Origin of the sequence: Vibrio sp. 99-8-1 (assembly GCF_013114595.1) — a bacterium.
In the GTDB taxonomy this organism is placed as follows: Bacteria; Pseudomonadota; Gammaproteobacteria; order Enterobacterales; family Vibrionaceae; genus Vibrio.
Window position 1 is genome coordinate 57,672 of sequence record NZ_VTXE01000015.1, and the last position, 57,671, is coordinate 115,342.

A 57,671-nucleotide genomic window follows, 5' to 3' on the forward strand; every position below is an offset into this window, starting at 1 on the left:
ACCAAGTTCGGTTCTATTCCAGGATGGAGAGCTCCCGCATTACGCAAAATAGCAAAGACTAAATTGGTAATATGGATCGGGTCATGTTGGTTCTCTTGATGCATCTGAGCTACATGCATATTTACGTAGACAATATCTCTAAGAACGGAAAAGAGGTGCTCTTGAATGCCTTTTATGATGGTTCCATCCACAAAGGCTTCTTCTGGCGGGTTGGTTAGCTCGAGCTTAATGCCTCGTTCTCGGCTAACGACGTCCACATCAAAGTCTTTATGTTTATCCAACAGTTCTTGTGAGTTGTCTGTGTGGCTACCGGAATTGAGCACCGCAAGCGTGCAGTTTCGGTATAGCTGATAAAGGTCGCTAGTGGCTTCTTTTTTTAATCGTTGTACTTCGAGCTGAGAGAGTAAATCCATACTACCAGCAGGACTAATATGTGTAATCATCATCTCCTCCTTGTTATATATTAATTTAACCACAGAAAATTAAGGGTTAAATAATATTTTGTTATATAACTACCTTATATGTAATTCAGTGATAACTACAAGAAAAAAAAGGAAAAATAGTAAAAATTAGTATTGTGGCGGAAGTAAGGAGGGCTATTTGATAGCGATTTGGTTGTTGCCTCTACGCTTGGCTTCGTTAAGTGCAAGGTTTAGACGGTCGAGGACTTCTTCAGGAGTGTCAGAGTCCTTTAATTGTGATAATGCGATTGATGCTGTTACCGTAATGTTTTGATCTTTAAACTTAAACGGCAGCTTGCTGATCTGTAGCTGTAGATTTTGCAGCAAGTTTTGACACTCTTTATCGGCAAGGTTTGGCAGCAGCAGGATAAACTCTTCGCCAGAGAAGCGCGCCAGTATATCTTCTTCTCTGATCTGTTTAGAAATAGTACGTGCGATAATTTTTAATGCTTTATCTCCCGCAGCATAACCAAAACTATCATTGAGAGCTTTAAAGTTATCAATATCCAGCAGCAAAATACGAAGGTTGTGCTGATTGCGAATCCAGCGGTGGTATTCGAGCTCTAGTCTTTCTAAGAAAGCGGCTCTGTTAAAGACTTTTGTCAGTGGGTCAATCAACATTCTATGTGATTGTTCTTCAAGCCTTCTGCGGTGATCTTGTGTGACTTGATGTAATCCGACTAGCTGATTATTGTTGTGAGAAACACGCTCTAATATGGCCATCTCTCGTTGTTCATTGTGTTTTAACCTTTCGGTGAGCATGTTGATCTGCTCTAGCAAAGGTTTAATGGCGGATTTTGCGGTATCGAGATCTTCTGCGTTTTCCAGCGCCGTTTCTGTCTCTTGCGTAATATCAACAAGCTCACTGGTCATTTGCTGACGATGTTTTGCGTAAGACTCACTCTGTTCTAGATTTTTTACCGAGCTTTTAATGCTCTTATCTAATGAGCTGTTAACTTGACTGAGAAACTGCTCTGATGTTTTTCTTTCATAGTGAGTGCCTTGAATAACTAACTTTAATATTTGCAGAGTCAGTTCAAGTAAAGCGTCACTGTCGACACCAACCAAGAGTTTAATGCGGATATCACTTAATAGATCTCCAGACTCTCCATCAAAATCCAGTTCACTGATTAAATGTTGCAGCTCTTCAGATAACTTAGCCAGCAACTCTTTATTCAGCGCAGGGTCATTTTGCAATGTGTGAGAAGTGTTGGAAGTAATGATCTTAATGGCGCGCTCATAGATAGCTAAAAGGCGCGTTGCTTGATCGAGTTGGTTGTGATTCTTTATTGATGGAAAGCTTAATAAGTTTCTCAAGTCACGTTTTAGTTGAGCAGGGAGCCCCGGAATTCGCTGCAGTGTTTCACCGCTATGTTTTACCCTTTCATCTAAATGAACTTTTTTCTTTTCCATCGCATAAGAGTTTTGTTTTAACATCCGTTCAAGAATGGCTAAGCGAGGAATCAGCTTAGAGACATCTTGTCGTTTTTCAAATTCACTTTTTAATGATAGAACAGCTTTATCAAGATCGTCATTATATCCTAGGCAGGCTTCGCTAAGATTAGCAACTACCCGCTTTAGAACCTTTGATTCTCTTGTATGCTTGAACGAAGCGTCTCTATGTTTTAGTTTTGCTCGTTCAAGTTGTAATTTTAACTGGTCTATTTGTGCAAAGATTTCTTCGCGACCAGTGAGTTTTTTCTCACTCATATATAAAAAAAGGCAAAACTATCCTAATTAAATCGAACTAAAAGATAATAACAAAATATCAGTTAAGGTCATTCTATTTATTCAACAACTCTTAACAAACTAATCAATAATACTAGATTTTATGATGTTGTCCTCAATTTTGTTAGATGAATCGATTTTAATCAATCCTTTTTCTATCGCATCTTGACAAGCTTGTCGAATATTCTCATTTGCGAAACTCGCAGCAGGGGCATGTTCTATTGCTCGTAGGCAAACCCATTGATTTCCACCTAGCTCTATATGTAAACTTCTCGCCATATTAGATGCCATAAGTAGTATATCAATTAATTCCTTATCATTTATGGCGGTATATGCTCGTGGTAAAAATGGATAGTCTGCAATACCAGCTCTAACTATCTTAGCGATGTTTTTATCGGCATCAAATTCTGTTACCCACTGCTTTATTTGTTCGAATAACTCTTCTGCTGTTTTATCTGGATTTGTGTTTGGCTCAACATATAAAAACATGGCGTCGGAAAAATGATATAAGCGAGCGGGTTTAACTATTTTTGTGCTGATATATTTGCCGAACTCACCCTCTAAGTCCAACCCTGCGTTGTAGCCTTTTCTTAGGTACATTGTCCTTAAAAAAGGAAGGTCTATCATCATGAATCGTAACTTATCATGCAGCGGCTCATTGATCAGTTCACCTATTTGCCACTGTTCAAAGTTTGCGCTGCTCTGTTCCAGTGAAGAAGGCAGTTTCTTGTTAAGCAAACGCAGATTACGTAGGCCGGAACGAGGATGAGTATAGTGATCCTGATAGAGTCCTTTCAATTGTGAATGCATGCGACGGTTTTTTACACCGCGATGAATGAATAAAATGACCAGTAGCATCGACAGGAAGAACAAGATAGTTGTTGAGTAGCGATATCGAGTGATATTTTGCGTTCGAATCGCCAGTTCTTCGGTTTGGTCTTTATAGTGTAAAGAACGTTCAATAAATAGCTTTTGTTGACGGAAGTCATTTTCAGAAAGGTCAATCAATAGATTTTTGCTAGTCGTTATAAGCTTGTTATATTGTTTGCCATAATAAAAAGCATTAGAGAAGTCATTTTTCTTTTCATAAACATTTGTTAACAAGTAATACGCATTAATTTGCAAAGATATATTATTTATATTGCTAGAAATCTTTAATGCCTTTTTAGCCAGTTTAATCGCATCTTCATGATGCCCTTTTAGAAAATATAATTTTGCTTGTAATAATAACGACAGTGAATCTAATCTGTCTAAATTAGCATAGGACAATAATGCATTTGCTCTTTTTATATACTGTTCTGTTAATGGGTAGTTATATAGTTGCAGATATGTTTTTGCCAAATCTAATCGGAGTTCAATAACATCTTCAATATTTCTGCTTATCGTTTCGGCATCCAGAACATTAAAGTAATGCACTAGAGCTAAATTAAATTTTCCTTGATCATAATAGATATCTGCCATCTGCTTAAGAACGCTGGGAAGAATGGGAGAGTCTTGGTAATTGTCATAAAAATCAGCAGCTTGAGATAAGTGCTCTAATGACTTGTCGAGTAGATGTTTTTGATAGAACAGCTTGGCCAATATCTGATTTATTTTAGCGAGCTGGATGGGCATATCATTCTCTACGGAAGTCCAGTAAGCGGAAAGAAGAGGATATAGCGCTTTGTTGTACTCCTGATAACTTAGGTAATACTCACCAAGCTGAATTTGGTAGTCGACATAAATGATCTTGTTGCTGTTTGCATCTAGGTAGCTTTCTGCCTGTTGGTATAACTTATCTGCATCACTAACTTGTTGATAGTAAGATGCGATGTCTGCTTTTAACATAAACAGTTGGTAGTGAAGACTGTTGTCTAGAAGCTGTACATCGCTGGCCGTCGACAGAGCATCATCCAAGTTATCGATGATAGGTTGAACTTCCAGTTTATCTTTGCTTATTTGCCATAATAGCCGGGCCTTTAAGATCTGAGTCTCTAATAACACATAAGGCAATTGATAGCTTCGAGCCAGTACTTCCGCCTGTTCGATACTATCAATCGCCCCTTTGTTGTCCCCTAATATCATCATAGCTTTGGCAATGATGTGTAACGCATCGATACTGGTGTTAGGAGTTCTTAACGTATTGTTGGCCTCATCTCTTGAGTTGGATGATTGATTTTTTTTCTTATTGGTCAGTGTTCGAGATGTCAGGAATTTTTGCGCGATCTGTTTTGATTGCTCTGGAACGACCTCAACCAGTCGTTCTGCTTCAACCAGAATTTTTGAGCTGGATGATATTTCAACTTGTGCAGATACAGTGATGCTGAAAAACAGTAGAGAAATTATGGTAGCAAATCTTTTGTTCATTCCTTCAATCAAACCTTTTTTACTGGCGAGCTAACCGCACATTATTATTGGGTTTAGACTGGCACGTTGAGCGATAAGGGTTGATATCTAAGCCACCTCGTCGCGTGTAGCGTGCCATCACGGTTAACGTTTTTGGTTGGCAATACTTTATTATGTCAGTGAATATTCGTTCAACGCACTGTTCATGGAACTCATTGTGCTCTCTGAAGGAGATAATATAGCGGAGTAAGGCTTCTCGGTCGATTTTATTACCCGTATATTGGATCTCTACACTGCCCCAGTCGGGCTGATTAGTAATTAAGCAGTTTGATTTTAATAGGTGACTATGTAAGGTTTCTATTGTGCAATCATCGCCTACCGAATTATTTAAATAGTGCGGGTTGAAGGTATAATCGCTAATGACAATATCTTGATTGTCGATACATTCTCCCTTCATGTCGGCGATCGGTTGTGAGTTGTACTCAGATAACGCTTTCAACTGCACATCAACATCTGCTGCCGCACATGCAGAGAGATCTTTTGTTAATGTTTCTTGAACTTGTTCCCAGTGGGAGAAGTGGCTTTGGTTAAAGCTGTTCAAATATAGCTTAAATGATTTGGATTCGATCAAATTCGGGCTGGTTGCTGGGATGTAGACTTCACCAATAGCGACCTGTGGCAGACCGTTGTCGTTTAACCATGATAGTTCATACAGAGTCCAGATATCTCCTCCTTGAAAAGGAAGATCGTCAGTGAGATTAAGGTCGTCTCTATTTAGGCTGCGTGGTACAGGTTGCAATAGAGAGGCATCATATTGGTTGCTGTATTCGGTTTTTTGACCAAGGGTTAAACCAGAAAGCGCTTTTGCATTTGAATATTTGCTCATACTTCATTTCAAATATCGATTAGAATAGGGGAATTCTACTTAATCCTCTATACGCTGTCATTAATTCAAGGAGTTTACATGACTCAATCAGTCCGTGATGCTTTGCATTCTTTCTCTCAACAATTTGTCGATGCATGGCAAGATAACCATAACAGTTTGCCCAAAAGCGAAGAGATGTTTGGTTTAGCGTCTGTATGTGCGGATAAAACAGATGAAGATGCCGTATATTGGAAACCTGTGATACGCGAAGTACCTGCTGATTTTTCTAATGTAGAGGCGGGTATCGATCTCGCTTTACAGCAAGACATCAAAACATTTTATGGCAGCCAATATAGCGCAGACATGACGGCAACGTGGCAAGGAAAATCATTCGTGCTACTGCAAGTGTGGAGTGATGATGACTTTGTTCGTTTACAGGAGAACATACTTGGTCATTTGGTGACTCAACGTCGTCTAAAACTCAAGCCAACGGTCTTTATTGGCACCACGGATGCTGATATGGATGTTATCTCAATTTGTAATCTAACAGGGAATATTATCCTTGAACGCTTAGGGACCAGTCAGCGAGATGTTCTGGCGCAGAATTTGACGGAATTTTTGTCTGAAATAAAGGCAGAGGTTTAATCGATGTTTGTTGTTGAACTTGAGTTTGAGTGCTTTGATAACACGACGATTTCCGCTGTAGATAAAGCCATTAATGGCCTGATGGAAGCATTACGTTTTAATGGTCAAATACTGGGGCGCGAATTTCCTCTGGTGATGGGGGAGGGAACATTTACTGTCAGATTGGTGTGTCCGGAGCAAGATAGTTTACACCCAGATAACCACTCAGATTACGTTAAATTCAGTATCGAAAAACTGTCTGACGCTGCTCTATTATCGCCAAAGATACGTCTGTTGGGGCGTGATATTAATTCTGAACAGGCCGCAGAAGAAGCATCACCAGCATGGCAGGTTCTTTATACAACTTATGTTCACACTTGCTCTCCATTACGTAGTGGTGAGTCGTTATTGCCTATTCCGTTATATAGAAATCCTGCCACGTTAAATGGCGATCACAAAGCGGTGATTAAGTGGCAAACAGAGTGGCAAGCTTGTGATGAGTTGCAAATGGGTGGTGGATGCAAAGCCGAACATGCGGTACTTAATGAGATCACTAATATATCGAGTGATCTTTTTCGTCGTGGATGGGATTTGAGAGGACGAATCGAGTATCTGACAGCCATTCCTACTTATTACTACCAATATCGTGTTGGTGGAGAGAGCTTGCAGCAAGAGAAAGAGAGAAAATGCCCTAAATGTGGTGGTGAGTGGTTATTGGATGAACCATTGCATGATGTGTTTTATTTTCAATGTCACTCATGTCGCATAGTGTCTAATATTTCTTGGGATATATTAAAGTAAGCAGATATTTTCCCTTCTCACACGTTAGTAGGGGATTGCTACTTGAAGTTGCTAAGACACTGCTACTATGCATCTTCAAGTAGTAAGACGGTAAGTGTGCTTAGAAAATAAATATCGCTTATCTCTTAGCTAAAATTCGGTCTAAATGGTTGGCAAACTCCCGACGTTCTGTTTGAGAAAGAGCATTGGGGCCACCAGTTTGCACACCACTGGCGCGCATTGTATCCATAAAATCTCTGATGTTTAGCCGCGATTTAATGGTCTCTTTGGTATAAAGTTCACCTCGAGAATTTAAAGCAAGCGCCCCTTTGGTGATGACTTCATCAGCGAGTGGTATGTCTGAGGTAATAACCAAATCTCCACTTTCAACTCGTTGAACAATCTCATTATCTGCAATATCAAATCCGCTCTCGACCTGAATGGATTTAATATTGTTTCTATTAGGTAGCGGGATCCTATGGTTTGCCACAAATGTGCACTCAACTCCGGTGCGTTCTGCTGCTCTAAATAGTGTTTCGCGTGTTACTTTTGGGCACGCATCGGCATCAACCCATATTTTCATTGTTTGGCCTCTAACATCTCTATGCGTTTCGTTAACGCTACAATTTTCTCTTCTAATTGGGCGATTTTGTCATCTGCGGATAATGGTGTATCAGTCACTTCAATTTTTGGAACGGACTTATTACCTTTCCAACTTTTAATTGCAGCGATAATTGCGGGCATTGGTACATTACTGGTTAGGCGAGATTTTACTAAAGCGACAGTGGGCTGTTTACCGCTGTCGGTGAGAAGTTGCAGAGCTTTTTCTATTTCTGCGGAGACATCTTTGGTCATCATTAATTGGCTCCTAATGGTGAGTTGCCTAAGTCATGGTTGTTATTTGGCTATTCTACTGGCAAGCGGAATAAATTGCTGACATTTCTCGATCGTTATATTTGATATTTTTCTTGTGAGATATCTCTTACAAGACTTGTAGGAAAAGTCGAGTAAATGGTGGTGAATTAGATGATGCTTTGTTCTAACTGTCTGTTTAATAAGGATAAGATTTTATTAGGTTGTTTGTTAGTTAAATAATGAATAAAAAACTGGCTTGTATAAGATTCTATTCAACGTATTCTAGTTTGTGTCGACAGGAAGTGGACTAGGATTTAAGAATAACCACGGAATAGGTTATCTTCAGGATGAAGGCAGGTTGATAGGATATTGACCTACAAGGATTGAAGGAACTAGCTGGAGCTAGCGTCAACGGGAAGTTGGCAGCAAGGACTGCAAAGGACACCAAAAGGACTGGGCATAGGACAACATCAGGATGATGTAAGGGACACCGCTCAAGGACCAAGTGAAGTGAACTAACTAGGATGTTAGTGATACGGAATATCAGGACACCGTCAGGACGGCGATGAAGGATATACTGAAGGATTCAGTACTATTACGGATGATGCATGGAGCATAAATAGTAGCCGGATTGCTGCGAGTAAGACTATAGCCCCAATGTGAAAGCATTGGGGCTTTTCTTTTTGTGATTTTTCTGTTGCTATTACCTCTGGCGCGACATGGTATTATCCGCTGTCCTGTTCGTTTAAGAACACTACCTACTTGCAAATTAACTTATACCTTTAGGCTAGAGGTCATGATGAATAAACGACTTAATGAATCTATTGTCCCTATGTATCCAACGATTCAGTCATTGGATGTTGATACATTAAGCGCGGGTGAGCATAAGTTTTGGTTTGCGGTAGCAACGGATGCAATCGGACATCCGCAAACATTGCCAGTACGTGTATTTAAAGGACGCTCAGCGGGTAAACGAATCCTGATTACTGCAGGAGTTCATGGCGATGAGCAAAATGGTATTTTAACTGCTCAACGTGTAGCTCGCTTGCTGGAAGGAAAAGAGATATCAGGCGTTGTTACTATTGTGCCAACGGTTAACCTTTCTGGTATTGCCCGTCATAGCCGAGATTTTCATTCTGCGGCACCCGATAGCTCTTCAGCGAACCTAAATAGAGTGTTTCCTGGTAACCCTAACGGGGATGATGCTAACCGTTATGCTCATAGTTTGTGGCAGAATCTGTTAAAGCCTAATGCGGACTTAGCGATTGATTTACACTCTCAAACCAGTGGCTCCTCTTACCCACTGTATGTTTTTGCTGATTACCGTCTAGACGATGCCATTCGAATGGCTAGATTGGTGAACCCAGATGTGATTTTAAATGATCCCGGTGATCCGGGGATTCTTGAAACGGTATATAACCGCGCGGGTATTGCTTCTATTACCATTGAAGTTGGTATTGGTCGCTACTCCGATCTATCTATGGTAGAGAGAGCCAGTAACGGTATTTTAAATATTCTAAAGTCTTACCAAATAATAGACGGATCGGTTGATGAGCTTGATGCGCCTTGTATTGAAGGAAATGAAATAATAAGTGTGAGGGCAGAGCAAGGCGGGTTTGTTATCTGCCATGTATCTTTATTAGATACGGTTGTTGAAGGGCAGAAGTTAGCCACTCAATACAACAGTTTTGGTGATGAGATAGCCAGCTACCCGTCACCTAGTGAAGGAACCGTTATCAGTCACAACGTTGAGTCTGTAAGGGCTCCCGGTTCACTGGTTGTCAGGTTAATACGATAATGACGTCTCGCTAGTTGCTCATTGTTTAAGTTGAGTAAGGCGCTATGTAGGTGAAGAAATGAGTTATTACATTCGGTAAGGGGGAATGTCAAAGTGAACGACACGAAAGCCTTGCATGATTGTTCGCGCTTGATAGTAGTCATCCCCTAGCGCAGAAAACTCAAAGTTGTACACCGTATGCCATCGCCAACGGCCATCTGCTGTTTTAAATTTATGAGCACCAAGAGAGACACTAAGTAGCTGTAAATCTAACTGTTTGCATCGTCTGGATATCGCAGCTTTTGCCAGCTCAGATTGACGCCTCTGTTGCCAAAAAAGAAAGCAAGCAAAACATAGGGCAAAAATAGCCAGCAAATTATCGATCATTAACTCTTCCCTGATTTTGTAGATTGTTGTAATTGAATGAGAGCGTCAGCTAACTGTTCTGACGGATTGCTATTAAGTAGCGGTAGCAAAACCATTCTTAGTGATGGCAGCATGACTAAATCGGCAAATATTTGGTTAAACAGTGTTTGATTGCCCGTTTGAGCTAAGCGAAGTAGAAATTGCTGAGCTAAATCTTGCTTTTCCAGTGACAGCCAGCAACGCCCTGCAATGGCGATCAGAACTTCTTGATGGCTGAGTCTAGGGCTCGCCAATATATCGGTGACTATTGTATCGCGAATCTTGCTGTCGCTGCCCGCTAATGCTCTGCTATAAGCCGCAAGTAAAAACAGATCCGGCTCTGAACTTGTTATTTGATCATCCGCCATTTGCTGAAGCGTTAAAGCCAGCTTTTTAGGCAGTTCGATATGCTCAAGTGCGCCTAAAAGGGCATACTTTGGTTCATTAGGTAGGTGCTTTAGCGCTTTTCTTATTGCCACGCCATTCTCTTCACTAGAGAGGCGAGCACAGATATCAGTTATTCCTTGAATACCAACGGTTTGCCAGTTATTCCAACCTAAGCCGCCAGAGAAGTAGTGTTGTGCATGCTCATAGTATTGGCTAGTAGGCATATCAAGCGAAGCTCTAATATGACTATGAAATAGAGCCATTTTGTCTTCAGTCGGTTTAAAGGTGTATGGGTTATTGGCCAGTTTTTGTTGCTGGCTTTCATCAAGATTATTTGCCAATCGAGTTCCCATTGCTTCAACGACATATTTAATAAAGTTGCCGATATCCGATTGCTTAAATAAACCGCGCTCATCTAAAGGGAACTTTAGAAACCAAATCCAAGGCTGCTTCTCTGCATTCCAATAAGCTATGGCTAAGTGGGCATGCCGTTGCAATGGATAAGGGTAAGCTTGCTGGCTTTGCTCAACATTAGAAAATAGTGCATTGCTAATTGGAAGAATTCGTCTTCCAAGATCAAAAATCTTATATTCACACTCACTGTTGGTGAGCAGTTGAGTCAGGGTTTGTATGTTTTCCATCGCTACGGCTTATTTACTCTTTCATCTTTGATTAATACATGGGGTCTTAGGGTCTTATACTCAAGTAACAGGTAAAGTGTCTGTTCAGCAGGAGCCTATAAAACTCGCCCTTTGTATGCGCTCTGAATCTTGTATCTTGAGGTCACTTGAGTATAAATGGTACTCTTATCGCAAAATTCAAGGTAGCAAACTAAATCAAACCGATGAAAGAGCCAATTCCTCTTGTTGATCTGTTGTTTCAACTAGAACAGTCGTTAAAACAGTGTCAAATGTGGCAGAGTCAACCTCCTAGTGATGAAGAGCTAAATAGCCAACAACCATTCGCTTTAGATACTCTTTTGCCAGAACAGTGGCTGCAATGGGTATTTATTCCAAAGATATCCGAGATGTTACAAAACCAGCAAGTCGTTAGTGGATTTTCAATCTCTCCTTATTTTGAAGAGGTTTGGAAATCAGATCATCATAAAACCGAGGTATTGGATGTGTTATACCGTATAGATAATGGATGCCGATGATGTTGGATGTTCTATATCAAGATGAGTTTCTTATTGCGGTCAATAAACCCGCTGGCATGTTGGTGCATCGTTCATGGTTGGATAAACATGAAACTCAATTTGTGATGCAGACTTTGAGAGATCAAATTGGTCAACATGTATTTCCTTTACATCGTTTGGATAGACCTACCTCTGGTGTCTTGGTCTTTGCTTTGTCTAGTGATGTTGCCTCTCAGGTGATGCCTATGTTCGCCAATCATCAGATGCAGAAAACCTATCATGCGATTGTTCGCGGTTGGATTGAAGAGGGGGCGGTTTTAGATTATCCGCTAAAAGAGGAGTTGGATAAGATTGCCGATAAGTTTGCAAACAGCGATCAGCCAGCCAAAGATGCTGTGACAGAGTATCGTCCTTTGGCTAAGGTTGAAGTACCTTATTCCACAGGACGGTTTCCAACTAGCCGCTACTGTTTAATGGAGCTGAAACCTAAGACAGGTCGAAAGCATCAGTTGCGACGGCATATGGCTCATTTAAGGCATCCGATCGTGGGTGATACTTCTCATGGTGATGGTAAACATAATCGTCTCTTTCGCCAGAACTATGATGCGAAGCGACTATTATTGCATGCCTCTGAACTGGCCTTTATTCACCCGTTTACTGATCAGCCCGTCGTGATAAAAGCAGGGTTAGATGATGTTTGGCAGAGTTTATTACATCAGTTTGGCTGGGAAGAGGCTATCTGCTATTAAACTAGGTTTGTAAATATAAAAAGGCGCTTTAATAAGCGCCTTTTAGCTAAGATACCCTGAATGAAGCTAAAATAAGGCGTGTTATTTTAGCTTTTCAAGATCAGATTCAATCTCATGGATCTTACTCGAGACGACTTTTTCTAAGTGGCGTAAGTCTGAAAGAATTTTCTTTTTTAAATCCTTTTCTTTCAGCATGGCAGGCCGAGTAATACTGTTGAGTTCGTCAATGACAAGGGTTAAGTTCCGGTTGATCTCGGTGACTTCTTTGTAATGGTGAGTACCACTGTCTACCAATACATTTTTAACCTGTCTTGGATACTTAAATTTGACGCTTTTCGCAAACAGTTCTCCTTTCTGCTTGTGAAAGTAAATCTTTAACACGTCCTTGTGAGCTTCTTGGCGTAATGAATAACGCTCTATTTGTTTAGGATCATGAATCCCAAGACCTGTTAGGTTTGGATACATACTTTACCTCGTAAACAGTCGTGTTAGTTAAGTGTAGGTTAGCTCAGTTCATTAAGTTAACTTAATCTAACTGTAGCAGCCTATTTGCGTGGTAGATAGTTGATATTTCGCTCAAAAAGGAGAGTTGTGAACGAGATCGTTTTTTACATTCTCGTCACAACATTATCTGCTGTTACGGAGCCAGTTCAGAGATATTTTTCACTAACATTTCCCGTAGCTCTTGCTGCTGTTCATCTGACAATCGGCCGCCATCAGGAGAGGTCAATATGAAGAGATCTTCAGCTCTTTCACCCATGGTGGTAATCTTGGCTGCATGAAGGTGAATATTTAATAATGAGAACGTTTCTCCAACCGTCGCTAAAAGACCTGGGGTATCTAATGCAAAGAACTCCATTAATGTTCGTTTATTGGTTTTGGTCGGAATAAAGTCAACACGGGTTTTTACGTTAAAATGCATAAGGTTACGTGGTGTTCTGCGTAATCGTGTTTTTCGTTTACTGGTATCTTCCAGTACCTGTTGCAAACTATCGATAAGCTGCTGGTGATACTGCTCATCGATAGGCTCTCCACTTTGGTCCAACACCATAAAGGTATCGAGAACAAAGCCATCTTTACTGGTCATAATTTGCGCGTCATGGACGTTTAAGTTTCGTCGATCGAGTTCGGCGACGGCGGTAGCAAAGAGAGAAGGTTGATCCTGACAGTAAATGAAAATTTCCGAGCCGCCTCGGGTGGCCTTTTTACTTACTAAAACAATGGTTTGTTTCTCTTTGTCTGGGCCCAGTAAATGGCTACCGTGCCAAGCAATCTGTTTATGGGTATGTCTTAAGAAATAATCCGCTTTAAAACGTTGCCAAAGTAGTTCGATCTCTCGTGCAGAGAAGCCTTCTTTTCGTAATAGAGCTGATGCCAGTTGTTGGTTGTGGCGGATACGGTCACGCACATCAACAGGGTTTTCTAACCCACGTCTTAATGCTCGTTGAGTGGAATGATACAGCTCCGCTAATAGTGTTCGTTTCCAACTGTTCCAGAGCTCTGGGTTAGTGGCACAGATATCTGCCACGGTTAAACAGACAAGATGGTCGAGATACTCTTCGTCACGTACTGTTTTTGCAAATTCAGCAATGACATCTGGATCGTAAATGTCTCTTCTCTGCGCCGTAACAGACATTAAAAGGTGATTGAGAACTAACCAAGAAACGAGTTTTGCTTCGGGTTTGGAAAGGCCGTGCTCAATACAAAAATTATACGCTTCTACTGCCCCTATTTTAGAGTGGTCACCGCCTTTTCCTTTGCCGATATCATGAAATATCCCTGCAATGATCAGCAATTCTTTCTTTTGAATTCTTGGGTACAATTCACAGCAAATAGGGTGCTTGGGGTGATTATCAGCATGGCTAAATGAATGGATATGCTTTAGCAGCCGCATACTGTGCTCATCCACGGTGTAGACATGAAATAGATCGAACTGCATCTGCCCGACAATTTGACTCCACTGCGGTAGGTAAGCTGCTAATACACCCAGTTTATGCATTAAGGTAAAGGCTCGATGCAGCGCATTGGGATGGCGACACAGCGACATAAATTTTTCCCTAGCTTCGGGAATGGTATGAAGAAACCTGTTGAGTCGTCGTCGTGCGGTTCTCAGTTGCCTTAGTGTGGAAGGGGCAACACTGTCAATGCTTGAGTCGTTAGCAATATGGATAAACATATCCAGTATGGTTTCCGGTCGAGCTTGAAATAACGCCGGTTTTCTTGCCTCTATTAATGGCCCTCGGCGCTGAAAGTCGTCATCAATGATTTCAGCGATAACTTCTTCGCCTTCACTTAAAATGGCTTGATTAAACAGTTTAACCAGCATTTTATTGAGCTCAGCCACTCGTCGTAGAGTTCGGTAAAACTCCTTCATCATCATTTCGACAGGAATATTGTTTTCGCCAGTAAAACCGAGATTTTCTGCAACTTGTGCTTGATGGGCAAATGTTAAGCGGTTGTCGTAACGTTTTAGTTCGATATGAAGAGCGAAGCGAACACGCCAAAGAAAATCCTGACACTCTTGAAGCTCTCGATACTCCCCGTCGGTTAAGAAACCGTATTTACTCATTTCCAATAGAGATGTTGCACCAAAGTGTCGACGAGCTATCCAGCTTAATGTGTGAATATCTCGTAAGCCACCGGGGCTAGACTTGATATCTGGTTCTAAATTATAAGTGGTATCGTGGTAACGAGCGTGGCGGCTTTTTTGCTCTTTTATTTTTTCTTGATAGAAGGTTGCACTTGGCCAAAAATTTTCAGAGTGGATCAGTAGCTTCAGTTGATGAAATGTCTCTTCGCTGCCGGATAAAAAGCGCGCTTCTTGTAAATTAGTGGCAACCGTTAGGTCTTCTTTTCCTACTGAAGTGCACTCTTCAATGGTTCTTACTGCATGGCCAATTTCTAATTTTAAGTCCCACAATAAGGTGATGAACTCGCTAACTTTAGCGGCGATATCATCGGTCATAGGGTGTTGAGTGAGTATCAAGATATCGATATCGGATAATGGGTGTAGCTCACCTCGACCATAACCGCCCACCGCGATTAAACTGATGTCTTCACGATCGGAAAATTGATAATAACGCCACAATCGTTGCAGCAGTTGGTCCATATAGTTTGAACGCTCAAAAACTAGTTCAGTAACGGAGTTTCGTTTTAAAAAAGCGTCTTTTTGAATATGAGTAAATTTGTCTAGCTGCTGCTTTATATCGATACAGGTGATTTCAGCGTCATCAAATTTTAGCGGAGATAAATAAGGCATTAATCGCAATCCGTTGCTTTTAGTTGGTACTGTTAAGGGGCTATGTCATTTTTAATATTGTCGTGAGTATTATATAAGAAAAAGCCTCTGCAAAAATGACAGAGGCTTTTAAATATCTACTTGTTGATCATAACCCGAGGAATGGTCTCTTCTTCTCGAAGTGTCAACACTTCACAGCCTGACTCGGTCACCAATATGGTGTGTTCCCATTGTGCAGAGTTCTTACCATCGCCAGTATATACCGTCCAGTCATCTTCTGAATCGACGCTACAGCCAAATTTACCTGCATTGATCATAGGTTCAATGGTGAAGATCATCCCAGGTTGTAAGATGCGTTTATCACTGTTTTTGTAATGAACTACTTGAGGCTCTTCATGAAACTCAAAACCTATACCGTGACCACAAAAATCTTTTACGATGGAGAATCGTGGTGTCACACCTTTAATGTATTTCTGGATAGTCGTTCCTATGTCGCCAACGGTGATACCGGGTTTCACTTTGCGCATTGCTGCGTACAATGATTCTTGCGCCACCATGCAGAGTCGTTTGTCTGCGGCTGAAACATTGCCAACATTGAACATTTTTGATGTGTCACCGTGATAACCGGCAGGGCGGCTATTAAGAGAGGCATTGCTGTCGTCAGGAATAATCACTGTGATGTCGACGTTAACAATATCGCCATCTTTCAGTACAGCAGGTTTGCCTTTACCGGTTGTTCCTATCTCATCTTTGCTGGCGGGTATTCCGTGACAAACAATGTGATTAATTGATGTGCAGATGGATTTAGGAAAGCCGTGATAGTCTAAAGGTGCAGGGTAAGCACCGTTATCAATTATGTATTTATAACAAATTTGATCTAATTCTTCTGTTGTAACCCCTGGCTTTACATGAGGTTCAATCATTTCAAGAACATCGGCAGCGAGCTTACCGGCAATTCTCATTTTTGCGATTTCTTGTTGGTTTTTAATTTTAATCGTCATCTATCTATCTCGATGCTAGTCGGCATTTTTAATGCAATTTGGCTATTCTACCAGTGCGATATCCAAGTGCAATTGAATTCCGTTATCATTTAACTAACAAATTACTCAGATCATTAGAGTGTTTTTGCTGGAAATGAAGGCCATTTTTGTGGTATAAAGCGCGCCGGAGTGCAGAACTGTTGTCTTCATCATCAGATGGCGATGCGGTTTTTTCTCCATACACATATATTTTTTATCTCACACACGTACCGACACATGTTCCGGGGTGCTTAATCACTATCTTATTATAGTGGGTAAAGTCGGAATCATGGGGTATGTGGAGGCCTAACCCCATAGAGGATTTTAAAATGGCAACTGTATCAATGCGCGATATGCTTAAAGCTGGTGTTCACTTCGGTCACCAAACTCGTTACTGGAACCCAAAAATGAAGCCATTCATCTTTGGTGCTCGTAACAAAGTTCATATCATCAACTTAGAAAAAACGGTACCAATGTTCAACGATGCTCTAGCTGAAATTGCTAAAGTTGGCGAGAAAAAAGGTAAAGTTCTTTTTGTTGGTACTAAACGCGCTGCATCTGAAGCTGTTAAAGAAGCTGCTATCAACAGCAACCAGTACTATGTTAACAACCGCTGGTTAGGCGGCATGCTAACAAACTACAAAACTGTTCGTCAGTCGATCAAGCGTCTAAAAGAACTTGAAGCTCAAGCTCAAGACGGTACTTTTGATAAACTAACTAAGAAAGAAGCTCTAATGCGTACTCGTGAAATGGAGAAGCTAGAGAAATCTCTTGGTGGTATCAAAGATATGGGCGGCCTACCGGACGCACTATTCGTAATCGATGCTGATCACGAGCACATTGCAGTTAAAGAAGCTAACAACCTAGGTATCCCAGTTTACGCTGTAGTTGATACTAACTCTGATCCAGATGGTGTTGACTTCATCATTCCTGGTAACGACGACGCAATCCGCGCTGTTCAACTATACTTGAACGCTGCTGCTGATGCTGTTAAAGAAGGTCGTAACCAAGACGTAGTTGCTGCTGTTGCAGAAAAAGACGGTTTCGTAGAAGAAGCTGAATAATAGCGGACTCTGACGTCTACTTAGTTTGTAACGACATGGTCATATCGCAAACTAAGGTATAGTTAGTATCAGGGGCCAATTATTCGGCCCCTGATTTTTATCTTATCCGGAATCAACTGAGGAATAGAGAATGGCAACTGTTACTGCTGCTCTAGTAAAAGAACTTCGCGAGCGCACAGCCGCTGGCATGATGGAATGTAAAAAAGCACTTGTTGCTGCTGATGGCGATATTGAGCTAGCGATTGAGAACATGCGTAAAAGTGGCGCAGCAAAAGCAGCTAAAAAAGCTGGTAATGTTGCAGCTGAAGGCGCAATCATCATTAAAGATGCAAACGGCGTTGCAGTTCTTCTTGAAGTTAACTGTCAAACTGACTTTGTTGCTAAAGATGCTGGTTTCCTAGCATTTGCTGATGAAGTAGCAACTGCTGCTCTAGCTGAAAAACTAGACATTGAAGCACTTCAAGCTAAATTTGAAGAGACTCGCATTGCACTTATCACTAAGATCGGTGAAAACATCAACATCCGTCGCGTAGAGTACGTTGAAGGTGCTGCACTTGCTAGCTACCGTCACGGTGAGAAAATTGGTGTTGTTGTTGCAGGTGAAGGCGAAGCTGAAACTCTTAAGCACGTAGCTATGCACGTTGCGGCATCTAAGCCAGAGTATCTTGACCCTTCTAACGTACCAGCTGACGTAGTAGAGAAAGAGAAAGCGGTTCAAGTTGAAATCGCAATGAACGAAGGCAAGCCACAAGAAATCGCAGAGAAAATGGTTATCGGCCGTATGAAGAAATTCACTGGCGAAATCTCTCTGACTGGTCAAGCGTTCGTTATGGAACCTAAGAAAACTGTTGGCGACATTCTTAAAGAGCGTGGCGCGACAGTCACTAACTTCATTCGTTTAGAAGTTGGTGAAGGCATCGAGAAAGCCGCTGAAATGAGCTTTGCAGATGAAGTAGCAGCGGTACAAAAAGGGTAATCCTTTTGTGCTCTTGCTTTAAAAGGACCGTAGCTAAGGCTGCGGTCTTTTTGTAAAAATAATGGCAAAAAGATCATTTTGAGTCATTGCAAGATAACAAAAACCGAATGGTTGGTTTTGCAATTGCTACAGGTGCGGTTAGTTGTGATAAATGAGAATCAAGAATTGAGTACGTCTTAACTCTAATTAATGGTTTTTATCTATGACAGTTAACAGATAACTCTACATCGGAAGGTATAGTCCATGACAACAAATCCTAAACCAGCATATCAACGTATACTTTTGAAACTTAGTGGTGAAGCGCTTCAGGGTGATGAAGGTTTCGGTATAGACCCAGCTATCTTAGACAGAATGGCTCAAGAGATTAAAGAGCTTGTAGAGTTGGGTGTACAAGTCGGTGTTGTTATTGGTGGTGGAAACTTATTCCGTGGCGCAGGACTTGCCGAAGCAGGAATGAATCGAGTAGTGGGTGATCACATGGGCATGTTGGCCACGGTAATGAACGGGCTTGCAATGCGTGACGCTCTTCACCGTGCTTATGTTAATGCACGTGTAATGTCCGCTATTCCTCTAAAAGGTGTGTGTGATGATTACAACTGGGCGGATGCTATTGCACAGCTTCGTCAAGGTCGAGTGGTGATCTTCTCTGCTGGCACAGGTAACCCATTCTTTACGACAGATTCTGCTGCTTGTTTACGTGGTATTGAAATTGAAGCAGATGTTGTGCTTAAGGCCACAAAAGTAGATGGTGTATTTACTGCTGACCCTGTAGCCAACCCAGATGCAGAGCTGTATGATAAGCTCTCTTATAATGCTATTCTTGAAAAAGAACTAAAAGTGATGGATTTAGCTGCATTTACATTGGCTCGTGACCATAAAATGCCTATCCGTGTATTTAATATGAACAAGCCAGGCGCATTACGTCGCGTGGTGTTGGGTGAAGCTGAAGGCACATTAATTAGTGATGCCGAGTAATAATCGCGAAACCAAGCGAAGATTGAATTAAGGTGAAAAAGTGATTAACGAAATCAAAAAAGACGCGCAAGAGCGCATGGATAAGAGTGTTGAAGCACTTAAAAATAATCTGCTAAAAGTAAGAACTGGTCGTGCTCACCCTAGCTTACTTTCAGGTATTACGGTTGAGTATTATGGCGCGCCAACTCCTCTTAATCAGGTTGCTAACGTAATTGCAGAAGATGCACGTACATTGGCTATTACGGTATTTGATAAAGAGCTGACTCCATTAGTAGAGAAAGCGATCATGTCATCTGACCTGGGTTTAAACCCAATGTCTGCAGGAACGGTAATCCGTGTTCCTCTTCCTCCGTTAACTGAAGAGCGTCGTCGTGATTTGGTTAAAGTTGTTCGTGGTGAAGCTGAAGGTGGTCGTGTTGCGATTCGTAACATTCGTCGTGATGCAAACAGCGATCTTAAAGGTCTTCTAAAAGAGAAAGAAATTTCTGAAGATGAAGATCGTAAAGCTCAAGATGAGATTCAAAAGCTAACAGATGCTGCAGTTAAAAGTGTAGACGATGTATTAGCGAGCAAAGAAAAAGAGCTAATGGAAGTGTAATCAATTTAGATACTCTTCTAGAAAATTAACGCTGTGCGAGTTACTGAAATTATGTATCTGCGGTACAGCGTTTTTTTTTATGCTATTATTCCCACCCTGTTAAAACCTATTGATATTAATGATGTCTGACTCTCAAATTAGCACTGAGCACCTTCCCGAACATATTGCTGTAATTATGGATGGAAACGGCCGCTGGGCGAAGCTACAAGGTAAACCTAGAGTATTTGGACATAAAGCCGGAGCAAAAGCGGTTAGGAAAACCATCGCAGGTGCAGCCAAGCTTGGTATCAAAGCCATAACACTGTTTGCTTTTAGTAGCGAAAACTGGCGTAGGCCGGTAGATGAAGTTAGCCTGCTAATGGATCTTTTTGTTGCGGCATTAACCAAACAAGTAAAAAATCTTAATGACAATAATTTGCAACTTAGAATTATTGGCGATATCTCTAAATTTCCTCCACGGTTACAAAAAAAAATCAAAGAAGCACAACTGTTGACGGCTAATAATAGCGGCATGGTGGTCAATATTGCTGCCAATTATGGCGGTAAGTGGGATATAACCGAAGCCACCAGATTGATTGCCGAAAAAGTACAAAATGGTGAATTAAAGACCAAAGATATCTCAGAAGAGATAGTTAACTCACATTTAACCATGTCCGACTTGCCACCAGTGGATCTTTTAATTAGAACAAGCGGTGAATGTAGAATTAGTAATTTTATGCTTTGGCAACTTGCTTACGCAGAGATCTATTTTACCTCTGAATTTTGGCCTGATTTTAATGAAGATAAATTAGCTGAAGCGGTTTCTTGGTTTGTTAGTCGTGAACGACGATTTGGTTGTACCGGGGAACAGATTAAAGCATTAATGGATTAGTTTAAGGTAACCCACTTGAAACAAAGAATAATTACGGCACTAATATTAGCGCCACTTGCAGCACTAGCAATTTTTAAACTTTCATTTCCTCTTTTTTTGTTAGTGATTGCAGCGATTTGTATTATAGCGTTTTGGGAATGGGCCCAGTTTGTAAATAGCCCTTCTCGTTACCTTGCAATGGTTCCTACTGTTGCTGTTTTTGTGCTCAGTTATCTTGTTGTTCCATCTGATGTAGATAGCTTTAATCGTATTGCACCCGCTCATTATTTGATGCTTGTTATCGCCACAATTTGGTGGGTGATAGCCAGTTACTTAGCCATTAGTTACCCCAAAACTAGCGGCTGGCAGAACTCAAGAGTATTGCGTCAACTGTTTGGTATGCTTACCGTTATTCCTTTCTTCTGGAGCATGCTGCTACTTAGAGCTCAACATATCGAAACGGAACCGTATCATGGTGCTAATTTAGTCTTGTTTGTTTGCCTGTTGGTATGGGCCGCGGATAGCGGGGCTTACTTTGCGGGAAAAAGTTTTGGTAAACGAAAGATGGCACCTAATGTTAGCCCGAATAAAACCATTGAAGGTTTAGTTGGTGGAATTATCGTAGCACTGTTAGTTGGTTGGGTTGCTGCCGATGTGCTTGATATTACCTTTTCAAGTGCACCCGCTATGATTGTTATAACTCTAGTGACCGTGGTTATTTCTGTGTTAGGTGATTTGGTAGAAAGTATGCTTAAGAGAGTTTCTGGGGTAAAAGACAGCAGCAATATTATTCCCGGACACGGAGGCATTCTGGACAGACTTGATAGTTTAACCGCGGCCTTCCCTGTGTTTGCGCTGCTCTACTTTACGCTATAGTGGTTTTGGCAGAACTTTGTTAGTTCTTATTTCTAGTCAGCTAAATTTAATGGTTAATACTTAATGCGAAACATAACGATTCTAGGCGCCACAGGCTCTATTGGTCGCAGTACTCTCAAGGTTATCGCCGAAAATCCCCAGCAGTTTTCTGTGACTGCGTTAGCAGCTGGTTCGAATGTTGAGCAAATGAAAGCTCTATGTCTTCAGTGGCGTCCCCTTTATGCCGCTATGGCGGACCCTATAGCAGCGAAACAGCTTGAACAGCAGTTGCACGCATTATCGCTTCCTACCCGCGTCGTTTCAGGTGAAGAGGGGCTGTGTTATGTCGCTTCTCTGGATGAAGTTGATACTGTCATGGCTGCGATAGTTGGTGCGGCTGGGTTAGTGCCAACCATGTCGGCGGTCAAAGCAGGCAAAAGAATATTACTGGCTAATAAAGAAGCTTTGGTTATGTCAGGAAAGCTATTTATTGAAGCGGTAGAAAAGTATGGTGCAGAACTACTGCCTGTCGACAGTGAGCACAATGCTATTTTTCAATGTTTGCCAGAAACAATTCAGACAACTTTGGGTCGTTGCGATCTAAGTAGCGAAGGGATAGACAGCATACTGCTTACCGGTTCTGGTGGCCCGTTTCGTTATACTGACGTAGAAAAGCTTGCTTTAGTGACTCCTGAACAAGCGATTGCACACCCAAACTGGTCTATGGGGCCTAAAATCTCAGTTGATTCTGCAACTATGATGAATAAAGGGCTTGAGTATATTGAGGCGCGATGGCTGTTTAATTGTCAGCGTTCTCAATTAAAGGTCATTATTCACCCTCAGTCAGTGATTCATTCTATGGTGCAGTATAAAGATGGTTCAGTATTGGCTCAGATGGGAGAGCCTGATATGTGCACCCCTATCGCACTGACTATGTCCTATCCTAAGCGAATCTCATCGGGTGTTTCAGCACTCGATTTTACCAAGGTAGGGGAGCTGACATTCTTACAGCCTGACTTTGCTCGCTATCCATGTCTGGAGCTGGCTATTAATGCTTGTTATGAAGGTCAGCATGCAACTACGTCTATAAATGCAGCAAATGAAGTCGCTGTTGACGCGTTTTTAAAAAGTCAGCTGAACTTTAATGATATTGCTGTTGTCAATGAACGAGTATTATCCAAAGTGTGCAAAGAAATGCGCCACAATAGTTTAGATAACTTGGAAAGCCTGTTAGAGCTAGATAGAATGGCTAGATTGTTGGCTGAAGAAGCCGTTAGAGAACGTTCATTATGATAGATATTTTGTGGAACTTTGCCAGTTTTGTTATTGCGCTGAGTATTCTCGTTGCGGTTCATGAGTTTGGTCACTTTTGGGTTGCACGAAAATGTGGCGTAAAAGTAGAGAAGTTTTCTATTGGTTTTGGTAAGTCAATTTGGAAAAAAATAGGTTCAGACGGGACAGAGTATAACTTTTCTATCATTCCGTTAGGCGGTTATGTCAAAATGTTGGACGGTCGAACAGATGATGTTCCCGACAATATGAAGCATCTGGCATTTGATAAAAAGCCACTATGGCAGAGAAGTTCCATCGTTGCTGCTGGCCCTATATTTAATTTTATATTTGCCGTTTTTGCTTATTGGTTAGTCTTCTTGATTGGTGTTCCGGCAGTGAAACCGGTGATCGGAGAAGTGACACCAAATTCCATCGTTGCTCAAGCGGGTATCACACCGGGAATGGAATTTACCTCTATTGCTGGTAGCAAAACGCCTGATTGGGAATCAGTTAATATGGGGCTGGTGTCTCATATTGGGGATGATGAGCTACAAGTGACGGTTAAGCCTGCTGATGAATATGGCTTAGAAGAAACTAAGATTGTCGATATTCGTCAGTGGGAGTTTAACCCTGAAACAGAATCGGCGATGACGTCGCTAGGGTTTGAACCTTATACTCCGGAAATCTATACTCGGCTTTCGGTTGTTTCTGAAGGTGGCGCAGCTGAGAAAGCTGGGTTCGTGGCAGGGGATACAATTCTCGCTATAAATGGAGAGAGTATTAGCCGCTGGCAGCAGGTTGTTGATATGATTCAACAATCTCCTTATAAAGAAATGAAAGTGCTGGTTGAGCGAGATACTCAGCAGCTAACGTTAGAATTAACACCAAACAGTCGCACATTAGCGGATGGACGAGAGATCGGATTTGCGGGTATTAGCCCATCTAGAGCAGAGTGGCCGGAACAATACCAATTTGAGCAAAAATTTGGTCCTATTGAGTCCGTTAGTAAAGCGGTAGAGAAAACGGGTCAAATCGTTGCCTTAACATTTAATATGCTTAAGAAGCTTATTTTTGGTGACGTGGGATTGAACAACCTTAGTGGCCCAATCTCTATTGCTAAAGGGGCAGGTGCTACCGCCGGATTTGGTTTGGTCTATTTCTTAGGCTTTTTAGCATTGATCAGTGTTAACCTAGGAATTATTAATTTATTGCCGCTGCCTATTTTAGATGGCGGCCATTTACTGTTTTACATGATTGAAGCTGTGATACGACGTCCTGTTCCAGAAAAGCTACAGGAGATGGGGTTTCGTGTTGGAGGGGCGATTATTTTCTCCCTTATGGCCGTCGCGATTTTTAATGATTTTATGCGTTTGTGATATCAACGGATTAACAGATAGCAAAAAGAAATATCAAGGAATATTCATAACTGGTATGGCAATTAAGCAATTACTACTCGCCTCTATAATTGTTGCGAGTTCAGCTGTTAGTGGTGCTGAACAATTTGTCGTGAAAGATATTAAGGTCGAAGGATTACAACGTGTTGCACTGGGTGCGGCGTTGCTAAAAATCCCAGTTCGAATTGGTGACTCTTTAGGTACACCGGATGTCTCAGCGATCATCAAAGCCTTGTATGCCTCAGGCAATTTTGAAGACGTAACCGTATTACGTGACAATGACGTATTAGTCATTCGGGTTAAAGAGCGGCCGACTATTGCAAGCATCTCTTTTTCGGGTAATAAAGCGATTAAAGAAGAGCAACTGCAGCAAAATCTTGATGCATCAGGCATTCGTGTCGGAGAGGCGCTCGATCGAACTACGCTAAGTGAAATTGAAAAGGGTCTGGAAGATTTCTACTACAGTGTTGGTAAATACAATGCTTCTGTACAGGCGGTTGTGACGCCTTTACCAAGAAACCGTTCTGATCTTAAATTTGTCTTTTCTGAAGGGGTTTCTGCAAAAATTCAGCAGATAAACTTTATTGGCAATGAACTGTTTAGCGACGAAGAGCTGTTAAACCTATTTGATCTTAACGTTGATCTCTCTTGGTGGAACTTTCTTTCTGATGATAAGTATCAAAAGCAAGTGCTGGCTGGTGATATAGAAAAACTCACTTCTTACTATCTGGATCGAGGCTATTTGAAGTTTAAAATTGACTCAACTCAGGTGTCGATCTCTCCAGATAAAAAAGGTGTTTATATCACCTTGAATATCGATGAAGGAAAGCGATATACCGTAGACAGTGTTAGTTTTAAAGGTGAGCTGATTGGTAAGGAAGCGGAGTTTAACAAACTGGTTCCGTTCAAGTCTGGAGACACTTATAACGGCTCTTTGGTTACTCAACTTGAAGAGAGCATCAAAAAGGTTCTAGGTGAAGCTGGTTATGCCTACCCTAAAGTCTATACTCAGCCTAAATTCGATGATGACAAACAGCAGGTTGAATTAACGATCTTTGTTGAAGCTGGCAACCGAATTTATGTGAGAGATATTCGTTTTACTGGTAATAATGCCACCAAAGATGAAGTTTTACGTCGTGAAATGCGTCAAATGGAAGGCAGCTGGTTAAACTCTAAATCTTTAGAAACCAGTAAAAATCGTTTAAACCGTCTTGGCTTCTTTGAAACGGTTGATGTTCAAACGGTTAGAGTACCAGGTACTGATGATCAGGTTGATTTAGTCTACAACGTTAAAGAAGCGAACTCAGGTAGTATCAACTTCGGTATCGGTTATGGTACTGAGTCGGGTATGAGTTTCCAAGTTGGTTTGCAACAGGATAACTTTGCCGGTTCTGGAGATCGCGTTGGTATCAGCGCCATGATGAATGACTACCAGAAAAATTTAACACTAGAATATCGTGACCCATACTGGAACTTAGATGGTATTAGTTTAGGTGGCAGGGTGTTCTTTAGTGAATTTGAAGCGGCTAAAGCGGGTATCGTTGACTATACCAACCAGAGCTACGGAACGGGGTTAACTTGGGGCTTCCCATTCGATGAACTAAACTTCTTTGAGTTTGGTGTTGGGTATAAGCACAACAAGATCTCTAACCTCGATGCTTATGTGCAGATTGAGCAATTCCTTGCCTCTCAAAAGAGTAATATCGACAGTAATGGTAATTTGAAGGTTGATGACTTTGATTTCTCAATCTCTTGGAGTCGAAACAATTTAAACCGAGGCTTTTTCCCAACGGCGGGTAACCACCAAAGTGCTTCGTATAAAATGACAATACCGGGTTCAGATGTTCAGTATTTTAAAACTCAGTATGATGTTAGACAGTATATTCCACTAACTCAAAAGCATGAGTTTACGTTACTGTTACGTGGACGCTTAGGTTATGGCAATGGTTATGGTAAAGGCAGCGACGGCAATGATAACCTGTATCCGTTTTATGAAAACTTTTATGCAGGTGGCTTTACCAGTTTACGTGGATTTAGTTCGAACTCAGCAGGTCCGAAAGCTGTCTATAACGAAGGGGTTGGTAATAACCCTAACTATATAGCGACCGACGATTCGGTTGGTGGTAATGCTATCGCGCTTGCCAGTGTTGAGTTAATTGTACCTACTCCATTTGCCTCTGAAGGGGTGAGGAGCCAAGTAAGAACAAGTGTGTTCTTTGATGTGGCAAGTGTTTGGGATACGGAGTTTAATTATCGTACGCCAGATGCCAACATGTCGGGTAAAGACTATTATTATGATTATTCAGATCCTATGAATTATCGTTCGTCATATGGAGCTGCATTGCAGTGGATGTCCCCAATGGGACCGCTGGTTTTCTCTGTTGCAAAACCAGTTAAAAAATACAAAGGGGATGATGAGGAGTTCTTCACATTCACTATTGGTAAAACCTTCTAAAAGGAATACATTTTGAAAAATATCGTTAAAGCGGCTGGCGTTAGTCTAGTAATTGGTTGTTCTTTTTTTGCAAATGCAGCAGAAGCAGCACAAAAAGTGGGTTATATCGGTACTGCGTATATCGTTAAAAATATGCCACAGCGTGAGGCGATTATGAGTAAGCTCCAAGGTGAGCTGAAAGATGACAGAGCTGAGTTAGAAAAAATTAGCGCAGATATCAATTTGAAAGCCCAGAAAATTGAGCGTGATGGCGCTTTGTTGGGTGCTGAAGGTGTTCAGAAACTGAAAATTGAGATCAGCTCTTTACAAGCGGAAGGTAAGATCAAGCAGGACGCGTACCAACAGAAAGCACAAGCACTTGAGTTTCAAGCTCGAAACGAAACATTGGCGCTGATTCAGAAAGCTGTTGAGAAGATCGCTAAAAAAGAAGGGTTTGATATGGTTATTGACGCGCAATCGCTGCAATATGCCAATCCGGATCTAAACTTAACTGATAAAGTACTCGCTGAACTTAAGTAAATACTATGTCTAAAATCTCTCTTGCAGAATTAGCGTCAATCACCGGCGGCCAACTTTATGGTGACGGTTCGGTGATGATTTCTGCGGTATCGGGAATGAATACCGCGAAAGATGGTGATATCACCTTCCTCTCTAATGCTAAATACAAAAAGCGTTTGGGTGAGTGTGTTGCTTCAGCCATTATGGTGAAAGAGTCTGAAAAAGATCTTTGCAACGGCAACGTATTGGTAGTGAATGATCCTTATCTTGCTTATGCTCTAGTTGCGCAAGCTTTGGATACCACTCCAGCTGCCGCTATTGGAATCGATAGCACTGCTGTTATCGCATCTGACGCCGTTCTTGGTGAGAATGTTGCGGTTGGTGCCAATAGTACAATTGAGTCTGGTGTTACGTTAGGTGATAACGTGACGATAGGCGCAGGATGTTTTGTTGGTAAAAATGCCACTATTGCTGCCAATAGTCAGCTGTGGGCAAATGTGACCATATACCATGGCGTACAAATTGGTGAGTCTTGTTTGGTACAGTCTGGAACAGTCATTGGCGCTGACGGCTTTGGTTATGCAAATGATCAAGGTGAGTGGGTTAAGATTCCTCAATTAGGTAGCGTAAAAATTGGCAACCGAGTTGAAATTGGCGCTTGTACCACGATTGATCGAGGGGCTTTAGACGACACCATTATTGAAGACAACGTCATACTGGATAATCAATTACAGATAGCGCATAACGTGCATATCGGTTATGGCACAGCAATGGCTGGTGGTACTGTGGTTGCGGGAAGTACCTCAATTGGTAAATACTGTATTATCGGCGGTGCTTGCGTAATTAACGGTCATATTGAGATTGTGGACGGTGTTACGATTACGGGTATGGGTATGGTTATGAGAAGTATTTCTGAAAAAGGAATATACTCTTCTGGCGTACCTCTTCAGCCTAATAAAGAGTGGCGAAAAACCGCAACTCGTGTTCATCGAATTGATGAAATGAACAAACGACTAAAATCTGTAGAGAAGAAACTGGAGATGTAACGGGTTTATTCTCATACAAGGTCTGCTTATCGCGGACCTTTTTCAATTATATTCAAATGTATGATTATCAATAAATTGATATGTAAATAGGAACTTGGCTTTGACTACTGAAAAGAAAACCATGGATATCACTCGAATTCAGGAATTGCTTCCTCACCGTTATCCATTTTTGCTTATTGATCGCGTAACCGATTATGAAGAAGGTAAATACCTTATTGGTTTAAAAAATGTGACGGTCAATGAGCCTCAATTTACAGGCCACTTTCCGAAACTTCCAATATTCCCTGGTGTCCTTATTTTGGAAGCAATGGCTCAAGCTACAGGTTTGTTAGCGTTCGCGACATTCGGAGCGCCAAGTGAAAATGAACTATACTATTTTGCTAGCATTGATAAAGCCAAATTTCGTAAGCCAGTAAGCCCTGGCGACCAGTTAATAATTGAAGTTGAGTTTTTGAAAGAGCGCAGAGGCATCGCGATGTTTAATGGCGTTGCCAAGGTAGATGGTGAAGTCGTGTGCTCAGCCGAACTTAAATGTGCGCGTAGAGAATTTTAATATGATAAATGAAACAGCTCAGATTCATCCAACAGCAATTGTTGAAGAAGGCGCAGTTATTGGTGCAAATGTAAAAATTGGCCCGTTTTGCTTTGTCGATAGTAAAGTTGAAATTGGAGAAGGAACTGAACTGCTTTCTCATGTTGTGGTGAAAGGCCCGACAACCATTGGCAAAGATAACCGTATTTTCCAGTTTGCTTCTGTCGGTGAAGCTTGCCAAGATTTAAAATACGCTGGTGAAGATACTCGACTTGTCATTGGTGACCGTAATACGATTCGTGAAAGTGTCACAATGCATCGTGGTACGGTACAAGATACCGGTATTACTATCGTAGGTAGCGATAATCTGTTTATGATTAACGCCCATATTGCTCATGATTGTGTTGTGGGCGATCGCTGTATCTTTGCTAATAACGCTACGCTAGCCGGTCATGTGAAAATTGGTGACCATGCCATCATTGGTGGTATGTGTGCAATACACCAATTTTGCCATATAGGTGATCATGCCATGCTTGGTGGTGGGTCTATTGTTGTTCAAGATGTCCCTCCATATGTTATGGCTCAAGGTAATCATTGCGCACCATTCGGTATTAATATCGAAGGTTTGAAGAGACGTGGCTTTGAAAAGAAAGAGATTCATGCCATTCGTCGAGCTTACAAAGCCCTTTACCGCAGTGGAAAAACCGTTGAAGAAGCTAAATTGGATATCGCGGCAGAAGCAGAGCAGTTTGACGGTGTGAAATTGTTCTTAAACTTCCTAGATAAATCAGAACGTGGAATTATTCGTTAATTAGTAGTGAAGTTGTAATAGCGAATGACACGTTGGCTGACAGTCATGATGGAAAAAGATCGCCCTTTTGCGATCTTTTTGTTTATATCCACTCTGCTTAATCAAAGTCATTATGATTAAGCTACCATTCAGCCCTTGATACGATTGATATAAGCTAATCTCAAATCGGATAGATTAATAACAGCAGGAAAAGCGAATGTCGGATAACGCTCAATTAAGAATAGGTATTGTCGCAGGTGAGCTATCGGGAGATACCCTAGGCGAAGGGTTTATAAAAGCGATCAAGCTTCGCTACCCTAATGCTGAATTTGTCGGTATTGGCGGCCCTAAAATGAAAGCACTAGGCTGTGAATCGTTATTTGATATGGAAGAGCTAGCCGTGATGGGGCTGGTTGAAGTGTTAGGACGATTGCCTCGACTAATTAAAGTCAAAGCTGAGCTTGTTGGTCATTTTACGCAAAACCCACCTGATGTATTTATTGGTATTGATGCGCCAGACTTTAATTTGAGATTAGAAAAAGATCTAAAAGATGCCGGCATCAAAACGGTCCATTACGTGAGTCCGTCGGTATGGGCATGGCGGCAGAAGCGAATTTACAAAATTGCGGCAGCGACAAACTTGGTACTGGCTTTCTTACCTTTTGAAAAAGCATTTTATGACAAATTTAACGTACCATGTGAGTTTATAGGCCATACGTTGGCCGATGCTATTCCACTTGAAAGTGACAAGAATGAAGCACGACTAAAACTAGGCTTACAGTTAGATAAGCGCTGGTTAGCCGTTCTTCCCGGAAGTCGAGGTTCGGAAGTCTCTATGCTGGCAGAGCCGTTTATTAAGGCGTGCCAGATGTTGAGCCAGCGTCATCCGGATTTAGGTTTCGTGGTTGCGGTAATTAATAACAAACGCAAAACTCAATTCGAGCAGGTGTGGAAAAGTATTGCTCCTGAACTCTCATTTGTCTTAGTGGAAGAGACGGCCAGAAATATTATACAAGCCGCGGATACCGTTATGCTGGCATCAGGTACCGTCGCGCTTGAGTGTATGCTGATAAAAAGACCAATGGTAGTCGGTTATAATGTGAACCGAATTACCGCGTTTATTGCCAAACGATTAGTAAAGACAGATTATGTTTCCTTACCAAATATTCTGGCTGAACAGCCGTTGGTTAAAGAGTTTTTGCTGGAAGAGTGTAATCCTCAAAATCTTTGTGACGAAGTAGATAGATTGCTAACAAGTGATAATCAGCCATTGATAGACAAGTTCACTGAAATGCATCAATGGATAAAAAAAGATGCCGATACTCAAGCGGCAAATGCAGTATTAAACTTAATTGGAAAATGAGATGACCAAAGATCTTCCTCCTTTTGAATACCCGAATGGGTATCAATTATTTGCGGGTGTGGATGAAGTCGGCAGAGGCCCGTTAGTGGGCGATGTTGTTACTGCTGCTGTGATACTTGATGCTAATAACCCGATAGAAGGTTTGACAGATTCGAAAAAACTGTCTGAGAAAAAACGGCTGGCACTGTTTCCAGAAATTCAACACAAAGCACTGGCTTGGTCGGTGGGTCGCTGCTCACCAGAAGAGATAGATCAGTTAAATATCTTACACGCTACCATGTTAGCCATGACACGAGCTGTAGAAGGGTTGAAGCTTCAACCTGATTTCGTATTAATTGATGGTAATCGAACTCCTGATTTGGTGATGGCATCTCAAGCTGTGGTAAAAGGCGATCTCAGAGTGGCAGAGATCAGTGCGGCATCCATAATCGCAAAAGTTGTCAGAGATAAAGAGATGGAAGCGCTGGACATTGAATATCCTCAATTTGGCTTTGCCAAGCATAAAGGCTATCCAACCAAAGCCCATTTTGAAGCAATTGAGAAACATGGTGTTATCGCACAACATCGAAAAAGTTTTAAACCGGTAAAGAGAGCTTTAGGGTTAGAATGATCCCATTGCTTGGCTATACGTTTGAGGCGATAGCTAATCCACCACAATAATTAATGATTGAGCAGTAAAATAGATGTCAGATCCAAAGTTTATACACTTACGCGTACACAGTGACTTTTCCATGGTGGATGGACTATCCAAAGTTCCTCCATTAGTGAAAAAAGTGGCAGAAATTGGTATGCCTGCAATGGCTTTGACAGATTTCACTAATTTATGTGGTTTGGTGAAATTTTATAATACCGCCCATAATTGCGGTATTAAGCCTATTATCGGAGCTGACTTCAAAGTCCAATCAGTGGAATTTGGTGATGAGCTAACCAACTTGACGGTTTTGGCTAAAAATAATAAGGGCTACAATAACTTAACGCTGCTAATCTCTGAAGCCTATCAGAGGGGGCATGTACAGCATCAACCCGTTATTGATAAGTCTTGGTTAGTTGAGCATTCCGAAGGGCTGATTTTGCTGTCCGGCGGAAAGCAAGGAGATATCGGAAAAGCGCTGTTAAAAGGCAACCGCGCACTAGTAAATAAGTGTGTTGATTTTTATCAGCGCCATTTTCCTGATCACTATTATCTAGAAGTCACGCGAACGGGTCGAGTTGATGAAGAGAGCTATCTCCATTTTGCCGTTGAGTTAGCTGAAGAGACGGAACTACCAGTCGTTGCCACTAATGAGGTGATGTTTCTAAAAGAAGACCAGTTCGATGCTCATGAAATTCGTGTTGCCATCCATGATGGCTTTACCCTTGACGATCCTCGCCGACCAAAACTCTACAGTGCGCAGCAATATCTTCGTACTGAAGAAGAGATGTGCCAGCTTTTCTCTGATATTCCTGAAGCGTTACAAAACAGTGTTGAGATAGCGAAACGTTGTAATGTTACCGTGCGCCTAGGGGAGTACTTTCTTCCTAACTTCCCAACGGAAGGGATGAAGATAGAGGATTATTTGGTTAAAAAGTCCCAAGAAGGGCTAGAGGAACGATTAGAGTTTCTTTTTCCTGATCCTCAGACACGCCTGCAAAAACGTCCAGAATATGATGAGCGACTGCAAATTGAGTTGGATGTGGTTAACCAAATGGGCTTCCCCGGTTACTTCCTTATCGTAATGGAGTTTATCCAGTGGTCAAAAGATAACGATGTGCCTGTTGGTCCCGGGCGTGGTTCTGGTGCGGGTTCTTTAGTGGCTTATGCGCTTAAAATTACCGACCTTGATCCGTTAGAATATGACCTGCTATTTGAACGATTCCTTAACCCAGAACGTGTCTCCATGCCCGATTTTGATATCGACTTTTGTATGGATAAGCGAGACCAAGTTATTGACCATGTGGCAGAAATGTATGGTCGTGATGCGGTATCTCAGATCATTACCTTTGGTACTATGGCGGCAAAAGCAGTAATACGAGACGTGGGTAGGGTGCTAGGGCATCCATATGGTTTTGTCGACCGAATCTCTAAAATGGTGCCACCTGATCCGGGGATGACGTTAGAGAAAGCGTTTAAAGCGGAACCTCAGTTACCTCAAGTCTATGAAGCAGATGAAGAGGTAAAAGAGCTGATTGATATGTGTCGCATTCTTGAAGGTGTGACGCGAAATGCCGGTAAACATGCTGGTGGTGTGGTTATTTCTCCCACTACAATTACCGATTTTGCCCCAATTTATTGCGATGCGGAAGGCAACTTCCCCGTAACACAATTTGATAAAAATGATGTTGAAACAGCAGGTTTGGTTAAGTTTGATTTTCTCGGCTTAAGAACCCTCACCATCATTGACTGGGCGTTAGGCTTGATCAATCCACGTATGGAGCGAGAGGGTAAATCTTTAGTCCGTATCGAGTCTATTCCTCTGCAAGATGAGGCTTCCTTTAGGATATTGCAAAACTCCGAAACTACTGCGGTATTCCAGTTGGAATCCCGGGGAATGAAAGAGCTCATTAAGCGTCTACAACCTGATTCATTTGAAGATATTATCGCCTTGGTGGCACTATTCCGTCCCGGCCCTCTGCAGTCAGGAATGGTAGATAACTTTATTGATCGTAAGCACGGTAGAGAGGCGATCTCATACCCAGATGAAACGTGGCAACATGAATCGTTAAAAGAGACCTTGGAACCTACCTACGGCATTATTTTATACCAAGAACAGGTTATGCAGATCGCTCAGATTCTTGCTGGTTATACCTTGGGTGGAGCGGATATGCTTCGTCGTGCCATGGGTAAGAAAAAACCAGAAGAGATGGCGAAGCAACGTGCTATTTTCGAGCAAGGCTCTATCGACAATGGCGTTGATGGCGAGTTGGCGATGAAAATCTTTGACTTGGTGGAGAAATTCGCCGGTTATGGATTTAACAAATCGCACTCCGCTGCCTATGCTTTAGTGTCATACCAAACCTTGTGGCTAAAAACCCACTATCCAGCTGAATTTATGGCCGCAGTAATGACGGCGGATATGGATAACACTGAAAAAGTGGTTGGTTTGGTGGATGAATGTATACGGATGAACCTTACTGTATCGCCACCGGATGTAAATGTTGGCTTATACCGTTTTAATGTTGATGAAAATGGTGCTGTTGTTTATGGTATCGGTGCCATTAAAGGTGTAGGTGAAGGCCCTATTGAAAGCATCATTGATGCAAGAACAAAGGATGGCCACTTTAAAGATCTGTTCGATTTTTGTGCCCGAGTTGATCTTAAGAAAGTGAATAAAAGAGTCATTGAGAAGCTCATTCAAGCAGGCGCGTTGGACAAGCTTGGACCACATAGGGCGGCAATGATGGCCTCTGTGGATGATGCAGTGAAAGCTGCGGGTCAGCACAACCAAGCAGAAGCGTTTGGCCAAGCGGATATGTTTGGCGTATTAACTGACGCACCCGAAGCGGTAGAGCAAGCTTATGCTCAAGTGGCAAAGTGGCCAGAGAAAGTGTGGTTAGAAGGGGAGCGAGAAACACTAGGCTTATATTTAACCGGACATCCGATAAATGCCTATATAAAGGAACTTTCTAAATACACCAGTTGTCGACTTAAAGATGCGACACCGACTCGCAGAGATCAATCGGTTACTTTATCTGGTTTGGTTATAGCGGCTAGAGTGATGACCACTAAACGTGGAAGTCGAATTGGTTTAATGACTTTAGATGACCGTTCGGGACGAATTGAGGTAATGTTGTTCTCTGATTCTCTCGATAAGTATGCTGAACTACTAGAAAAAGACAAAATTTTAGTGGTTTCTGGACAGGTCAGCTTTGATGACTTCAATGGTGGCCTTAAAATGTCCGCTCGCGAAGTTATGGAATTAGGTGAAGCTCGAGAGAGATATGCTCAAGCGCTCTCCATCTCCATAAGTCAATCGCAGATAGATGAGCAATTTTTTGACAAATTTAGCAAAATATTGGAACCGCATAGAGCGGGTACTATACCTGTTAATGTTTATTATCAACGGCCAGATGCTCGAGTGAAGCTCGCTCTGGGGGTTGAGTGGCGTGTTACGCCAAATGACAATTTAATTGATGAATTGAAACTGCTACTTGGATCAAGCCAAGTAGAACTCGAATTTAACTAAGATCCGCTGCTTACAGAGCAACGGAATATAAAAGGATTCAAGATGAGCCTGAATTTTCTAGAATTTGAAAAGCCTATAGCAGAGTTGGAAGCAAAAATTGAAGCGCTTCGCGATGTTTCACGCCACGGTGGTGATACATCTGTGGATCTGGATAAAGAGATCGCACAACTTGAAGAGAAAAGCTTAGAGCTTAAAAAGAAAGTATTTAGTGATTTGGGCGCGTGGCAAGTTGCACAGCTTGCTCGACATCCGCAGCGACCATATACGTTAGATTATATCGATAGCGTTTTTACTGAGTTTGATAACTTGTCTGGTGATCGTGCTTTTGCTGATGATAAAGCGATTGTTGGTGGTATCGCTCGCTTAGATGGACAACCAGTGATGGTTATTGGACATCAAAAAGGACGTGAAACCAAAGAGAAAGTAATTAGAAACTTTGGTATGCCTAAGCCTGAAGGTTATAGAAAAGCATTGCGTTTAATGGAGATGGCAGAAAGATTTAACATGCCAATTATCACCTTCATTGATACTGCGGGTGCTTACCCAGGCGTTGGGGCGGAAGAGCGTGGACAATCCGAAGCTATCGCTAAGAATCTAAAAGTTATGTCTGGCCTAACGGTTCCGGTGATTTGTAATGTCGTTGGTGAAGGTGGCTCAGGTGGTGCATTGGCTATCGGCGTTGGTGATTACGTTAATATGCTGCAGTACTCTACATATGCGGTAATTTCACCAGAAGGTTGTGCCTCTATTCTGTGGCGTGATTCGGATAAAGCCCCACAAGCTGCAGAAGCTATGGGGTTAACAGCAGACCGTCTTAAAGAGTTAGAACTGATTGATGAGATTATTGAAGAACCATTAGGCGGTGCTCATAGAGATCCAATTCAGATGGCTCAAAATATTAAAGCTACGCTTTTAAAACAGTTGGAAGATCTGCAGCAACTCGATAGCGATACTTTACTAGAACGTCGCTATCAACGTTTGATGAGCTACGGCTACTGTTGATAAATTAGCTATTGTTAAATCGATTGTGATAGACGTACAGTGAAAGTGAAGCGGGTGATAAGCCCGCTTTTTTATTGCTGTTTTTCTATTTGTTGGACTTTTTCGAGTGATTGAGTTCATTTTGGCCGTATAATTGACCCGATAGCTATTTAATTTACTGAATAATAGGCCCTGCATTGATTTATTCGCATTTCAGCTCTGTTCTTGACTCATTTACCCTGCACACACATGGCAAAGTTGTGCTGGCTCTTAGCGGGGGTGTGGATTCCCGCGTGTTGCTGCATTTGTTGGCTCATTATCGGAGCAAACATCCTTCTCTAATATGCCAAGTTGTTCATGTACATCATGGCCTTAGCGACAATGCTGACTCATGGAGTGAGCAGTGCGCGGTATGGTGTGAAGAGTATAGTTTTGATTTTAAAGTAGAGCGCGTAACCCTCAATCTTGGCAATCAAATAAGTACAGAACAAGAAGCTAGAGTACACCGCTATCAGGTGCTGGAGAAATATGTCGCTGAAGGTGATGTGCTATTAACGGGTCAGCATGCGACGGATCAAGTAGAGACATTCTTGTTGGCATTAAAACGAGGTAGCGGTCCAAAAGGGCTCTCTTCAATGCCTGTATCGACGGTATTTTCTCAAGGTCATCTTGTTCGACCTTTATTAGCGATATCTAGGCAGCAAGTGTATCAATTTGCACAGGATGAGAAGCTTGATTGGTTAGAAGACGAAAGTAATAACGATATAAAATTTGACCGTAACTTCCTTCGCCATCATGTTGTTCCAGTACTTACTGAACGCTGGCCTGAGATTGAAAAGTCAGTAGGGCGCAGTGCCAAGCTGTGTGCTGAGCAAGAACAATTAGTAAACGAACTGTTAGAAGAGAAGCTGAGTTTCTGTCTACAAGCTGATAAGAGCTTGGCGATTGATGCTTTGTCTCAGCAGAGCGAGTTAGCTCGTAAACAGCTTATTCGTATGTGGCTGAAAAGACAGTCTTGTCTGATGCCTTCATATAAACAGTTGGAGCTTATTTGGTCGGAAGTGGCGCAAGCTAAAAAGGATGCGAATCCAACACTTGGTATCGCAAGTGGCACCATTCGCCGGTTTCAACATGCGCTCTATTTTGTTGCACCACATTGCGATGTAAGCCATTGGACTGGAGAGCTTCACTGGCAACAGCCTCTTAAGCTACCTGACAATTTAGGTGAGTTGCTGTTTGTCTCTATAGAAAGATCGCAAGCTGAAGGGACGGCTAATGAGAGAGTAGAGAAAATGACGCTACGCACGCCTAGTGAAGAAGAAACCGTCTCTGTCACTTTTGCACCTGAGGGGCTATTGGCTCATCCTGCGACCAGAACTCACAGTCGTAAGTTAAAAAAACTTTATCAGGAGTATGGCGTACCGACTTGGCTGAGAAAAAGAACGCCTATAATTATGTATAACGACAAAATTGCCATGGTTGGTGATCTGTTTGTAGACAAAAATTTTCACGGTCATGATTGTGAAATAGTATGGAATAAAGTATAAGAAAATAAATAAGTAAGAATAGCAATGTTTAAAAGGATAATAACGATGAATAAAATTACCACAGGACTACTACTGGCAACGGCTCTATTTAGTGCATCATCAATGGCTGCTGGTGATCCTGTCGCTGGGAAAGCAAAATCAGCAATATGCGCAGCCTGCCATGGTGCGGATGGAATGGCTCTTATTGATGGCTATCCAAACATTAAAGGTCAAAATTCGGCATACATTCAATCTTCTCTTAAAGCTTATCGTTCTAAGCAAAGAAACGGTGGGTTAGCCGTTGTGATGCAAGCTCAAGCTATGTTGTTAAATGATCAGGATATTGAGAACTTAGCGGCTTACTATTCGTCATTAAAGTAATCGCCACTAAAGTAATCGTTGCTGAATAAGCTCCTTGAAGTTATTTGAGTAGATTAGGTATTAATTAAGGGACTAAAATGAAGAAAATTGAAGCGATCATTAAGCCATTCAAATTAGATGATGTACGTGAAGCATTGGCTGAAGTTGGTATTACTGGTATGACGGTTTCAGAAGTAAAAGGTTTCGGTCGTCAAAAAGGCCATACGGAACTGTATCGTGGTGCAGAGTATATGGTGGACTTTTTGCCTAAGGTAAAACTGGAAATCGTAGTGAATGGCGACGTGGTCGAACAATGCATTGATACCATTATTGAAACGGCGCAAACTGGAAAAATTGGTGACGGTAAAATTTTCGTCACTGACGTTGAACGAGTGGTTCGAATCCGTACCGGCGAAGAAGACGAAGACGCTATTTAGTTCTTTGATTATAGAAAGTCACTTGGGGATATCCTCAAGTGACTCCAATCACTATTTTAAAGGAGCGAAAGCTCCTTTTTTATTAGGAGATTTTTAATGACAAAGTGGTACGCAAGAATAGTGGCAGTGTTGAGCTGCTCGGCACTGATATTTTTGCTGTTATTTCGAGGGTTGTTTAATATACCAGAACAACCACAACTGTTGTTACCTAACGAGAACCCGTCATCAGAGGTAAAGCAGTGTTATAAAAACCCTACGTCTAAGCCCATTGATGACAATGGCACCATCTCCTTGTTAGTTTGGAATCTCTATAAGCAAAACAACCCTTCTTGGCGGTCAGAATTAGACCGTTACAGCCAGCAGCGTCAACTAATTTTGTTACAGGAAGTCAGTTTAACCGATGAGTTTGCATCTTGGCTGTCTAGCAAGCCTTGGGGGAGCCAGTACGTAAACGCATTTAAAGTTTTTGATACCAGTGCCGGCGTATTGAATCTCGCCTCTCAGATGCCGTCTGAAGCGTGTGCGTATGTTCAAGTAGAACCTTGGCTACGTCTGCCAAAATCGGCGCTCTATGCGCGTTATCGACTGAGTAATGGCGAATACTTAGCCGTGATTAATCTTCATGCTATCAATTTTACTTTTGGCGTGTCTGACTACCAAAAGCAGATAGATACATTACGTCGAATTGTTCAGCGTCATGCTGGTCCGCTTATTCTTGCTGGAGATTTTAATACTTGGAGTGAGTCAAGAATGGCGTCTGTTCGGCAAGTGACGGGATCTTTAAAGTTAAAAGAGGTGACGTTTAAGCCTGATGATCGTAAGCGCTTTATTACAGGTCTGCCCCTTGACCATATTTTTGTCGCTAATTTAGACGTTATCAACGCAAAAGCGCCCATCACGGACGCTTCAGATCATAACCCTATGCTGGTTGAACTTAGAATATCAGGATATACAAAGCCCAAATAATAAAGTAACCCAGCCACGGTATGGATGCGATTAACAATGCTTGGCGTTGAGTGAACTCTGTCCATGCACCAATGGCGGCATAGCCTAATACAATATACCAAGGTAAAAGCAGAGGAAAAGCACTGGCAAATCCTGACCATTGACTGGTTAGAGGCAGTTTTAGCAAGCCATTCAAGCTATTTAGATCCGCAGCATAATTCATGACTTGTCCATGGTTTACCAATAGATTGACGTAGCTGGCAAGGTCCCCTAAAACCGCAGGGAATATAACTACCGATGCCCCTGCAAACCATTTCCAATAACCGTGCTGATACTTACTTGGCTTGGCTGCAAGCATAAACCAGAAAGCCAGCAAACCAATCACAAGAGTACGATTTAAAATATCGTTAATAATCTCACTTGCCATCAACGTGTTGGCGTCTAATTGAGTGACGATATTTTGATCGGTTTGACTGATAAGAGCGGCTTTTAGCCATTCAAAATCGACGACATCGAAATAGGCTCCCCAAAATAGAAATGGGCTGATAAGCAATAATATGTAGATCTGCCATCCCCACATCCCCTTTTGATAGAGTGCGGAAAAACAGGATGTTGGCGCTCGGAATATATCAAGCAACATAATGAGCGGATTGCTAGATGGAATGATCATACACTTACCTTAGTTACATCGACGTACAGTTTTAGTTTTTGTCCTGGTTGAATATATTTCTGCTTAGTAAGGTTATTCCATTTAACAATATCTGAGCTTTTTACTTTAAACTTATTGGCTATTGCGCTGATGGTATCACCATTGCGAACTTTATAATTAACGGTGCGAATGATGGCGCCATCACTGCTGTTTTTCCAGATAACTATTTTTTGCCCAACGCGCAATGTATCTCTTGGTCCCATGCCATTCCACTTTGCTAGTGACTGATAAGAAACGTTATTTTTTCTAGAGATACTCCATAAACTTTCACCTGATAACACCGTGTGAGTGACTTTATATTTGCCTCTGGCAATAGACTGAGTTTTGGCTAGTCTATTTTTGGCACTCAGGGTATAGGTTTTGTCGCTACCTGTTGAGGTAGGGATCATCAAAAATTTTCCGGCGCGTATGTTGTTATTAGTTAAACCATTTGCGGTGCGAATAATCTTGGCTGTCGTATTGTGTTTTCTGGCAATAACACTAATTGAATCACCAGTTTTTACTTTGTAGCGAACAAGCTTGACGCCTTTGCCACGGTTTTCAAGCGCAGATTTATTAAATTGTTCAACATTACTGGCAGGAATCAAAAAGTGGTGTGGGCCTTCTGGTGCTGTTGCCCATTGATTATATGCAGGGTTGTAGCTTTGTAACTGTTTCACGCTTAGGCCTGCATAATTAGCGGCAATGGCTAAATCGAGCTGTTCTTTTGGATCGACTAACTCCAAAACGGGTTTGTTTGCAATGGCAGGAATAGTGATACCGTATTTCTCTTGATTTGCGACAACATCAGCCAATGCGAGTAGTTTTGGTACATAACCACTGGTTTCTTTAGGCAGATCTAATGAGAAGAAATCGATAGGTTTGTTGGCTTTTTCATTCTTGGTAATCGCTCTAGAAACGCGTCCACCGCCGCTGTTATACGCTGCGATCGCGTGGCTCCAATTACCGTTAAAGCGTTTATTTAAGTAGGTAAGGTAGTTAAGAGCTGCATCGGTTGCCGCATCGACGTCACGACGGCCGTCATACCAGTAATTCTGCTCTAGGCCGTACATCTTTCCTGTTCCAGGAACGAATTGCCATAACCCAGCAGCACTGCCGTGTGAATATGCAAATGCATCGAAGGCACTTTCAACCACAGGTAGCAGTGCTAGCTCTAATGGCAGTTGGCGCTGTTCAATTTTCTCAACAATCAAATATAAAAAAGGCTCAGCGCGTTGTGAAATCGTTGCGAGGTGCTTGGGGTGTTTAATATACCAATCACGATAGTAATCTATCGTTTTGTGATCTGGCACAGGTAGATAGAGCTGCATTGCAATTCGCTGCCAAATATCTTCTTGCTGCCATGGCGTTGCAGCAGTGGGATATTCTACGGTGAGAGAGGCCGAATTGGCATCTGACGCGGAGTGTTCTGTTGTCGCAATACCGCTGTTATCGTCAATAACATCAGATTGATTTTTAATAGAATTTGTATCGCGATTTTCAGCACTATGTGTCGACGCATCATTTTGTTGGACTGATTGGCAACCAGCCAAGAGCAGCACTACAGCCCAACTAAATAGAATTCTCATTAATCTAACCTTTTTCAAAATTGGCTGCTGATGATACTTGTGCTCAATTGTTGATACAAGGCAGAAAATGTTAAAATGCGTTCTTCCACTCTCTGAGTGCGCTAAAGATAGTCACAGGACGGGTGTCCCTAACTCTGTTTGATACGGAGTTTATAATGCTGGGCTGCTCTACCCTTAAAAATGGGTTGATCCACTTCTCCTGCCTTAATGTCGTGGGCAGAGTGGGTTTGTTTTCACTTCTAAGGCGATAAACTTCTTCTCTGTACTGAAGAAGCTGTTGGTTATCGGGTTCTACCGCTAACGCAAAAGCGATGTTACTGGTGGTGTACTCATGAGCAGGATAAATTTCAATCTCTTCTGGCAAACAGAGTATCTTATTTAACGACTCGAACATCTGCTCGTTTGTGCCTTCAAAAACACGGCCACAGCCTGCTGAGAATAGAACATCGCCGCAGAACAGTTTTCCATCGCCAACATAACCGATATGACCACTTGTGTGGCCAGGTAGGTCGATAACCAGAAATGTTTCATCGAATAGAGAGAATTGGTTTCCCGCCGGCATCGGATGGGTGAGTGATTCGATATTATCGTTTTCAGGACCAACCACCTTGATATGAGGAAACTCAGATCTTAGTGCTGGAATACCACCAATATGGTCTTGATGGTGATGAGTGATGAGTATCGCTTCTAATGTTAACCCATGTTCATTGAGGTAATTCAAAACGGGTTGAGCCTCTCCGGGATCAACTATTGCACAACGTAAATCGTGATTTTGAATTAGCCAGATGTAATTGTCATTAAATGCGGGTATGCTCTTGATGGTTAACATTTTGTTCTCCAGCTACGGAATGATGAAATTAAGTGATGAAACCAGCTCGTACTACACGAAAACTTGAGAAACCACACTCATGGCAGCAATTAAAAAATGGCCAATGGGTATCCGAATCTATCCAAATGAGATTGGATGAATGGTGCCCTAAGTTATTTGGTTATCATATGCTTAAACTTGGTGGTTTAAGTTGTGAGATTGCCAGTAGTATGTGCAATATACAACATCAAGTTAATGTCGATATAAAAAACCCTTTGCATAATGTTATCGCTGATAGCTGCAACTTACCATTTTTAGAGAAAAGTTTTGATGTCATTTTGCTGGCTCATCAACTGGATTACAGCAATGATCCCCACTGTTTATTAAGAGAAATAGATAGGGTAATGATTGATGACGGCTATCTGATATTAACGGGGTTTAATCCAATAAGCCTGACTGGCGTAAATAGCTTAATGCCATGGCGAAAAAATAATTTACCTTGGAGTGGACGAATGTTTACGCCAAATCGGATACGTGATTGGTTGGGATTACTTAACTATCAAGTGATTCACTCAGATCAGTATGCGGTTTTACCTTGGAATCATCCTGTCTGGACGTGGGCAGAGAGTGGGCTAGGGGACTGTATAACACCTTTCGGTAGCTTATATTTTATTGTCGCAAGAAAAAGAACCTATCCGCTTAAACTCATAAAGCCCCATTGGCGACTAAAAAGAAGATTGTCACCAGTGGGAGTAAATTGCCGAATTCGATAGATTTTTAGCTATTATTGGCTGCTATATAGCCTTGGTCTATCTCGGTAGGGTTTTCTGCAGCCGCTCTGGCTATGTCATCGCAGATCTCATTTTCTCTATGCCCTGCGTGGCCCTTAACCCATTTCCATTCAACTTGATGGCGAGCGGACTCCGTGTCCAGTGCTTGCCATAAGTCAGCATTTTTAACTGGCTTTTTGTCGGCGGTTTTCCAGCCGCGCTTTTTCCAATTGTGTATCCATTGAGTGATGCCTTGTCTTACATACTGGCTATCCGTGGTTAGCGTTACCTGACATGGTTCCTTCAGTGACTTTAAAGCGACGACGGCCGCCATCATCTCCATACGATTATTGGTGGTAAGTTCAAAGCCTTTTGCGAGCTGCTTTTCGTTCTGTTTGTAACGCAAAACGATGCCATATCCGCCGGGACCGGGATTACCTAAACAAGAACCATCAGTGAAAACTTCAACTTGTTTTGTCATGATTTGATACTATTGGTTATTATTGCTATTTGCTTCGGTATAGTCTGACATACAACTCATTATGAATACTAGTAACAATTCAAACCAACAACGTATTATCGTTCTCGATACTGAAACCACCGGTATGAACCGAGAAGGCGGCCCAACATACTTGGGACATCGCATTATTGAAATTGGTGCCGTGGAAATTATTAACCGCAAATTAACGGGGCGACATTTTCACGTCTACATTAAGCCAGATCGTGAGATTCAACCTGATGCTATTGAAGTTCATGGTATTACTGATGAGTTTTTGCGAGATAAACCTAATTATCGCACCGTACACCAAGAGTTTTTGGATTTCATAAGCGGAGCCGAATTGGTTGCACACAATGCGCCATTTGATGTCGGTTTTATGGATAATGAGTTTAGCATGCTGGACTCCGCCATTGGTAAGACAGAGCAATACTGTAAAATTACCGATACCCTTGCTATGGCGAAGAAGATATTTCCGGGTAAGCGAAATAATCTAGATACGTTGTGTGACCGGTATGGAATCGATAACTCTCATCGGACGCTTCACGGCGCTTTACTCGATGCTGAGATTTTAGCTGACGTATACTTGTTAATGACAGGTGGGCAAACGGCCTTGCAGTTTAATGCCAACAGCCTATCAAATAGTGATGCGGGTTCAGAAACCATTAAACGTGTTGAGATGGGGCGAAAATCACTTAAGGTTTTACAGGCAACGGCCGATGAATTAGATGACCACCAAAGTCGTTTAGATATTGTAGAAAAAGCCGGTGTTTGTCTCTGGCGTCAATAGAGGAAGCTATGTTCAGGATTCTGTGTTTATTGATTTTTATTTTCGCCACGCCATTGAGTTGGTCGCAAACAGAATCCACCATGTCATTGTTGGATAATCGGTTTCGAGTGGACCCAACGGTCGATCAAATATCATTTCTTGTTTATCGTGAGAAACGTTCACGATCCGTTGTTCTAGTACGCCCTGACGGTAAAAAATACTACGCTTGGAATCATCCTGAGAATGTCTCTTGGTACGAAGAGAATGGCTTGGACATTATTTCTATAGAAAACCCGATGCCGGGACCTTGGCAGGCGGTGGGAAAAGTAACCCCAAGAAATAATATAATTGTTCTTTCCAATTTAAAGTTAAGCGTTGATTCGTTTCCAAATCGCCTATATCACAATGAAAGATTAAAATTTACTGCGCGACTCACCCAAGAGGGAAATCCTTTAGTGTTAAAAGATTTTCTCGATCGCGTTCGGATGAAAGTCTCTTTTATACGCTATGTTCAAGACACGGAAAACCCAGAACTAACAGAAGAGCCTGAGATCGTATCCCTTGGTACATTTAAGGATGATGGCACAGGGTTAGATGAGGTTGCTGGTGATGGCGTATTTACCGTAGAGTTGCCCATTAGCGTGGATGCCGGAAAATATCGTGCACAAATTACGTCTGGTAATGGTGTGTTTTTAAGAGCGGTCGAGCAGACAGTGTTAGTTTATCCAACTCCAGTTGAGGTCACTTTTGTTCAATCTCATGAAGAGGGGGTTGACCATTCCGTGATGATTACAGGCGAGATGGGAATGGTTCTTCCGGGTAGTATTGCCGGACATTTTGAACTCACTTCACCGGGTGATAATAAGGTGGTTGCTGAAACTTCGGTAGATAAAGATTCTCTAACTACCTCATTGACGATAAAAAATGATATGTCTCCAGGCAAACATGTCTGGAGTGGTAAGATTTATGCGACAGAAGGTGCAGCGCAACGAGAGTTGATGTTCAATATTGAACAGAGCGCGTTTAGCGTCATGCAAAAATTGGATATTGAGAAATCCACCAAAGAATATCAACGAATTCAGGAAGAGAAAAAACGCAGGTTAGAGCAAGAGAGAATTACCCGCGACAGAGAAGACGCTAGAATGAAAGGAATGCTAACGATTCTAGTGGGTAATCTGGTCGTCATTGTTATCGGTCTAATTATCTGGTTTATTATTAGGAAGTTGCGTACTCGCAAAGTGACGCTGCCAGAAATGCAGTTAACCCCTCCTCCTAAGTAATTGATGTGAGCAATATCTTTTTGTTTGATGAAACCCCATTTGATGCTCGACAGCAAAAATCAAATGGGGTAAAACTCTATGCAGTGCACACACATAGTTTTTAATAGAATTAGAGAGAAAAATCATGTATCAGGATCTAATACGTTCAGAGTTAAATGAAGCCGCTGAAGTTCTCAATAAATTTCTTAGTGACGATGCCAATATTCAGCAGATTGAGTCCGCTGCAAAAATGATTGCGGATTCATTTAAGCAAGGGGGCAAAGTACTCTCTTGCGGTAATGGAGGCTCTCACTGTGACTCCATGCATTTTGCGGAAGAGTTGACAGGACGCTATAGAGAGAATCGACCAGGCTATCCGGGTATCGCAATTTCAGATCCAAGCCATCTTTCATGCGTGAGTAATGATTTTGGTTACGATTTTGTTTTCTCTCGTTATGTAGAAGCTGTCGGCTCAAAAGGCGATGTATTGTTTGGCTTATCGACATCTGGAAACTCAGGTAATATCCTAAAAGCCATTGATGCTGCTAAAGCAAAAGGAATGTCAACCATTGCCTTAACAGGTAAAGATGGTGGAAAAATGGCTGGATTGGCTGACATTGAGATACGAGTACCACATTTTGGCTACGCTGATCGTATTCAAGAGATTCATATCAAGATCATTCATATCATTATTCAGCTAATTGAAAAAGAGATGGAAAAATAAAGGGTAAGTGATAGACCATGTGTGAATTGCTCGGCATGAGTGCGAATGTGCCCACCGATATCTGTTTTAGTTTTGCAGGGTTAATGCAACGAGGAGGAAGAACGGGTCCTCATCGAGATGGCTGGGGGATTACCTTCTATGAAGGAAAAGGCTTTCGTACTTTTAAGGATCCTAATCCTAGCTGCAACTCAAAAATTGCCGAATTAGTACAAAATTATCCAATAAAAAGTCGCTCTGTGATTAGTCATATCCGGCAAGCTAATCGTGGCGGTGTGAATTTAGAGAATACTCATCCTTTCACAAGAGAGCTGTGGGGGCGTTATTGGACTTTTGCTCACAATGGCCAACTTACGGATTATGAAAGCTTGGCAACAGGCAGACATCGTCCGGTTGGCAATACCGATAGTGAGCTGGCATTTTGCTGGCTTCTCAATCAGCTAGAAGAGAGATACCCGGAGCCACCACAAGATCTTTGTGGCATGTTTCAGTACGTGGCAGAGTGCTGCGAACAACTGAAAAGGCTGGGTGTCTTTAACATGCTGTTGAGTGATGGTGAGTATGTAATGACATTTTGCACCAATCATCTTTATTGGATCACTAGAAGAGCTCCTTTCGGCAAAGCGAGCTTGATTGATGAAGATATGACGGTGAACTTTCAGGAAGAGACAACGCCAGATGATGTTGTTTCTGTTGTGGCAACTCAGCCTCTGACTGATAATGAAAATTGGCGACGAATGAAGCCGGGAGAGTATAATCTTTTCCACTTTGGTGAAGTCATTGATTGTAATAAAGAGAGCTTACAGCATATTGAATATGCAGAAGCGAAACCCAAATCTCAGGCGCCAACGGCACCATTAGAGTAGGTTTTATTCTTTTATCACTAAAAAAATAACGCTTATAATTGGACGAAACATCCATTTATAGGCGTTAAAGATTCGTTTCAAGCAACGGATTGAGAGACGGTTAATTCGCTAATCTGCGGCGTAACCGTTAACAGCTAACTGCTCACCATCCAAAACCGCATCCCCCTCTTGCATGGAAAGCCTGCCGGCTAAATACCACTGTATCGTTAAAGGGTAAATACTGTGCTCTTGCACTTGGATACGTTGCTGTAACGTGTCGATATCATCGTCAGCAAATACCGGTACTTTGGCTTGTAAAATGACAGGGCCACCGTCTAACTCTTCGGTGACAAAGTGAACACTGGTTCCATGTTCTTTATCACCCGCTTCGATGGCTCTTTGATGAGTGTGTAACCCAGGGTATTTAGGCAGTAATGAGGGGTGAATGTTGAGCATTTTTCCACGATAGTGGCGCACAAATTCACTACTTAATATACGCATATAACCCGCCAGAATGATTACGTCGGGGTTATAGCTGTCAATCTGCTGCATCAGTTGTTGATCATATGCTTCACGAGACTCACACCCTTTGTTATCAACAAAGTGAGCGTCAATATTTGCCTGCTTTGCTCGTTTCAATCCGTAAGCGTCTCGACGATTAGAAAACACTGCAGTAACTTGGCCGAGTGAGTCCGAGGCATCAACATTAAACGTATCGATAATAGCTTGTAAATTACTGCCGTTACCGGAGATTAACACCACAATATTCTGCATATACTACACTACCTTAATTCGGGGTATCTATCATCACTCTACTTGATTTCGACTTGTTCTTCACCTTCATCTGCATCGGCAATGGAACCTATTACCCATGCGTTCTCTCCCTCAGCATTGAGCAATTGAACGGCCTTATCTGCTTGCTGTTGAGGAAGTGCGATCACCAAACCGACACCACAGTTAAATGTGCGATACATTTCAAACGTATCAACATTGCCTTTCTCTTGTAACCAGTTGAAGATGTCAGGCCATTGCCAGCTATTTTTATCAATCACAGCTTTGCTGCCTTGCGGTAATACTCTCGGAATATTTTCCCAGAAACCGCCACCAGTAATGTGTGAGATAGCATGAATATCATGCTGCTCGATTAACTTAAGCGCCGATTTTATGTAGATTTTGGTGGGTTCTAAAAGCAGTTCACCAATTGTTTTACCATTCAGCTCTTCATCGAGGTTTGCATTCGATACTTGTAGAATTTTGCGGATAAGTGAGTAGCCATTTGAGTGAGGGCCACTTGAACCTACGGCGATTAAGGTATCACCACAAGCGACTTTGCTTCCATCAATAACGTCGGCTTTCTCTACTACGCCAACACAGAAACCTGCGACATCATAGTCTTCACCTTCATACATCCCAGGCATTTCTGCGGTTTCACCACCAATAAGGGCACATCCAGATTGGATACATCCTTCACCAATACCGGTCACTACATCGGCAGCTGTGTCTACATCCAGTTTACCTGTTGCGTAGTAATCTAGAAAAAACAGAGGCTCAGCACCTTGAACAATCAAGTCGTTCACACACATAGCGACTAAATCAATGCCTATGGTATCGTGCTTTTTCATATCCAGCGCTAGTCGAAGTTTCGTTCCTACGCCATCGGTACCAGATACCAGTAAAGGTTGTTTATACTTAGTTGGCAGTTCACACAATGCACCAAATCCACCAAGCCCACCCATTACCTCTGGACGGCGCGTGCGTTTTACCACACCTTTAATTCGGTCAACTAAAGCGTTACCTGCGTCTATATCTACACCGGCGTCTTTGTAACTTAAAGAAGATTTATTGGCACTCACGGGATGTCCTCGTCATGTCATTTAAGATGTGAAAGTCGGCGCTATTCTAACCGAGATACAGCAAGAAGGAAAACGTTTGCGCAACAAAAAATATCTGTAAGATTTTCTCGGCAAAAACAATAAAAAACCGTATAATCACAAGGTTTATTTAAATATTGCCGGAGATGAAAATGAAAGTTGTTGAAGTAATGCACCCATTGGTTAAACACAAAGTAGGTTTAATGCGCGAAGGGGACATCAGCACTAAGCGTTTTCGTGAGTTAGCTACTGAAGTTGGTAGCTTGTTAACTTACGAAGCAACCTCAGACTTTGAGACTGAAAAAGTGACAATTGAAGGTTGGGATGGTCCGGTTGAGGTTGATCAGATCAAAGGCAAGAAAGTGACTGTGGTGCCAATTCTTCGTGCTGGTTTAGGTATGATGGATGGTGTGTTGGAACATGTACCAAGTGCTCGTATTAGCGTTGTTGGTATTTATCGTGATGAAGAGACATTAGAGCCGATTCCATACTTTAATAAGTTGGCATCAAATATTGATGAGCGTATTGCGCTGGTTGTCGATCCTATGTTGGCGACGGGTGGTTCGATGATCGCTACGATAGATCTGCTAAAAGATAAAGGTTGTAAGTACATCAAGGTATTGGTTTTAGTTTCTGCACCTGAAGGTATTGCCGCTCTTGAGAAAGCACATCCTGATGTTGAGTTATATACGGCTGCAATTGATGAAAAGCTAAATGATAAAGGTTACATTGTTCCTGGTTTAGGGGACGCTGGTGACAAGATTTTTGGTACAAAATAAACGTTAATTAACGTCCAGTGAGAGTTATTTTACTCAATTTAGTCAGGTAAGTAGAGGCTTGATAAAGTAGAAACATTGGAACGGTTTAATAAAAAAATAGCGGCGGATGTGTAAAGCATCCGCCGCTATTTTTTTGCTATTTAAACGACTTGCTAACAAATTGACTCTGATAGCATGCCGCTTGGATATTATGCTTGTTCTTCTTCAATTTGAGCATTATCCACAACATGGTTTTCACCAAGGTCATTTGGTAATACTAGATTAAGCACAATAGCGACGATACCGCATAGGCTTACGCCTTGTAAGCTGAACTCACCGATACCAAATGCCATACCACCAATACCAAATACTAGCGTAACAGCAACAATAGCTAAATTACGGGATTTATGTAGATCAACATTGTTTTTGATTAAGGTATTTAGACCAACGGTAGCGATTGAGCCGAACAGCAGAATCATAATGCCGCCCATAACAGGTACAGGGATAGTTTGCAGTATTGCTCCAAGCTTACCGACTAATGCAAGAACAATGGCGGTAACCGCAGCCCACGTCATGATGGCAGGGTTATAAGCTTTGGTTAACATAACAGCGCCGGTTACTTCACTGTAAGTGGTGTTAGGTGGCGCACCCAACATTGAGGCAGCCATGGTTGCGACACCATCACCTGTGATTGTGCGGTGAAGGCCTGGTTTTTTCAGGTAATCTTTTCCAGTTACGCTGGATATCGCCAGCATATCCCCAACGTGTTCAACGGCTGGAGCAATAGCGACTGGGATCATAAAGAGGATGGCATTAATGTTGAACTCTGGTGCGGTGAAGTTAGGTAGTGCAAACCATGCGGCATTGCTTACCGGTGAAAAATCAACGACACCAAACATAAGGCTTAAAAGGTAACCGACAGTAATGCCACCAAAAATAGGCAGTAACTTCATGAAACCTTTTGCAAACACACTAATCGCGATAGTAGCAATTAATGAGAGACTAGAAATCCACAGTGCGTGATCGGCGTTGATTAGTTGTACTGCACCATCTCCGGTTTTACCAAGAGCCATGTTTACTGCCACAGGAGCAAGACCTAAACCGATAACCATAATGACCGGGCCTACCACAACAGGTGGAAGTAACTTATGAATAACTTCAACACCTTTGGCTTTTATTAGAGCACCGAGCAATACATAAACAAAGCCCGCAGCCATTAGGCCACCCATGGTACTGGCAATACCCCAAGTTTGGACACCGAACATGATAGGAGCTATAAAAGCGAAAGAAGAAGCAAGGAAGATAGGAACAGAGCGTCGAGTAATAAGTTGAAAGAGAAGGGTTCCGAGGCCAGCGCCAAATAGTGCAACATTAGGGTCCAGTCCAGTGAGTAGCGGCACTAGAACAAGTGCACCAAATGCAACGAAGAGCATTTGAGTACCCTGAAGTATGTTAGTCATTAATCCATCCTTTAAGAAGTGCAAAACAAAATTCGCAGGATTCTACCACCAATGTAATCGATTGCCTTATCATTTCTGATTTGCTAGTGTGATAAAGATCACATTTAAAAATGCAAGTATTAGCAAAGATAAAAGATGAAAATGGTAATCATAACCATGAGAAATTCGCGGTGTGCTATTTTATGTCCAATTTCTACCATAACTGAATCAGTTGACCTTGCTCCTATAGCAAGAGTTGCTTATCATCGCTATTCACTATCAATATATTATTAGGGTCAGTATGCGCCATCTCGCTATTTTCTTAATGGGACTACTTGTTTTACCTGTTTATGCCGCCGTCAAAGTAGATGTGTATCGAACAGAGGTTGTTCTGGATGAAAATGATGTTGATACAGAAAAGGCAGCAAAAGCTGCTGGTTTTCAACAAGTCATTATTAAAGCGTCTGGTGATAAAAACTCAGCGTCTAATCCGGTAGTGTTAAAAGCATCACGTCAGAGTAGCCAGTATCTTACTCAGATCAGTTATGGTGAGCATCTTGGCGGCAAAACTTTAAAGATGTTGTTTAATCCTCCTCAGATTCAGTCGCTATTAATGCAAGCTGAATTACCTTTTTGGTCTGATGTTCGTTCAAACCTAGTGGTTTGGATTGTTGAAGAGTCTCAATACCAACGTGCGATACTGTGGGAGCAATCTGGCAGTAGTGCGATGAACCAGTTTAAGTATTTTGCTGATTTGAGAGGGCTGCCAGTAACTATTCCGGTGGGAGATATTGATGATGTGGTCAGTATCACCGCTCCAGAGTTGTGGGGTGGTTTTGTTTCACCGATTAGTATGGCTAGCCAAAGATATAATGGAGATGCTGTGCTGGTGGTAAGAATTCAGCAATCTGCCAGTCAAAGTACAATTCGTTGGACTCTTTATGATGAGAAACCCGCGTTTATGGAAGAGTCTAAGCGTCAACCGCTATCTGGCTTTTCTCGGGGGGAAACTCATGTTGCACTAGAACAAGTTGTTGATGAAGTGAGTAATTATTACGCAGAAAAAAGCGCCGTGAGAAACTCTGGAGAATTAACGGGTACAGTGGATGTGCAGTTTATTAATATCACCTCATCAAACCGCTTTTTCACGTTAGAGAAATTACTGAAAGAGAAGAACTCAGTTGCCAGTTTAAGTGTGCAGAAAGTAGTAGGGAATGAAGTTACATTTACGGTGAATTTATTAAGCTCTATTGAAGAGTTTGAAGCTGAGTTGCTACAGAGTGACAATATAGAGAAATTTGAAATAGATACGTTGCCTTCTGTTGGTTCGAGTATTGATGTAAATAGTGATGTAACACAATCTGGCGATATGCTTGTTGCGGAGCAGGGCGTTGACGAGGTATCTGTTCAACCCGTTCAGGTTGATAATAACGTATCTCAACCCGTCGTTGAGGAGACGTCAATGGATGTTGATTCAGGTTTGGTCAATGAAGATGTAACGGCGAATAAACCGATTGTTTTTGAATGGATAGATTAATAGAGAAAGAGCCGCAATAGCGGCTCTTTCTTTAGAGATGGTTATTTTTTCTCGGCGTAACTCGCTTTCTCTTGCTTTTCTACTTCTGATAGTTTGGTTAGCTTGAGACCAAGTTCTCTACCTCGACTCCTTGCATAAAGGATATTGCCGACAAAAGCGATACAAGTTAACAGTAACTCCACTAACGCTAGCCAGCGCTCACCTTGATCAACATATAATATTGTTAACGAGTGTAAAAAGTAGAGCATCAATACAAAGTTAGCCCAAGCGTGAGTATACGCTTTACCCGTTAATATACCACGCAGTGGAAACAGCAGTGGTATACACCATGCAATGGCGGTGGTGTAAGGGTTTACGTGTGGGTGTGGGGATATGAAAATTTGCCACAACGCGACCCAACTGAATAGCGATAAATAACCAATTAATGCTAGGTATCTAAATTGTTGGGTTCGGTTGTTATCCAATTGTTCCATAACATTTCCTACTAAAGTATCTCTAACACTTGCTCAGGTGGGCGACCATGTTTTGCTTGACCATTTGCCACCACAATAGGTCTTTCAATTAGCTTGGCATTATTTGCCATAGCGATAAAAAGCTGTTCATCACTGAGTGAGCTGTCCGCTAAATTCAACTCCTTATATAATGCTTCTTTGGTACGCATCATATCTCTGACTGAAGTCAATTTGAGTTGGCTATATAACTCTTTTAATGTCTCTACTGAAAGTGTTTCATCCAAATATTTTACTATTTTAGGCTGAATGCCTTTCTCTTCTAATAGCTGTAAGGTCTGGCGGCTTTTTGAGCATCTCGGGTTGTGATAAATCACGACTTCCATGGTTTTCTCCTTGAGTAACCGTTTAGTTCCACGGTTTTATTGTAATGCTAAGAAACGATCTCGTTGGATCATTAATTGATCAATACGGGCATCATACCTTGCTTGTTCTAAACTACCCAGTTCAACAAGTTGACTTGCCTGAGTAAAGTTTTGCAATGCTTTGTTCCAGCCACCTCGTAAAGCGAAAATCTCTCCCTTGGCTGCTAGGTTTTCTGCTGATTTTCCTTGTTTGCCATAAGCGTCAGCAAGCAGTTGCCAACCATTAATATCATTTGCGTGTTCATGTGTATATCTCTGCAGCAAACTGGCCGCTTGCTTAAACTGTTCTGCTTCTATAAGCGCATTGGCGTAGTTAATGGTCAGTACTGGGTTGTTCGGTTTTTTAGCTAGGGCATTCTCTAATAGCGTGATGGATTGTTGTGGCTGTTTTTTATAAATATATAAATCAGATAAGGCGTCTAAATAGAACGTATTCAATGCATCTTGTTTGAGCAGGGCGGTTAATAGGGTTTCTGCTTTCTGTAGCTGCTTGGTATCAAGATATACCAGAGCCTGACCGTACTGATAAGTTGGTTTTAACTCTGCGCTGCTCTTTTTCAGGCGGCGCTCTAGCCAATCTAATGCAGCCTCAGGTTCAATTTGAGCATGACGAGCCACTACCCGAGCTTTGGCCAAATGATAGTCAATAGATGGTCCCAATTTTAATGGTGGATACTGTTGAGCTCGCGCCCGAGAGTCAGTAATTCGTTCTTGAGGTAATGGGTGAGTCAGTAACATTGCAGGTGGCGTACTGGCGTATCGATACTGATCCGCAAGACGACCAAAAAATTGCGGCATAGCGCGTACGTCAAAACCTGATTTTGCTAAGGTGACGATGCCGAAACGGTCAGCTTCTTTTTCGTTACTTCGGGTGTAGTTAATCTGGCTTTGCATGGAACCCGCCGTTGTCGCTGTCATCGCCGCAATACCAGCCTCGGGTGCCGCGATGGCTAACAGTAACGACCCTGCTAAAGCAGCAATGGTCGCTGGGGTACGTCGGGCTTGTGCCTCCATGCTTCTTGCTAAGTGTCTTTGGGTAACGTGGGCGATTTCGTGAGCCATAACAGAGGCCAGTTCACTTTCGCTGTTTGCATGTAAAAAGAGGCCTGAATGCAACGCAACATAGCCACCGAAGAACGCGAATGCATTAATCATCCGATCTTGAATCATGAAGAACTGAAAAGGCGTCTTTACATCATTGGCGTTGCCGACAAGCTGGTGGCCTAAGTTGCTTATATATTCGTTAAGTACCGGGTCATGAATAATAGGGCTACTTGCCCGCAACATTCGCATATATGCATCACCGTAGACTTTTTCTTGATCTATGGTTAGCGTTCCCGCTGCAGCAGTACCTATATCTGGTAGCTCGACACTGGCGCTAGCTATCGTGGGGGTAATTAGTGATGTTGTCACTAATAGAGCAATGAGAGAGCGTGTTTTTTTTATCATGGGTTGTGGTATGACTCCTGACGCGATATAGCTTTGACAGCATTATTTTTGTATGGTTTCTTTTCGTTCATATTAATAATTTGATCATTAATATAAGGTTAACAGCCCTTTATTTATTATCGCCTATGTGGATGATAGTGTCTCTCTTTGCTTAAGTAACTTTTGTGTCTGTTTTTCTTTAATTGATCGGGTTGATGCCGCGGTGAATCATGCACCTTGAAATCACTTGAGCATCTATGACTGGGTATAGATTGTTATAAATAATCGAGAAAGTGAAGCCCTTTTTGTTAAAACGCTTTATACTCGGTGACGTGAGAATGCGATAGGTTTGTCGGTTTGCTCAGGAGATAAGTTACTTTTCTATTGATATTGATGAAGTGTAGCATGATGCCTTGTGTTTTGGATTTACGTAAAGAAGGCTGTCCCATGGCGCTATTGCTTGCGAAAAGAGCAAGCCAAAAAATAGGTTCAGGCCAGTTAGATGTGTATGTTTCTGACAAAAGTTCTATGTTGGATATCCTCCGTTATTTAGATAAAAATAATTTTTCTGTAAATGTTGATGATAGTCGTGAGTTCTATCTGTTAACGATAATTAAAAAGAGTACCTGTTCCGATGTTTGATATGGTTAACCGCTGGTATAAAAGACGTTTCTCAGATCCAAATGCGGTAAGTTTAGTTGCCATTCTGTTGTTTGGTTTTGTCATTATCTATTTTTTCGGTCACTTGATTGCCCCTCTATTAGTGGCAATTGTTCTTGCCTATTTACTGGAGTGGCCAGTAAACAAACTGGCAAAACTGGGCTTACCTAGGACGCTGTCAGTCGCTTTGGTTTTGGTTATGTTTGTCGGTTTAATGATTTTGGCCTTCTTTGGGCTTATACCGACAGTTTGGAACCAAGTCGGTAATTTAATTAATGATATTCCTGTTATGTATGCAGGGCTGCAAGAATTTTTAAACTCCATGCCGGATAAGTATCCAGAGCTCGCCAACTTGCAGATTGTTGAATCGATAGTAAATAACACCAAAAGTAAGGTTATCGGTTTAGGTGAAACCGTTGTTAAAGGGTCATTGGCATCGCTAGTGAGCATTGCGGCAATCGCAGTTTATATGATTTTAGTGCCTCTACTGGTGTTCTTTTTGTTGAAAGATAGAGATGAGATGCTGGATACGTTAACGGGTATGCTGCCGAGAGATCGAGTGTTAGCCACTCGGGTTTGGCAGGAGATGAACCAGCAGATTTCAAACTATATTCGCGGCAAAGTGATGGAGATCTTAATTGTTGGAGGAGTTAGTTATATCACCTTCGTTATTTTGGATCTGCGTTACTCTGCTTTGTTGGGGGTTGCTGTTGGTTTGTCCGTACTTATTCCTTACATTGGTGCGGCGGCGGTTACCGTTCCGGTTGCGATTGTGGGGCTTTTTCAGTGGGGACTAGAGCCTCAGTTTTATTGGTTGTTAGCCGCTTACGGTATTGTTCAGGCATTAGATGGTAACGTTTTGGTTCCAATCTTGTTTTCTGAAGCCGTTAACCTTCATCCCGTTGCAATTATTAGCGCTGTTTTGGTCTTTGGTGGCCTATGGGGATTCTGGGGAGTCTTTTTTGCGATACCTTTAGCGACATTGGTAAAAGCGGTCTGGAATGCAATTAAGTATCAAGAGGTGGCGGAAGTCACGGCTGAGTAACTTTTCTTTTTGTTAGAAAGCGCCGCCAATAGTTGAGAGCAATTATTGGCGGCGTTGTTTTATGATTGCTGTTTTAAGTAATCCAATACCACTTCATGGTGAGTTTTGGTTTTGAACTTATTAAACACATGTTCAATTACACCGTTTTCGTCAATCAAGAAAGAGATGCGATGAAGGCCGTCATAAATCTTACCCATAAATTTCTTTTCCCCCCAAACACCAAATTGCTCAGCAGCAGAATGATCTTCGTCCGATAACAGAGTGAAATTAAGGTTATCTCTTTCGATAAACTTTCCTAAACGTTTTACTGGGTCAATACTAACGCCTAGAACAACAATACCGAGTTCATCAAGCTCTGCTTTACTGTCTCGTAACCCTTGAGCTTGTACAGTACAGCCTGGTGTCATGGCCTTGGGATAAAAGTAAAATAGTACTTTTTTACCGGCAAAATCAGATATCTTAATGCTATTGCCATCTTGATCTAATAGGGAAACATCCGGGGCTAACTCACCCGCTGTTAGTGTTTTCATGTTGGTCTTCTTCCTTTATTGGCTGTTTTTTATAAAGTTCAGTGAACCTTCTACCGACAGAAGTTGGCAAAGGTCATTAAACTCTTCCTGAAGTTGCATCAGGTTATATTCTGAATCTACGCTGGCTCGCATAGAGATATGAAACTGGTTATGTTT

58 protein-coding genes (2 of these 58 cut by a window edge) are annotated in these 57,671 nt (G+C 41.9%); 35 read left to right on the forward strand and 23 right to left on the reverse strand.

Annotated features, from left to right (window positions below):
• The 4 genes from ppnN to queF form a co-directional block, all read right to left on the reverse strand.
• Window positions 1-443, reverse strand: the beginning of a protein-coding gene (ppnN, locus tag F0227_RS10265; RefSeq protein WP_171753109.1) for a nucleotide 5'-monophosphate nucleosidase PpnN. It extends 916 nt beyond the left edge of the window; only the first 443 of its 1,359 coding nucleotides appear in the window; it begins with the start codon at window positions 441-443; the stop codon falls past the left edge of the window.
• Between the two features lie 153 nt (window positions 444-596).
• Window positions 597-2,171, reverse strand: a complete 1,575-nt coding sequence (locus F0227_RS10270) for a GGDEF domain-containing protein (protein WP_171753110.1) — start codon at window positions 2,169-2,171, stop codon at window positions 597-599.
• 99 nt (window positions 2,172-2,270) lie between these two features.
• Window positions 2,271-4,535 carry a tetratricopeptide repeat protein gene (locus F0227_RS10275; RefSeq protein ID WP_171753111.1) on the reverse strand — a complete coding sequence of 755 codons (2,265 nt, stop codon included), beginning with the start codon at window positions 4,533-4,535 and terminating at the stop codon, window positions 2,271-2,273.
• A 19-nt stretch (window positions 4,536-4,554) separates the two neighbouring features.
• Window positions 4,555-5,400 (reverse strand): NADPH-dependent 7-cyano-7-deazaguanine reductase QueF, encoded by an 846-nt coding sequence (queF, locus tag F0227_RS10280; protein WP_171753112.1) that lies wholly within the window; start codon window positions 5,398-5,400, stop codon window positions 4,555-4,557.
• Window positions 5,401-5,478: 78 nt separating this feature from the next.
• Here queF and syd point away from each other — a divergent pair, with 78 nt between their 5' ends.
• Complete coding sequence (gene syd / locus F0227_RS10285) at window positions 5,479-6,024, forward strand: SecY-interacting protein (RefSeq protein WP_171753113.1); 546 nt, start codon at window positions 5,479-5,481, stop codon at window positions 6,022-6,024.
• 3 nt (window positions 6,025-6,027) lie between these two features.
• The gene (locus F0227_RS10290; RefSeq protein WP_171753114.1) at window positions 6,028-6,804 is read left to right on the forward strand and encodes a Zn-ribbon-containing protein; all 777 of its coding nucleotides are present in this window, start codon (window positions 6,028-6,030) and stop codon (window positions 6,802-6,804) included.
• 118 nt (window positions 6,805-6,922) lie between these two features.
• Here the strand turns inward: F0227_RS10290 and F0227_RS10295 are convergent, their stop codons facing one another.
• Both F0227_RS10295 and F0227_RS10300 read right to left on the reverse strand, forming a co-directional pair.
• Window positions 6,923-7,366, reverse strand: coding sequence for a YaiI/YqxD family protein (locus tag F0227_RS10295; RefSeq protein ID WP_171753115.1), 444 nt, complete (start codon window positions 7,364-7,366; stop codon window positions 6,923-6,925).
• Entirely contained in the window at window positions 7,363-7,641 is a 279-nt protein-coding gene (locus F0227_RS10300; protein ID WP_171753116.1) for a hypothetical protein, read from the reverse strand. The genes F0227_RS10295 and F0227_RS10300 overlap by 4 nt, the downstream gene beginning before the upstream one ends.
• A 796-nt stretch (window positions 7,642-8,437) precedes the next feature.
• On the opposite strand from F0227_RS10300, the gene F0227_RS10305 reads away from it, so the two are divergent.
• Window positions 8,438-9,436, forward strand: a complete 999-nt coding sequence (locus F0227_RS10305) for a succinylglutamate desuccinylase/aspartoacylase family protein (RefSeq protein ID WP_171753176.1) — start codon at window positions 8,438-8,440, stop codon at window positions 9,434-9,436.
• A gap of 66 nt (window positions 9,437-9,502) precedes the next feature.
• On the opposite strand, the gene F0227_RS10310 is transcribed toward F0227_RS10305, so the two are convergent.
• A complete protein-coding gene (locus F0227_RS10310; protein ID WP_171753117.1) occupies window positions 9,503-9,802 on the reverse strand; it encodes a DUF3301 domain-containing protein in 300 nt (99 codons plus the stop codon).
• Window positions 9,802-10,848 carry a DUF3549 family protein gene (locus F0227_RS10315; protein ID WP_171753118.1) on the reverse strand — a complete coding sequence of 349 codons (1,047 nt, stop codon included), beginning with the start codon at window positions 10,846-10,848 and terminating at the stop codon, window positions 9,802-9,804. Before F0227_RS10315 ends, F0227_RS10310 begins: the two co-directional genes overlap by 1 nt.
• 203 nt (window positions 10,849-11,051) lie before the next feature.
• On the opposite strand from F0227_RS10315, the gene F0227_RS10320 reads away from it, so the two are divergent.
• Window positions 11,052-11,363, forward strand: a complete 312-nt coding sequence (locus tag F0227_RS10320) for a YqcC family protein (protein ID WP_171753119.1) — start codon at window positions 11,052-11,054, stop codon at window positions 11,361-11,363.
• Window positions 11,363-12,091, forward strand: a complete 729-nt coding sequence (gene truC / locus F0227_RS10325) for a tRNA pseudouridine(65) synthase TruC (protein WP_171753120.1) — start codon at window positions 11,363-11,365, stop codon at window positions 12,089-12,091. Before F0227_RS10320 ends, truC begins: the two co-directional genes overlap by 1 nt.
• An 81-nt stretch (window positions 12,092-12,172) precedes the next feature.
• Here the strand turns inward: truC and F0227_RS10330 are convergent, their stop codons facing one another.
• From F0227_RS10330 to map, 3 genes are all read right to left on the reverse strand, one after another.
• Window positions 12,173-12,556, reverse strand: coding sequence for a DUF3461 family protein (locus tag F0227_RS10330; protein WP_171753121.1), 384 nt, complete (start codon window positions 12,554-12,556; stop codon window positions 12,173-12,175).
• A 172-nt stretch (window positions 12,557-12,728) separates the two neighbouring features.
• Window positions 12,729-15,350, reverse strand: a complete 2,622-nt coding sequence (glnD, locus tag F0227_RS10335; RefSeq protein ID WP_171753122.1) for a bifunctional uridylyltransferase/uridylyl-removing protein GlnD — start codon at window positions 15,348-15,350, stop codon at window positions 12,729-12,731.
• A 116-nt stretch (window positions 15,351-15,466) separates the two neighbouring features.
• Entirely contained in the window at window positions 15,467-16,330 is an 864-nt protein-coding gene (map, locus tag F0227_RS10340; RefSeq protein WP_171753123.1) for a type I methionyl aminopeptidase, read from the reverse strand.
• 347 nt (window positions 16,331-16,677) lie between these two features.
• Here map and rpsB point away from each other — a divergent pair, with 347 nt between their 5' ends.
• The 21 genes from rpsB to F0227_RS10445 all read left to right on the forward strand — a co-directional run bounded on the left by rpsB (window position 16,678) and on the right by F0227_RS10445 (window position 39,449).
• On the forward strand, window positions 16,678-17,412 hold the full coding sequence (rpsB, locus tag F0227_RS10345; RefSeq protein WP_171753124.1) for a 30S ribosomal protein S2: 735 nt from the start codon (window positions 16,678-16,680) through the stop codon (window positions 17,410-17,412).
• Window positions 17,413-17,542: 130 nt separating this feature from the next.
• Complete coding sequence (gene tsf, locus F0227_RS10350; RefSeq protein WP_171753125.1) at window positions 17,543-18,388, forward strand: translation elongation factor Ts; 846 nt, start codon at window positions 17,543-17,545, stop codon at window positions 18,386-18,388.
• Window positions 18,389-18,631: 243 nt separating this feature from the next.
• Window positions 18,632-19,363 (forward strand): UMP kinase, encoded by a 732-nt coding sequence (gene pyrH, locus F0227_RS10355; RefSeq protein WP_171753126.1) that lies wholly within the window; start codon window positions 18,632-18,634, stop codon window positions 19,361-19,363.
• Between the two features lie 40 nt (window positions 19,364-19,403).
• Window positions 19,404-19,961, forward strand: coding sequence for a ribosome recycling factor (gene frr / locus F0227_RS10360; protein WP_171753127.1), 558 nt, complete (start codon window positions 19,404-19,406; stop codon window positions 19,959-19,961).
• 121 nt (window positions 19,962-20,082) lie between these two features.
• Window positions 20,083-20,832: an isoprenyl transferase gene (locus F0227_RS10365; RefSeq protein WP_171753128.1), complete on the forward strand. Its 750-nt coding sequence runs from the start codon at window positions 20,083-20,085 to the stop codon at window positions 20,830-20,832.
• Window positions 20,833-20,847: 15 nt separating this feature from the next.
• Window positions 20,848-21,687: a phosphatidate cytidylyltransferase gene (locus F0227_RS10370; RefSeq protein WP_171753129.1), complete on the forward strand. Its 840-nt coding sequence runs from the start codon at window positions 20,848-20,850 to the stop codon at window positions 21,685-21,687.
• 63 nt (window positions 21,688-21,750) lie between these two features.
• Window positions 21,751-22,959 (forward strand): 1-deoxy-D-xylulose-5-phosphate reductoisomerase, encoded by a 1,209-nt coding sequence (gene ispC / locus F0227_RS10375; protein ID WP_171753130.1) that lies wholly within the window; start codon window positions 21,751-21,753, stop codon window positions 22,957-22,959.
• Window positions 22,956-24,314: a sigma E protease regulator RseP gene (gene rseP, locus F0227_RS10380; protein ID WP_171753131.1), complete on the forward strand. Its 1,359-nt coding sequence runs from the start codon at window positions 22,956-22,958 to the stop codon at window positions 24,312-24,314. The genes ispC and rseP overlap by 4 nt, the downstream gene beginning before the upstream one ends.
• Window positions 24,315-24,369: 55 nt before the next feature.
• The gene (gene bamA / locus F0227_RS10385; RefSeq protein WP_171753132.1) at window positions 24,370-26,787 is read left to right on the forward strand and encodes an outer membrane protein assembly factor BamA; all 2,418 of its coding nucleotides are present in this window, start codon (window positions 24,370-24,372) and stop codon (window positions 26,785-26,787) included.
• A 12-nt stretch (window positions 26,788-26,799) separates the two neighbouring features.
• Window positions 26,800-27,306, forward strand: a complete 507-nt coding sequence (locus F0227_RS10390; RefSeq protein ID WP_171753133.1) for an OmpH family outer membrane protein — start codon at window positions 26,800-26,802, stop codon at window positions 27,304-27,306.
• 5 nt (window positions 27,307-27,311) lie between these two features.
• Window positions 27,312-28,331 (forward strand): UDP-3-O-(3-hydroxymyristoyl)glucosamine N-acyltransferase, encoded by a 1,020-nt coding sequence (gene lpxD, locus F0227_RS10395; RefSeq protein ID WP_171753134.1) that lies wholly within the window; start codon window positions 27,312-27,314, stop codon window positions 28,329-28,331.
• Window positions 28,332-28,452: 121 nt separating this feature from the next.
• The gene (gene fabZ / locus F0227_RS10400; RefSeq protein ID WP_171753177.1) at window positions 28,453-28,884 is read left to right on the forward strand and encodes a 3-hydroxyacyl-ACP dehydratase FabZ; all 432 of its coding nucleotides are present in this window, start codon (window positions 28,453-28,455) and stop codon (window positions 28,882-28,884) included.
• Window position 28,885: 1 nt separating this feature from the next.
• Window positions 28,886-29,674, forward strand: a complete 789-nt coding sequence (gene lpxA, locus F0227_RS10405) for an acyl-ACP--UDP-N-acetylglucosamine O-acyltransferase (protein WP_171753135.1) — start codon at window positions 28,886-28,888, stop codon at window positions 29,672-29,674.
• A 196-nt stretch (window positions 29,675-29,870) separates the two neighbouring features.
• A complete protein-coding gene (lpxB, locus tag F0227_RS10410) occupies window positions 29,871-31,016 on the forward strand; it encodes a lipid-A-disaccharide synthase (protein WP_171753136.1) in 1,146 nt (381 codons plus the stop codon).
• Entirely contained in the window at window positions 31,006-31,626 is a 621-nt protein-coding gene (gene rnhB, locus F0227_RS10415; protein WP_171753137.1) for a ribonuclease HII, read from the forward strand. The genes lpxB and rnhB overlap by 11 nt, the downstream gene beginning before the upstream one ends.
• Before the next feature lie 73 nt (window positions 31,627-31,699).
• Window positions 31,700-35,179 carry a DNA polymerase III subunit alpha gene (gene dnaE, locus F0227_RS10420; RefSeq protein WP_171753138.1) on the forward strand — a complete coding sequence of 1,160 codons (3,480 nt, stop codon included), beginning with the start codon at window positions 31,700-31,702 and terminating at the stop codon, window positions 35,177-35,179.
• A gap of 42 nt (window positions 35,180-35,221) precedes the next feature.
• Window positions 35,222-36,181, forward strand: a complete 960-nt coding sequence (gene accA, locus F0227_RS10425) for an acetyl-CoA carboxylase carboxyl transferase subunit alpha (RefSeq protein ID WP_171753139.1) — start codon at window positions 35,222-35,224, stop codon at window positions 36,179-36,181.
• A 239-nt stretch (window positions 36,182-36,420) separates the two neighbouring features.
• The gene (gene tilS, locus F0227_RS10430; protein ID WP_345775802.1) at window positions 36,421-37,707 is read left to right on the forward strand and encodes a tRNA lysidine(34) synthetase TilS; all 1,287 of its coding nucleotides are present in this window, start codon (window positions 36,421-36,423) and stop codon (window positions 37,705-37,707) included.
• A gap of 45 nt (window positions 37,708-37,752) precedes the next feature.
• On the forward strand, window positions 37,753-38,067 hold the full coding sequence (locus tag F0227_RS10435; RefSeq protein WP_171753141.1) for a cytochrome c: 315 nt from the start codon (window positions 37,753-37,755) through the stop codon (window positions 38,065-38,067).
• A gap of 77 nt (window positions 38,068-38,144) precedes the next feature.
• Window positions 38,145-38,483, forward strand: a complete 339-nt coding sequence (glnB, locus tag F0227_RS10440; protein WP_171753142.1) for a nitrogen regulatory protein P-II — start codon at window positions 38,145-38,147, stop codon at window positions 38,481-38,483.
• Window positions 38,484-38,579: 96 nt separating this feature from the next.
• Window positions 38,580-39,449 (forward strand): endonuclease/exonuclease/phosphatase family protein, encoded by an 870-nt coding sequence (locus tag F0227_RS10445; protein ID WP_171753143.1) that lies wholly within the window; start codon window positions 38,580-38,582, stop codon window positions 39,447-39,449.
• On the opposite strand, the gene F0227_RS10450 is transcribed toward F0227_RS10445, so the two are convergent.
• From F0227_RS10450 to gloB, 3 genes are all read right to left on the reverse strand, one after another.
• Window positions 39,418-40,095 carry a YIP1 family protein gene (locus F0227_RS10450; RefSeq protein WP_171753178.1) on the reverse strand — a complete coding sequence of 226 codons (678 nt, stop codon included), beginning with the start codon at window positions 40,093-40,095 and terminating at the stop codon, window positions 39,418-39,420. The genes F0227_RS10445 and F0227_RS10450 overlap by 32 nt on opposite strands.
• A complete protein-coding gene (locus tag F0227_RS10455; RefSeq protein ID WP_171753144.1) occupies window positions 40,095-41,705 on the reverse strand; it encodes a LysM peptidoglycan-binding domain-containing protein in 1,611 nt (536 codons plus the stop codon). Before F0227_RS10455 ends, F0227_RS10450 begins: the two co-directional genes overlap by 1 nt.
• Window positions 41,706-41,775: 70 nt before the next feature.
• The gene (gloB, locus tag F0227_RS10460; RefSeq protein ID WP_171753145.1) at window positions 41,776-42,534 is read right to left on the reverse strand and encodes a hydroxyacylglutathione hydrolase; all 759 of its coding nucleotides are present in this window, start codon (window positions 42,532-42,534) and stop codon (window positions 41,776-41,778) included.
• A 35-nt stretch (window positions 42,535-42,569) separates the two neighbouring features.
• On the opposite strand from gloB, the gene F0227_RS10465 reads away from it, so the two are divergent.
• A complete protein-coding gene (locus tag F0227_RS10465) occupies window positions 42,570-43,286 on the forward strand; it encodes a class I SAM-dependent methyltransferase (protein ID WP_171753179.1) in 717 nt (238 codons plus the stop codon).
• Window positions 43,287-43,290: 4 nt separating this feature from the next.
• Here the strand turns inward: F0227_RS10465 and rnhA are convergent, their stop codons facing one another.
• The gene (gene rnhA / locus F0227_RS10470) at window positions 43,291-43,764 is read right to left on the reverse strand and encodes a ribonuclease HI (RefSeq protein WP_171753146.1); all 474 of its coding nucleotides are present in this window, start codon (window positions 43,762-43,764) and stop codon (window positions 43,291-43,293) included.
• 61 nt (window positions 43,765-43,825) lie between these two features.
• Between rnhA and dnaQ the strand changes: the two genes are divergently transcribed.
• The 4 genes from dnaQ to F0227_RS10490 all read left to right on the forward strand — a co-directional run bounded on the left by dnaQ (window position 43,826) and on the right by F0227_RS10490 (window position 47,394).
• A complete protein-coding gene (gene dnaQ, locus F0227_RS10475; protein ID WP_171753147.1) occupies window positions 43,826-44,569 on the forward strand; it encodes a DNA polymerase III subunit epsilon in 744 nt (247 codons plus the stop codon).
• Window positions 44,570-44,577: 8 nt separating this feature from the next.
• Window positions 44,578-45,828 (forward strand): TIGR03503 family protein, encoded by a 1,251-nt coding sequence (locus F0227_RS10480; protein ID WP_171753148.1) that lies wholly within the window; start codon window positions 44,578-44,580, stop codon window positions 45,826-45,828.
• A 124-nt stretch (window positions 45,829-45,952) separates the two neighbouring features.
• Window positions 45,953-46,531, forward strand: a complete 579-nt coding sequence (gene lpcA, locus F0227_RS10485) for a D-sedoheptulose 7-phosphate isomerase (RefSeq protein WP_171753149.1) — start codon at window positions 45,953-45,955, stop codon at window positions 46,529-46,531.
• A 17-nt stretch (window positions 46,532-46,548) separates the two neighbouring features.
• Window positions 46,549-47,394, forward strand: a complete 846-nt coding sequence (locus F0227_RS10490; protein WP_171753150.1) for a class II glutamine amidotransferase — start codon at window positions 46,549-46,551, stop codon at window positions 47,392-47,394.
• 108 nt (window positions 47,395-47,502) lie between these two features.
• Here F0227_RS10490 and purN read toward each other — a convergent pair whose 3' ends face one another.
• Both purN and purM read right to left on the reverse strand, forming a co-directional pair.
• Complete coding sequence (purN, locus tag F0227_RS10495; protein WP_171753151.1) at window positions 47,503-48,147, reverse strand: phosphoribosylglycinamide formyltransferase; 645 nt, start codon at window positions 48,145-48,147, stop codon at window positions 47,503-47,505.
• Between the two features lie 38 nt (window positions 48,148-48,185).
• Window positions 48,186-49,226 carry a phosphoribosylformylglycinamidine cyclo-ligase gene (purM, locus tag F0227_RS10500; protein WP_171753152.1) on the reverse strand — a complete coding sequence of 347 codons (1,041 nt, stop codon included), beginning with the start codon at window positions 49,224-49,226 and terminating at the stop codon, window positions 48,186-48,188.
• A gap of 170 nt (window positions 49,227-49,396) precedes the next feature.
• Between purM and upp the strand changes: the two genes are divergently transcribed.
• A complete protein-coding gene (gene upp / locus F0227_RS10505) occupies window positions 49,397-50,023 on the forward strand; it encodes a uracil phosphoribosyltransferase (RefSeq protein WP_171753153.1) in 627 nt (208 codons plus the stop codon).
• A gap of 188 nt (window positions 50,024-50,211) precedes the next feature.
• Here the strand turns inward: upp and F0227_RS10510 are convergent, their stop codons facing one another.
• Window positions 50,212-51,462 carry a uracil-xanthine permease family protein gene (locus F0227_RS10510; RefSeq protein ID WP_171753154.1) on the reverse strand — a complete coding sequence of 417 codons (1,251 nt, stop codon included), beginning with the start codon at window positions 51,460-51,462 and terminating at the stop codon, window positions 50,212-50,214.
• 280 nt (window positions 51,463-51,742) lie between these two features.
• Between F0227_RS10510 and F0227_RS10515 the strand changes: the two genes are divergently transcribed.
• Window positions 51,743-52,978 carry a DUF2066 domain-containing protein gene (locus F0227_RS10515; RefSeq protein WP_171753155.1) on the forward strand — a complete coding sequence of 412 codons (1,236 nt, stop codon included), beginning with the start codon at window positions 51,743-51,745 and terminating at the stop codon, window positions 52,976-52,978.
• A gap of 41 nt (window positions 52,979-53,019) precedes the next feature.
• On the opposite strand, the gene F0227_RS10520 is transcribed toward F0227_RS10515, so the two are convergent.
• From F0227_RS10520 to F0227_RS10530, 3 genes are read right to left on the reverse strand one after another with little or no spacing between them, the layout of a single operon-like run.
• Entirely contained in the window at window positions 53,020-53,451 is a 432-nt protein-coding gene (locus F0227_RS10520) for a DUF2069 domain-containing protein (RefSeq protein ID WP_171753156.1), read from the reverse strand.
• An 11-nt stretch (window positions 53,452-53,462) separates the two neighbouring features.
• Window positions 53,463-53,813, reverse strand: a complete 351-nt coding sequence (gene arsC / locus F0227_RS10525; RefSeq protein WP_171753157.1) for an arsenate reductase (glutaredoxin) — start codon at window positions 53,811-53,813, stop codon at window positions 53,463-53,465.
• 36 nt (window positions 53,814-53,849) lie between these two features.
• Window positions 53,850-55,301, reverse strand: coding sequence for a M48 family metallopeptidase (locus tag F0227_RS10530; RefSeq protein ID WP_171753158.1), 1,452 nt, complete (start codon window positions 55,299-55,301; stop codon window positions 53,850-53,852).
• A 384-nt stretch (window positions 55,302-55,685) separates the two neighbouring features.
• On the opposite strand from F0227_RS10530, the gene F0227_RS10535 reads away from it, so the two are divergent.
• Both F0227_RS10535 and F0227_RS10540 read left to right on the forward strand, forming a co-directional pair.
• Window positions 55,686-55,922, forward strand: a complete 237-nt coding sequence (locus F0227_RS10535) for a sulfurtransferase TusA family protein (RefSeq protein WP_171753159.1) — start codon at window positions 55,686-55,688, stop codon at window positions 55,920-55,922.
• Entirely contained in the window at window positions 55,915-56,985 is a 1,071-nt protein-coding gene (locus tag F0227_RS10540) for an AI-2E family transporter (RefSeq protein WP_171753160.1), read from the forward strand. Before F0227_RS10535 ends, F0227_RS10540 begins: the two co-directional genes overlap by 8 nt.
• Window positions 56,986-57,044: 59 nt before the next feature.
• Here the strand turns inward: F0227_RS10540 and bcp are convergent, their stop codons facing one another.
• Window positions 57,045-57,515: a thioredoxin-dependent thiol peroxidase gene (gene bcp, locus F0227_RS10545; protein ID WP_171753161.1), complete on the reverse strand. Its 471-nt coding sequence runs from the start codon at window positions 57,513-57,515 to the stop codon at window positions 57,045-57,047.
• A 15-nt stretch (window positions 57,516-57,530) separates the two neighbouring features.
• A protein-coding gene (locus tag F0227_RS10550) for a glycine cleavage system protein R (protein ID WP_171753162.1) crosses the window boundary here: on the reverse strand, window positions 57,531-57,671 show its 3' portion. The gene runs 402 nt beyond the window's last position; 141 of the gene's 543 nt are visible here — the last part of the coding sequence; the start codon falls outside the window, past its right edge — the gene reads right to left on this strand; it ends in the stop codon at window positions 57,531-57,533.

Bases quoted from the DNA above. Each gene is read 5' to 3' on its own strand.
- glnB (WP_171753142.1), top strand. From the start codon at position 38,145: ATGAAGAAAATTGAAGCGATCATTAAGCCATTCAAATTAGATGATGTA.
- dnaE (WP_171753138.1), top strand. From the start codon at position 31,700: ATGTCAGATCCAAAGTTTATACACTTACGCGTACACAGTGACTTTTCC.
- F0227_RS10320 (WP_171753119.1), top strand. From the start codon at position 11,052: ATGAAAGAGCCAATTCCTCTTGTTGATCTGTTGTTTCAACTAGAACAG.
- F0227_RS10305 (WP_171753176.1), top strand. From the start codon at position 8,438: ATGAATAAACGACTTAATGAATCTATTGTCCCTATGTATCCAACGATT.
- lpxA (WP_171753135.1), top strand. From the start codon at position 28,886: ATGATAAATGAAACAGCTCAGATTCATCCAACAGCAATTGTTGAAGAA.
- tsf (WP_171753125.1), top strand. From the start codon at position 17,543: ATGGCAACTGTTACTGCTGCTCTAGTAAAAGAACTTCGCGAGCGCACA.
- F0227_RS10310 (WP_171753117.1), bottom strand. From the start codon at position 9,802: ATGATCGATAATTTGCTGGCTATTTTTGCCCTATGTTTTGCTTGCTTT.
- rpsB (WP_171753124.1), top strand. From the start codon at position 16,678: ATGGCAACTGTATCAATGCGCGATATGCTTAAAGCTGGTGTTCACTTC.
- F0227_RS10435 (WP_171753141.1), top strand. From the start codon at position 37,753: ATGAATAAAATTACCACAGGACTACTACTGGCAACGGCTCTATTTAGT.
- lpxD (WP_171753134.1), top strand. From the start codon at position 27,312: ATGTCTAAAATCTCTCTTGCAGAATTAGCGTCAATCACCGGCGGCCAA.
- gloB (WP_171753145.1), bottom strand. From the start codon at position 42,534: ATGTTAACCATCAAGAGCATACCCGCATTTAATGACAATTACATCTGG.
- upp (WP_171753153.1), top strand. From the start codon at position 49,397: ATGAAAGTTGTTGAAGTAATGCACCCATTGGTTAAACACAAAGTAGGT.
- F0227_RS10315 (WP_171753118.1), bottom strand. From the start codon at position 10,848: ATGGAAAACATACAAACCCTGACTCAACTGCTCACCAACAGTGAGTGT.
- purN (WP_171753151.1), bottom strand. From the start codon at position 48,147: ATGCAGAATATTGTGGTGTTAATCTCCGGTAACGGCAGTAATTTACAA.
- lpxB (WP_171753136.1), top strand. From the start codon at position 29,871: ATGTCGGATAACGCTCAATTAAGAATAGGTATTGTCGCAGGTGAGCTA.
- queF (WP_171753112.1), bottom strand. From the start codon at position 5,400: ATGAGCAAATATTCAAATGCAAAAGCGCTTTCTGGTTTAACCCTTGGT.
- fabZ (WP_171753177.1), top strand. From the start codon at position 28,453: ATGGATATCACTCGAATTCAGGAATTGCTTCCTCACCGTTATCCATTT.
- F0227_RS10515 (WP_171753155.1), top strand. From the start codon at position 51,743: ATGCGCCATCTCGCTATTTTCTTAATGGGACTACTTGTTTTACCTGTT.
- accA (WP_171753139.1), top strand. From the start codon at position 35,222: ATGAGCCTGAATTTTCTAGAATTTGAAAAGCCTATAGCAGAGTTGGAA.
- F0227_RS10465 (WP_171753179.1), top strand. From the start codon at position 42,570: ATGAAACCAGCTCGTACTACACGAAAACTTGAGAAACCACACTCATGG.
- F0227_RS10530 (WP_171753158.1), bottom strand. From the start codon at position 55,301: ATGATAAAAAAAACACGCTCTCTCATTGCTCTATTAGTGACAACATCA.
- rseP (WP_171753131.1), top strand. From the start codon at position 22,956: ATGATAGATATTTTGTGGAACTTTGCCAGTTTTGTTATTGCGCTGAGT.
- pyrH (WP_171753126.1), top strand. From the start codon at position 18,632: ATGACAACAAATCCTAAACCAGCATATCAACGTATACTTTTGAAACTT.
- ispC (WP_171753130.1), top strand. From the start codon at position 21,751: ATGCGAAACATAACGATTCTAGGCGCCACAGGCTCTATTGGTCGCAGT.
- F0227_RS10295 (WP_171753115.1), bottom strand. From the start codon at position 7,366: ATGAAAATATGGGTTGATGCCGATGCGTGCCCAAAAGTAACACGCGAA.
- F0227_RS10445 (WP_171753143.1), top strand. From the start codon at position 38,580: ATGACAAAGTGGTACGCAAGAATAGTGGCAGTGTTGAGCTGCTCGGCA.
- F0227_RS10365 (WP_171753128.1), top strand. From the start codon at position 20,083: ATGTCTGACTCTCAAATTAGCACTGAGCACCTTCCCGAACATATTGCT.
- F0227_RS10270 (WP_171753110.1), bottom strand. From the start codon at position 2,171: ATGAGTGAGAAAAAACTCACTGGTCGCGAAGAAATCTTTGCACAAATA.
- F0227_RS10535 (WP_171753159.1), top strand. From the start codon at position 55,686: ATGATGCCTTGTGTTTTGGATTTACGTAAAGAAGGCTGTCCCATGGCG.
- F0227_RS10330 (WP_171753121.1), bottom strand. From the start codon at position 12,556: ATGTATCCAAACCTAACAGGTCTTGGGATTCATGATCCTAAACAAATA.
- map (WP_171753123.1), bottom strand. From the start codon at position 16,330: ATGACGATTAAAATTAAAAACCAACAAGAAATCGCAAAAATGAGAATT.
- glnD (WP_171753122.1), bottom strand. From the start codon at position 15,350: ATGCCTTATTTATCTCCGCTAAAATTTGATGACGCTGAAATCACCTGT.
- arsC (WP_171753157.1), bottom strand. From the start codon at position 53,813: ATGGAAGTCGTGATTTATCACAACCCGAGATGCTCAAAAAGCCGCCAG.
- F0227_RS10290 (WP_171753114.1), top strand. From the start codon at position 6,028: ATGTTTGTTGTTGAACTTGAGTTTGAGTGCTTTGATAACACGACGATT.
- bcp (WP_171753161.1), bottom strand. From the start codon at position 57,515: ATGAAAACACTAACAGCGGGTGAGTTAGCCCCGGATGTTTCCCTATTA.
- bamA (WP_171753132.1), top strand. From the start codon at position 24,370: ATGGCAATTAAGCAATTACTACTCGCCTCTATAATTGTTGCGAGTTCA.
- F0227_RS10540 (WP_171753160.1), top strand. From the start codon at position 55,915: ATGTTTGATATGGTTAACCGCTGGTATAAAAGACGTTTCTCAGATCCA.
- syd (WP_171753113.1), top strand. From the start codon at position 5,479: ATGACTCAATCAGTCCGTGATGCTTTGCATTCTTTCTCTCAACAATTT.
- dnaQ (WP_171753147.1), top strand. From the start codon at position 43,826: ATGAATACTAGTAACAATTCAAACCAACAACGTATTATCGTTCTCGAT.
- F0227_RS10480 (WP_171753148.1), top strand. From the start codon at position 44,578: ATGTTCAGGATTCTGTGTTTATTGATTTTTATTTTCGCCACGCCATTG.
- F0227_RS10455 (WP_171753144.1), bottom strand. From the start codon at position 41,705: ATGAGAATTCTATTTAGTTGGGCTGTAGTGCTGCTCTTGGCTGGTTGC.
- truC (WP_171753120.1), top strand. From the start codon at position 11,363: ATGTTGGATGTTCTATATCAAGATGAGTTTCTTATTGCGGTCAATAAA.
- F0227_RS10275 (WP_171753111.1), bottom strand. From the start codon at position 4,535: ATGAACAAAAGATTTGCTACCATAATTTCTCTACTGTTTTTCAGCATC.
- F0227_RS10510 (WP_171753154.1), bottom strand. From the start codon at position 51,462: ATGACTAACATACTTCAGGGTACTCAAATGCTCTTCGTTGCATTTGGT.
- rnhA (WP_171753146.1), bottom strand. From the start codon at position 43,764: ATGACAAAACAAGTTGAAGTTTTCACTGATGGTTCTTGTTTAGGTAAT.
- lpcA (WP_171753149.1), top strand. From the start codon at position 45,953: ATGTATCAGGATCTAATACGTTCAGAGTTAAATGAAGCCGCTGAAGTT.
- F0227_RS10300 (WP_171753116.1), bottom strand. From the start codon at position 7,641: ATGATGACCAAAGATGTCTCCGCAGAAATAGAAAAAGCTCTGCAACTT.
- F0227_RS10490 (WP_171753150.1), top strand. From the start codon at position 46,549: ATGTGTGAATTGCTCGGCATGAGTGCGAATGTGCCCACCGATATCTGT.
- F0227_RS10520 (WP_171753156.1), bottom strand. From the start codon at position 53,451: ATGGAACAATTGGATAACAACCGAACCCAACAATTTAGATACCTAGCA.